At 38.7% G+C, this 44,542-nt stretch carries 38 protein-coding genes and 4 pseudogenes; 27 read left to right on the forward strand and 15 right to left on the reverse strand.

From position 1 onward, the window contains the following. Positions 1 to 427 precede the first annotated feature (427 nt). The 8 genes from L2764_RS10840 (at position 428) to L2764_RS10875 (ending at position 7,540) form a co-directional block, all read left to right on the forward strand. On the forward strand, positions 428 to 841 hold the full coding sequence (locus L2764_RS10840) for a hypothetical protein (RefSeq protein WP_248940235.1): 414 nt from the start codon (positions 428 to 430) through the stop codon (positions 839 to 841). A gap of 129 nt (positions 842 to 970) precedes the next feature. Continuing rightward, on the forward strand, positions 971 to 1,216 hold the full coding sequence (locus tag L2764_RS10845; protein WP_248940236.1) for a hypothetical protein: 246 nt from the start codon (positions 971 to 973) through the stop codon (positions 1,214 to 1,216). Positions 1,217 to 1,503: 287 nt separating this feature from the next. Next, on the forward strand, positions 1,504 to 2,091 hold the full coding sequence (locus L2764_RS10850) for a hypothetical protein (RefSeq protein WP_248940237.1): 588 nt from the start codon (positions 1,504 to 1,506) through the stop codon (positions 2,089 to 2,091). An 85-nt stretch (positions 2,092 to 2,176) separates the two neighbouring features. Next, positions 2,177 to 3,244, forward strand: coding sequence for a lipase family protein (locus L2764_RS10855; protein WP_248940238.1), 1,068 nt, complete (start codon positions 2,177 to 2,179; stop codon positions 3,242 to 3,244). A gap of 72 nt (positions 3,245 to 3,316) precedes the next feature. After that, a complete protein-coding gene (locus L2764_RS10860; protein WP_248940239.1) occupies positions 3,317 to 3,952 on the forward strand; it encodes a lysozyme family protein in 636 nt (211 codons plus the stop codon). 322 nt (positions 3,953 to 4,274) lie between these two features. After that, positions 4,275 to 5,672 (forward strand): ATP-binding protein, encoded by a 1,398-nt coding sequence (locus L2764_RS10865; protein WP_248940240.1) that lies wholly within the window; start codon positions 4,275 to 4,277, stop codon positions 5,670 to 5,672. A 39-nt stretch (positions 5,673 to 5,711) separates the two neighbouring features. After that, positions 5,712 to 6,596, forward strand: coding sequence for a cyanobactin maturation protease PatG family protein (locus L2764_RS10870; RefSeq protein WP_248940241.1), 885 nt, complete (start codon positions 5,712 to 5,714; stop codon positions 6,594 to 6,596). Positions 6,597 to 6,679: 83 nt separating this feature from the next. Then, the gene (locus tag L2764_RS10875) at positions 6,680 to 7,540 is read left to right on the forward strand and encodes a cyanobactin maturation protease PatG family protein (protein ID WP_248940242.1); all 861 of its coding nucleotides are present in this window, start codon (positions 6,680 to 6,682) and stop codon (positions 7,538 to 7,540) included. 197 nt (positions 7,541 to 7,737) lie between these two features. On the opposite strand, the gene L2764_RS10880 is transcribed toward L2764_RS10875, so the two are convergent. The 3 genes from L2764_RS10880 to L2764_RS10890 all read right to left on the reverse strand — a co-directional run bounded on the left by L2764_RS10880 (position 7,738) and on the right by L2764_RS10890 (position 9,307). Beyond that, entirely contained in the window at positions 7,738 to 7,950 is a 213-nt protein-coding gene (locus L2764_RS10880) for a hypothetical protein (protein ID WP_248940243.1), read from the reverse strand. A 91-nt stretch (positions 7,951 to 8,041) separates the two neighbouring features. Next, positions 8,042 to 8,500 carry a hypothetical protein gene (locus L2764_RS10885; RefSeq protein ID WP_248940244.1) on the reverse strand — a complete coding sequence of 153 codons (459 nt, stop codon included), beginning with the start codon at positions 8,498 to 8,500 and terminating at the stop codon, positions 8,042 to 8,044. A 57-nt stretch (positions 8,501 to 8,557) separates the two neighbouring features. Beyond that, on the reverse strand, positions 8,558 to 9,307 hold the full coding sequence (locus tag L2764_RS10890; RefSeq protein WP_248940245.1) for a hypothetical protein: 750 nt from the start codon (positions 9,305 to 9,307) through the stop codon (positions 8,558 to 8,560). A gap of 466 nt (positions 9,308 to 9,773) precedes the next feature. On the opposite strand from L2764_RS10890, the gene L2764_RS10895 reads away from it, so the two are divergent. From L2764_RS10895 to L2764_RS10935, 9 genes and pseudogenes are all read left to right on the forward strand, one after another. Beyond that, positions 9,774 to 10,286 (forward strand): GNAT family N-acetyltransferase, encoded by a 513-nt coding sequence (locus L2764_RS10895; RefSeq protein ID WP_248940246.1) that lies wholly within the window; start codon positions 9,774 to 9,776, stop codon positions 10,284 to 10,286. Positions 10,287 to 10,453: 167 nt separating this feature from the next. Beyond that, a complete protein-coding gene (locus L2764_RS10900; protein WP_248940247.1) occupies positions 10,454 to 11,206 on the forward strand; it encodes a GH25 family lysozyme in 753 nt (250 codons plus the stop codon). Between the two features lie 26 nt (positions 11,207 to 11,232). After that, positions 11,233 to 12,867 carry a hypothetical protein gene (locus L2764_RS10905; protein WP_248940248.1) on the forward strand — a complete coding sequence of 545 codons (1,635 nt, stop codon included), beginning with the start codon at positions 11,233 to 11,235 and terminating at the stop codon, positions 12,865 to 12,867. A gap of 836 nt (positions 12,868 to 13,703) precedes the next feature. Next, complete coding sequence (locus L2764_RS10910) at positions 13,704 to 14,099, forward strand: SbmA/BacA-like family transporter (protein WP_248940249.1); 396 nt, start codon at positions 13,704 to 13,706, stop codon at positions 14,097 to 14,099. 87 nt (positions 14,100 to 14,186) lie between these two features. Further along, positions 14,187 to 14,780: pseudogene (locus L2764_RS10915) on the forward strand (ATP-binding cassette domain-containing protein). Between the two features lie 585 nt (positions 14,781 to 15,365). Then, positions 15,366 to 16,820 (forward strand): peptide MFS transporter, encoded by a 1,455-nt coding sequence (locus L2764_RS10920; protein ID WP_248940250.1) that lies wholly within the window; start codon positions 15,366 to 15,368, stop codon positions 16,818 to 16,820. 374 nt (positions 16,821 to 17,194) lie between these two features. Beyond that, complete coding sequence (locus tag L2764_RS10925; RefSeq protein WP_248940251.1) at positions 17,195 to 17,719, forward strand: class I SAM-dependent methyltransferase; 525 nt, start codon at positions 17,195 to 17,197, stop codon at positions 17,717 to 17,719. Positions 17,720 to 18,662: 943 nt separating this feature from the next. Continuing rightward, entirely contained in the window at positions 18,663 to 19,028 is a 366-nt protein-coding gene (locus L2764_RS10930; protein WP_248940252.1) for a type III secretion system chaperone family protein, read from the forward strand. A 16-nt stretch (positions 19,029 to 19,044) separates the two neighbouring features. Next, positions 19,045 to 22,035, forward strand: a complete 2,991-nt coding sequence (locus L2764_RS10935) for a hypothetical protein (protein ID WP_248940253.1) — start codon at positions 19,045 to 19,047, stop codon at positions 22,033 to 22,035. A 149-nt stretch (positions 22,036 to 22,184) separates the two neighbouring features. Here L2764_RS10935 and L2764_RS10940 read toward each other — a convergent pair whose 3' ends face one another. Both L2764_RS10940 and L2764_RS28215 read right to left on the reverse strand, forming a co-directional pair. Next, entirely contained in the window at positions 22,185 to 22,403 is a 219-nt protein-coding gene (locus tag L2764_RS10940) for a DUF6500 family protein (RefSeq protein ID WP_248940254.1), read from the reverse strand. A gap of 577 nt (positions 22,404 to 22,980) precedes the next feature. Continuing rightward, positions 22,981 to 23,154 carry a hypothetical protein gene (locus L2764_RS28215; protein ID WP_376708402.1) on the reverse strand — a complete coding sequence of 58 codons (174 nt, stop codon included), beginning with the start codon at positions 23,152 to 23,154 and terminating at the stop codon, positions 22,981 to 22,983. Positions 23,155 to 23,383: 229 nt separating this feature from the next. On the opposite strand from L2764_RS28215, the gene tnpA reads away from it, so the two are divergent. The 6 genes and pseudogenes from tnpA to L2764_RS10985 all read left to right on the forward strand — a co-directional run bounded on the left by tnpA (position 23,384) and on the right by L2764_RS10985 (position 28,707). Next, positions 23,384 to 23,845: an IS200/IS605 family transposase gene (gene tnpA, locus L2764_RS10950; RefSeq protein ID WP_248940255.1), complete on the forward strand. Its 462-nt coding sequence runs from the start codon at positions 23,384 to 23,386 to the stop codon at positions 23,843 to 23,845. Between the two features lie 7 nt (positions 23,846 to 23,852). Continuing rightward, positions 23,853 to 24,904: pseudogene (locus L2764_RS28220) on the forward strand (DDE-type integrase/transposase/recombinase). Between the two features lie 248 nt (positions 24,905 to 25,152). Then, on the forward strand, positions 25,153 to 25,641 hold the full coding sequence (locus L2764_RS10970; protein ID WP_248940258.1) for a P-loop NTPase family protein: 489 nt from the start codon (positions 25,153 to 25,155) through the stop codon (positions 25,639 to 25,641). Positions 25,642 to 26,182: 541 nt separating this feature from the next. After that, positions 26,183 to 26,578: a DoxX family protein gene (locus L2764_RS10975; RefSeq protein ID WP_248940259.1), complete on the forward strand. Its 396-nt coding sequence runs from the start codon at positions 26,183 to 26,185 to the stop codon at positions 26,576 to 26,578. 113 nt (positions 26,579 to 26,691) lie between these two features. Further along, on the forward strand, positions 26,692 to 27,684 hold the full coding sequence (locus tag L2764_RS10980) for a glutathione S-transferase family protein (RefSeq protein WP_248940260.1): 993 nt from the start codon (positions 26,692 to 26,694) through the stop codon (positions 27,682 to 27,684). A gap of 30 nt (positions 27,685 to 27,714) precedes the next feature. Further along, positions 27,715 to 28,707: a glutathione S-transferase family protein gene (locus tag L2764_RS10985; RefSeq protein WP_248940261.1), complete on the forward strand. Its 993-nt coding sequence runs from the start codon at positions 27,715 to 27,717 to the stop codon at positions 28,705 to 28,707. 396 nt (positions 28,708 to 29,103) lie between these two features. Here L2764_RS10985 and L2764_RS10990 read toward each other — a convergent pair whose 3' ends face one another. After that, a complete protein-coding gene (locus L2764_RS10990) occupies positions 29,104 to 29,841 on the reverse strand; it encodes a YciK family oxidoreductase (protein WP_248940262.1) in 738 nt (245 codons plus the stop codon). Positions 29,842 to 30,112: 271 nt separating this feature from the next. Between L2764_RS10990 and L2764_RS10995 the strand changes: the two genes are divergently transcribed. Further along, positions 30,113 to 32,593 (forward strand): VolA/Pla-1 family phospholipase, encoded by a 2,481-nt coding sequence (locus L2764_RS10995; protein WP_248940263.1) that lies wholly within the window; start codon positions 30,113 to 30,115, stop codon positions 32,591 to 32,593. 166 nt (positions 32,594 to 32,759) lie between these two features. Further along, positions 32,760 to 33,791: a protease SohB gene (gene sohB / locus L2764_RS11000; RefSeq protein WP_248940264.1), complete on the forward strand. Its 1,032-nt coding sequence runs from the start codon at positions 32,760 to 32,762 to the stop codon at positions 33,789 to 33,791. A gap of 85 nt (positions 33,792 to 33,876) precedes the next feature. On the opposite strand, the gene L2764_RS11005 is transcribed toward sohB, so the two are convergent. The 4 genes and pseudogenes from L2764_RS11005 to L2764_RS11015 form a co-directional block, all read right to left on the reverse strand. Continuing rightward, entirely contained in the window at positions 33,877 to 35,298 is a 1,422-nt protein-coding gene (locus L2764_RS11005) for an SVAGG family GlyGly-CTERM protein (RefSeq protein ID WP_248940265.1), read from the reverse strand. Between the two features lie 175 nt (positions 35,299 to 35,473). Beyond that, positions 35,474 to 35,686 (reverse strand): annotated as a pseudogene (locus L2764_RS11010) (IS3 family transposase); the annotation flags it as partial. Then, positions 35,649 to 35,819 (reverse strand): transposase, encoded by a 171-nt coding sequence (locus tag L2764_RS28225; protein ID WP_376708403.1) that lies wholly within the window; start codon positions 35,817 to 35,819, stop codon positions 35,649 to 35,651. The gene L2764_RS28225 and the pseudogene L2764_RS11010, both read right to left, overlap by 38 nt. A gap of 66 nt (positions 35,820 to 35,885) precedes the next feature. Next, the gene (locus L2764_RS11015; protein WP_248940266.1) at positions 35,886 to 36,809 is read right to left on the reverse strand and encodes a ketopantoate reductase family protein; all 924 of its coding nucleotides are present in this window, start codon (positions 36,807 to 36,809) and stop codon (positions 35,886 to 35,888) included. Positions 36,810 to 37,291: 482 nt separating this feature from the next. Between L2764_RS11015 and L2764_RS11020 the strand changes: the two genes are divergently transcribed. Beyond that, on the forward strand, positions 37,292 to 38,458 hold the full coding sequence (locus L2764_RS11020; protein ID WP_248940267.1) for a nucleotide sugar dehydrogenase: 1,167 nt from the start codon (positions 37,292 to 37,294) through the stop codon (positions 38,456 to 38,458). 84 nt (positions 38,459 to 38,542) lie between these two features. Here L2764_RS11020 and L2764_RS11025 read toward each other — a convergent pair whose 3' ends face one another. From L2764_RS11025 to L2764_RS11040, 4 genes are all read right to left on the reverse strand, one after another. After that, on the reverse strand, positions 38,543 to 39,700 hold the full coding sequence (locus tag L2764_RS11025) for a patatin-like phospholipase family protein (protein ID WP_248940268.1): 1,158 nt from the start codon (positions 39,698 to 39,700) through the stop codon (positions 38,543 to 38,545). Positions 39,701 to 39,769: 69 nt separating this feature from the next. Next, positions 39,770 to 41,515: a methyltransferase gene (locus L2764_RS11030; protein WP_248940269.1), complete on the reverse strand. Its 1,746-nt coding sequence runs from the start codon at positions 41,513 to 41,515 to the stop codon at positions 39,770 to 39,772. Positions 41,516 to 41,538: 23 nt separating this feature from the next. Further along, a complete protein-coding gene (locus tag L2764_RS11035; RefSeq protein WP_248940270.1) occupies positions 41,539 to 42,168 on the reverse strand; it encodes a class I SAM-dependent methyltransferase in 630 nt (209 codons plus the stop codon). Next, positions 42,152 to 43,327: a BtaA family protein gene (locus tag L2764_RS11040; protein ID WP_248940271.1), complete on the reverse strand. Its 1,176-nt coding sequence runs from the start codon at positions 43,325 to 43,327 to the stop codon at positions 42,152 to 42,154. Before L2764_RS11040 ends, L2764_RS11035 begins: the two co-directional genes overlap by 17 nt. A gap of 325 nt (positions 43,328 to 43,652) precedes the next feature. On the opposite strand from L2764_RS11040, the gene L2764_RS11045 reads away from it, so the two are divergent. Further along, positions 43,653 to 44,480, forward strand: coding sequence for an efflux RND transporter periplasmic adaptor subunit (locus L2764_RS11045; protein ID WP_248940272.1), 828 nt, complete (start codon positions 43,653 to 43,655; stop codon positions 44,478 to 44,480). Here the strand turns inward: L2764_RS11045 and L2764_RS11050 are convergent. Continuing rightward, positions 44,437 to 44,542 (reverse strand): annotated as a pseudogene (locus tag L2764_RS11050) (IS1595 family transposase); the annotation flags it as partial. The gene L2764_RS11045 and the pseudogene L2764_RS11050 sit on opposite strands and share 44 nt — an antisense overlap.

The raw sequence follows: 44,542 nt of genomic DNA on the forward strand, positions 1-44,542 counted from the left end.
TAGTGAAGCCGTGATAACTGCTCAATATTGCATGAGCTCGAACTCTACAGCGATGTTTAGGATGATTCTTGAACGCTTCTTCTAGCGTGGTGAACTCATGAGGTAACAGGGATCTAACTTGTTTCATTTATTTCTGAGATCTAGCCAATGATGCGATAAGTACTGAAATTATCACGTTGCTCTAATAGTGAACGAATTTATGGTAATTTAATACTCAGGTACTTATAGGCTGACGTTAAAAATAACTAATCCCGCTTAAAAACGAATATCACTTTTTTTCTTGAGTGATATAGCAGCTTCAGGGAGATATATTCCGAATTAAATATTTAATTGATGTTGATAAGTCAGTTGGTATTTTAATCAGCATTTAACAATGATGAGCATTAATTTTTTAACTTTCGTTATGGCTAACATAGAGAGGTGATAAATGGATGAGAGTCAAAGTGAGATTATGAAGCAAGTGGAAGAGGATGAAAGTAACGTTATTAAGTCAAATCCTATTGCTATGTGGGTAATGGTGTTATTGGTGTATATTCTATTATTGGTTGGCATAGGCTATATCGCTTTTTTTGATCAAGACTTTAATAACCCTCAAGATACCATAGGAGGTTATATTGGTATTTTGGATGAGTATAAAAACTCACCGTCCAATGAAAAAATGTTGAGTGATGAGGACCTTTCTAATCTCTTGATAGAAAGTATGAAGAAAGATTCAGAAGGCGCTGGTGATTTACAGGAATTAGCATCCCAATCATTTAATATCATACTTGGTGCCATTCTCGCTTTTTTATCTGGCTCAGTTACTATTGTGTTTCAGCGTGTCAGCAAACAAAAAAACTAAGCTTGCTAGGAGGGTACAATGAATTTGGCCACCCAATTAGAGGTGATATTTTATTCAGTATGCACTTAAATAATGCGAGTTATTCACTGAATAGTGACTAATGAGTAAAGTAAAAAATGGGTGGGAAATATGAATATTACCGCGAAATCAGTGCTGGTAATCTATTTAGGTGTTTTTATTATAGCCATCTTAGTAGCGGTAGGTGTGAATATCGCTGCAGCAATGATTTCTTTTTCCAGTGAATCCATTCGGATAAATCTCACCGACTTTGGGCATTCAATGACAGATATACTTGAAGTGTCATTTGGTGCGCTGATTGGAACCCTGAGCGCGAGTTTACAGCGGGTTATGATATTAATTCATGGCTTGCAATAGAAGGGCATTTTTATCGTGCGGGAGACTACAGTGGTGCGAGTGGGGAAGCAATATATGTGAATGATTTCTCTCTCAGTCCTATTATTATCAGTATCTCCAATGGCGGTATATAAACATGTATCCGTAATTAATAAACGCAGTTTTTAGTCATAAACATAATGTGCTTTGTTATTTTAAACCTACTATATGGTTGTTATTAACCTGAGTTTAGATGAATAAAGAAGAATGCGTTTGATTGGCCTTTTTTGTTTTCTCTTTAAAAAGAGAGAGTAAGTGTTTTTATTATTGTGGATTGGCAATTAAATCAAATGTGGATGGTATTTGGGGCCTTAGCCATGATGTTATTGCTCATTAATGCCCCTAGAAATATATTGACCCTATTGGTGTTGATGATTCTATCGACATTGGTAGTGGATGAAGAGTCGCTATTAGAAGTGGCCGCCAGTATTCAAGGGGAGCCGTTGACGAATATTCGAGACAGTCGCCAGTTTGAAGCGCCGACACTGACGTCAGTCAATGAAGTGGAAGCTAAATTAACGGATAAATTAAATAACTTATTGAAAAGTCGCATGGACTCCGATGAGGTGGTGCAGGCTTTAGAGGCTTATCGGATTGAGTTACAAGTTAAAGTGGATTTAGCGGGGCTGGATGAGGTGGATAAGGCGGTGATGCAAGCGTTTTCAAGTCATGGAACGCTAACGGAAGAGACCTTCTTTATTATCATGAAAAATCAAGGTTATACCGATGACAGAGCGATAACGTCTTATAAAAAGCTGGCGACAGCAGATTATATCGCCAGCTCCCCAACTGATTTTAAACAAGCGCAATTAACCAAGCAAGGCATGGCATTAATGAAGGCCTTAAAGGCGTATTAATGGATGAGCGTTAATGTGTAAACGTGATTGATTTTTTAAAGATAGATGACTGAAATTCTGAGTTTAAAGTGATAAGGACAATCCATTGAAAACTGAAATAATACAATCGTCATTAGATAAACAACAAGTTGAAGCATTATTAAATAGAGATGTGCCGACTTATCGGCAAGCTTACAGTGATAGAGCCGCTTGGTTAATGGCGTGTTTATCAGAGTTGGCTTATGTACGCTTTAATCCACTGATTAGTGATGATCTTGCTAAGAGGCAGTTATTAAGCCAAGTCGGTGAGTTGATGGGCAAACAGTCTCAGTCATCCTTGCTTAAGATGATTGAGAGTCTAGCTTATGATCATCTGGAGGAAAAAAAATTACTGATCTGTGAGTTAGCACATTTACGCATGCAATTAGTCGAGACATTTGATGAAGGTGGTACTCAGGCTATTTTGGTGAGTTGTTCACAATTTTTGATTTTATCATTTCGAGGTACCGAGTCTGATAGCTTAGAAGACATTAAAACGGATATCAAAGCCATCAGCACGCGTTGTGAGTCTGGGGGGATGGTGCATTCGGGGTTTAATGAAGCCTATGGAAAAGTCGCACCCATGTTACAAGAGGTATTAAATAGACTGGACTTCAAGCATAAACCACTGTTAATTACCGGCCATAGTTTAGGCGGCGCGCTGGCGACGATTGCTGCCAAAAGGTTGCGACATCAAGGCGGTATTGCTGCCTGTTATACTTTTGGTTCTCCTCGGGTGGGCGATGAAACTTGGGTGATGTCCATTAAAACACCGATTTATCGGTTAGTGAATGCCGCTGATTGTGTGACCATGATGCCCCCAGGCGCGGATGCTATTACTGCGATGAGTTGGGTTTTACGTTTTATCCCAAAGTTTGGTGAGACGATTTGCTTGAAACTGCAAGCCAAGTTTGGGGGGTACTATCATGGCGGTGATATGCGTTATATGACCCATTGCATTAATGGAGAATACCGTAATGTGCAATTATTAGTCTCTGTGAGTATTTTTCGACGTATCAAAGGACTCATTATTAAAAACCTCAGCTGGAAAAAAGCCTTAGCGGATCATTCTATTGCTATCTATCGAAAAAAATTAATGATGATAGCCAATAAGCGAGCACCTAAAAATGAGTAGAAACATATTTATCAATATTAATCTCAAGAGTGAGGGGTGTGCTTTATTCTTGATATTTTAAAGGGTAATAATATGAAAAATAATCATAATGAATTTATTAAACTGGTTCCGTCAATCAAACAACCCGTGTTATCAAATAAAGAAGTATTAAAACAACAACTCATTCGGCATGAAGGATTAATGTGTGGTATTTATTTACGGGGAGAGAGTCAGATTTTTATTGGTGTTGGCCGAAATGTATCCATTACGGGGATTAATGAAGCTGAAGCTCATTATTTAATTGGCAATGATGTTAAAAGACTCAAACCTTTATTAGAGATGGAATGCAGCACGAAAAATGAGCAGGCATTATCTTTGGCTGATCTCATTACCAATCATCAAAAAGTGGCTTACTTATTCGATAACGGTATTACTCGACATGAGGCGTTATACTTGCTTGAAAATGACATTAAACGCATTGAATTGTCTTTGATACAAGCTTGGCCTGTCTTTTCACGTTTATTATATCAACATCAAGCAGTGCTGATCAATATGGCTTTTGATGTAGGGATTAATGCATTACTTCGCTTTAACGGTATGTTGTCGGCGTTAGATCAAGAAGCCTATCAATTTGCTGCCATAGAGTTAGCCAAATCAAGTTGGGCTAAAACAGTGGGAAGCAGAGCAAAGGAACTCGTCTCTCAATTAAGACAAATCCGTCAATTTTAGATGGCAATAATATGAGAATGGGTTTGGCTTGTTGTCTTTGGCTCAATCTGACCGTTATATCATGTTGGTCTGGGTAATAATGACCATTGTTATTGTCATTAAGCTGATTTATTTTATCCACCTAATAAAGGGTTGTTAAATACAAAACGATATCATTGATAAAAGGATCACGTTTCATTATAAATTTGGCTGTTTTTAGCCAATATAATTTTTATGGTGGTCTAATATCACCTTATTAATATTTTGGTATTCGACTTGCTATAGGTAGACGTCTTTCGATAATGAACGTTGGCGTTTTATGGTTAACAATAATGTATTTATAATGGATCCAGAAAGTGATGCTTTATCTTTGATGCGGTCAAATATTCATGATTTAGAAAAAGAAATGGCCTGGTGTGAACAAATTATTGATACACGTTTGAAATTGCATTTTAAACAAGACACTAATATATCAAGTATCTTTGATATATTACCTCCGGATCTGCAACAATCTCATTCACATTATGCTCAGTTTATTGTTAAGCATCAATTGGATTTTCAAATGAGGTTAATATTAGTCTTGGCCCTGCTCCCCGCATTAAAGCCTAACGTATTAGATGTATTGAATTGTCACAATGAGCTGACTCAGCGGCCTTTTACTGAATTTGCTGGCGTAGAGATGGAATCGTGTTTTTATGTGACCGGAGAAACGGTCAGCTTTTTACTTGGAGGGGATGATTTATCGATACGTTTTCAGGTACAAAGCCAGTTACAATCCACTGATCCACAGGGACTTAATGAAATCTTATATTTGCATTCTCCTCATTATGATCCTCTATCAATGAAAACGCCTTTGAGGCTACAGACTGAATATTTACTTTTTTTTACGACCTCAGAGCATTACCGTCCGGATTTATCCGACGCGTTTCCAGCCACTCGGGTGCAAAGTCAACTTAATTGGCAAGACTTGGTGCTGCCTAAAAGTGTCATGGAGCCATTAGAAGAAATTAAATCTTGGATCCAATATGGGGAGACATTAATGTTTGATTGGGGGTTTATGAATAAATTAAGGCCCGGTTATCGAGCATTATTTTATGGTCCTCCAGGAACAGGTAAAACAATGACCGCGAGTGTGCTAGGAAAGGCGATATCACATCAAGTTTATCATGTTGATTTGTCGAAAATCATCTCCAAGTATATTGGCGAGACTGAAAAAAACTTAGAGCGAGTTTTCTCTACTGCTGAAAATAAGCAGTGGATTTTATTTTTTGATGAAGCCGATGCGTTGTTTGGTAAACGTACCCAAGCGTCTGGGATTAATGAGCAATTTGCCAATCAAAATGTGGCCTATTTATTACAGCGGATAGAAAGTTTTTCTGGGATCAGCATATTAGCCACAAATTTGAAAGACAATCTGGATGACGCTTTCTTCAGGCGCTTCGAATCTGTGATTTATTTTCCTCTGCCCAGTGTGAATGAGCGTTTGACGTTGTGGCGTCAAGGTTTCTCTAAAAAATCAACGTTACATCAATCGATTAATTTAGACATGATTGCGGCTGAACATGTGCTTTCAGGTGCGGAGATCATGAATGTGATCCGCTTCGCTTCGCTACAGGCTTTACGTCTCGGCACGGATGAAATTTCTCAGGCGAGTTTGTTGGAAGGGATCCGACGTCAAAAAATCCCCAACTTAAATCAAAAAGACGCAGTTACGGATTCAAGTGCTGACATCTTTGGCTAATGGTTTACCTCATTAAAATGACAATAAGGAACAGGAAATATGCACCAACAAAGCACAGAGCAAGAAGTCATATCGGCATCTATGCCATTAGAGTCGAGTCATATGAGTGTGGCAACGCCACCAAAATACATTTATGCCGCCGGGCAGCTTAGACCGCACTTTACTAATTTAGGCTTAGAAAAAGAAAGTGAAGCGGCGACCCAGTTGCTTAACCTTAAGCCTAAGGATTATTATGATCTATTCACTTATAAAGATAGGCATAATAATCAGCCTTATCGGTATCTTGCTGAGCAAGTTAGTTGGATTTTAAGCATCGATAACCAAGACGCTTATGTATTGCTGCCCAATAGCAATGATGAGTTAAATGAGTTTATTAATACCCTTGAGGTGAGTGATAAACATAATGTGGCCGATGAAGTCTTATCGGTTGTTGTGGGGGTTTTAGGACCTGTTGCCCCCGATGAATTGAGTAACAGTCAACCTTTGCCTATGGTGAGGTGTCAACATTTATACCACTTTACCACTGCTGAGTTAATGGAAGAACTCAGTGTTCATAATACCACGACAACGTCAATACGAGATGTATTAACCGCCCTTGCACCCAAACCTAATGTCGGTGCCTCAGATCATGAGCGTGCTAAGAATTTTCTGGCTTATCGATACGCCACGATCTATGCCAAAACGGCGGGATTAGCGTTTAGTAAAGATGAGAGTGGGACTGAAGATAAAGACAGCGATCAATTTTTAGAAAACTTAGAAACAAAACGTTCAAATAACTCACCAGGAAGAACCATTATCGATGTTATTTTTACCTATCAACGCAATGTCAGTGGACGACAAAGTACTTATTATACCAGTGTTGATGTGACGGATCTGTACCCTTTTCTTCATTCGAATTTAATGGATTATGTGCCTTCAAGCTAAGTGTTACCTCAGTTTTTACCCACAAGGTGGTGAGCAAGTATGCTCATCAATAATGTTAAGGCATATGAGGAGTGACTCATAAGATGAATGAAATACCAACGGTTAGTGGCGCGGATCAGTTAACGTATTTATATCTCAATGGATATGTAAAAGCTGATTTTCCTTCAAAAGGACTAAGGAAGGAATTTGAGCGTTGTTTATTGTCATTAGATGAGAAAGGTAACAAACAGCAATTTTTACCCGTGACTTCTGCACAAGCTCCTGAAACGTCAAATGATCATATTGAAAAACAGCTCTATGAGTTGGTGTCGAAGCCGAGCTATCGTTATATAGCTCGTCAGATGACTTGGAAATTTACCAATCGCTATGGTCATGAGATATATTGTTTAACGCCTACGGAGTCGCAATTAAGTGCATTGATTTTAGCGATTAAACCTCGAAAAAATAAACTCTCGCGGCCGATGGTGTTAGTGGGCTATAGTCAGGCCTCACTAGCCAGTCGTTTGCCTAATGTCGATGTGAAACGGCTGACGAAGGTGAGCCCTTGTTCAATCATCAAGTCTATTAAGGGGACAATGCCCAATATTGATGTCGATAAGTTAAAATTGATCGTTTCTGAAATACTCTCGTTAAGTACAAACCGTGGTGATAATGATCAAGATCGCGCGCTTAATTATATTTTATATCAAAACTTAGCCATTTATTCTCGTACCTATGGCATCCTTTATGACGAAGAGGGAGGGTGTCAATCGGCGCCCAATGCGAGGTTGGCGAATATTCAAGTGTTGCCAATGATGAGCGGTGATCGGCATGTGGTGAAAGTGGTATTTGAATACCAAAATACCCATGGTGGCGGATCGCAAAGCTGGTATTCTGCTGTGGATGTTACTGATGAGTATCCCTTTTTATTGGGATCCTTTGAGCGATTTTTACCTCGTTATTAAATTAACCTTAGATCCGTTACGAAGGTTATCCCACCCCCCAATATCATTGGGAGGTGGGATAACCTTTTTAACTTTAAGTATTCAGAGCGTTCCAGTGTGCTGATGTCGGTATAGTGACTGAATGACCTTTCAAACTTCCTTCCTTATTTTCTTCCCCAATAACGTCTTTTTACTTGCCAGTTATTCACCACATTCATTTAGTTTTTAAGATCAGCTTTGATTTTAGACAGTGTCTGTTGCATGTTGTCAGCATGAGATTGATGCTTTTTTTTAATTTGCTGACACTGGGCTTGTGTGTCTTTTTTTTGGGTATCAAGTGCGATACAAGATTGCGTGCTGGTTAAAATTTGAGTGCTGCTTGGTGGGTTTTTAGGTTGCCAGTACCAATCAAACCTGTCTTTAGTGTCCATGATGAGGGATTCCTTTATGAGCGTGTTGCTTATTCAAGTTAGCCATATTGAGGAGACGTTATCGAGACGATGACGTCTCGATAAGACCGTATTAAACGGCTTCGTTTACCAGAGCATGGAGTGCCATATTATCAAGGTTATGGATGGGTAGATGAGGATGTTTTTGCACTAAATCAGTATATTTTTTTTGCAAAAAATGGACCAGCTGGATGACATCTTGTTGCTGCTTGCTCCGCTTAAGTCTTTCTTTGCCATAATCAAAGCGTCCTCTTGCCGCTTCGGGATCGAGACAAGCAAGGTAAAGCTGACTTAATCCGGATAATAGCGGCAAGTATTGCTGGCTAAAACTGACCGCTTGCTGTTTCTGCAGCTCAGGTTGATGGGTATTTAATTGATACTCATTCATATCAGTGAAAAAAACCTTCATTTTTCTCTCGAAGCTTGTTAGCTCATCTTGATGACTTTCTGCTAAGTGGCTATTGATAATGACTTCAGTGAGCATGGTATTCATTTTAAGAAACCACGGTTCTTCTAAGATAGGATCGGACACGATGAATACTCCTGTGGGTAATGTAAAGGGACGGGGATAACGGGGCACATGTTGGCGTTATTCCTCTTTGTCATCGAATAATTGTTTTAAAAAAGAGGAATCTTTTTGGCTATATGGTTTTTCATTGTTTAGTGGCTTGCGATTTTGCTCTTTGTTCATATTCGTTCCCTCATAAATGATATTGGACACGCTATCAATGGATGCTTGAGTGGTGTTATTTTCAGTGATGAACGACTGTTGGGACTCATCACTAGACATAGGTTGAAGGCGTTTAGATGCTGTACTAGAGGGCGTAATTGAGCTATTAGCTGTAATTGTCATCTCTTCCTGAGAATGGCAATGGTCTAATTCTGATGTATCAGCTTGGCGATTCTTTTCTATGGCAGCATCGGAGCTTGTCGTATCTGAAATCGCCTCTACGGGGGGGATTTTTCTTTCTGATTGAGAGGTTATCATCCATTGCTGGCTGATGTCTTCATCGGTGTAGGTGGGGCTGAGCTGGTTTAAAGCTTGATAAAAATGTTCAATAAGTAGATGAAACTGATTTAAGTGTTGTCTTTCTGCTTCATTTGATGAATTGAGTTGATTATGGCGCTTAATATTAATGGCCATGATCTGAGTCGAGTCATGAATAAGGGAGTTTACCAGTATTTGAGAGACCGATTGACTGGTGACTTGAAGTTGTAATAGCGCTATTTTTTTTGCCCAGTTTAGTAGGTCATTCTTATCTGTTTTTTCTGTTTTCTCATTTTGAAATAATTGTTTAATTGTATCTAGCAAAGATAAATATTTTGGTATTTCAATCATAGTATATCCTATAATAATCGAATAGAAGCTAATTTTATTTTTGTCAATTAATTTATTGAGTGATATTTAAAGGTTATTTTATAGATAAGGTAGTCATAAGGATCAATAAATAGACCACATTATCAAATTGGACACTTGCGTCCCTATTTATTTTAGCTATGGACAGTTTTGGGGTTTGATAACGGAGGAAATGACTATTTTTTATTCATGGGGTTTGTTTTATTTAATACTCAGAAAAATATAACCATGTGACCCCATTTTATTATTAGTATGGTTTTGTTTGTTTGCATATATGGGATGTATTCATCCAATATTAAAATGTTCGTGGTCGATTTTATCCATTGATAAAAGTTGGCTATATTAATGCTTTCGTTGTGTCTACATGTTAATCGTTTGATGAATGTTATATTAAATAAAATAATTTTCAGATAATAAAAATAAAGTAGCAATAAGAGAGAACTATAATATGCAAGAAATCCCCTTAAGGCAGCCCGCAATATCTGAACTTTATCTCATGCCGGTTTCTCTGGAAATGGCGGAGGCTATCTTTCCTTTGATGAGTGCTAAGATTTGTGAGGGTTTGGCCATAAAACCGATAGAATCGATTAATGATGTGAGACATTTTATTAAAGGGACTGACTCATTGCAAAAAGGACGTTTTTTTATTGTTCATCACTCTTTAGGTATCATCGGTGGGATAAGTTTTGGTTTGATTAATGATAGAGAAAGACTAATAACTGCATTATTAAGTTACTGGGTTGGAGACGAGTATCAAGGTAATGGTTATGCCACTACAGCACTTTCTTCATTAATGTATACTTTGAAAAATCAGGGGGTGACACAATATTTAGCACAGGTTTTCCCCTATAATATAGCCTCTCAAAAGGTGCTTAAAAAGTTAGGTTTTGAGTGCCTTGACCCTAATATGTATCAAGATGGTTTCTCGGGGTTAGTCGACTTTACTCTGATATTGATTTGATATTGACATTCACGTTATGTGAGTTTAATCCTGCTTATATTTAGGCTTTGCATTTAATGGATAGTTTTATCCAATAATAATAATCGGGTGGTTGATATGGTTATTATTATCTATTTGGTATTGATTTTGCTCTGTTGAAGATACATTTAATACAGAGAATACCAATAATGTTTAAAATCAATCAATCGAAAAAAACCAAAATACGCGTTATGTTGATATTAGGGCTTATATTGGTTTGGTATATAGCCGATTTATATGTCAAACCTTTATTATCCGATAATTATTCCATTCAGGGGATCGATGTGTCTCACTATCAAGGACGGATTGATTGGCCACAAGTTAATCGTCAGCTATTTCCTTTTGCTATCGCGAAGGCTACGGGGGGAGAAACCTATGTGGACCCTGAGTTTCATATTAATTGGCATGGCATGAGAGAAAATGGCTTAATTCGGGGGGCTTATCATTTTTTTTATGCCGCTGATGATCCACAAAAACAAGCGCTGAAATATCTTTCGGTAGTAGGGGAATGGAACCCGGCTGATTTACCGCCCATATTGGATATTGAAATAACCGATAATATGAATGGCGTGGCTATTCGCGAGAGGAGCTTGGTATGGTTGAATATCGTGGAGAAAGAGACTCAGCGAAGGCCGATAATTTATACCAATTCGTTTTTTTCGAAAACCTATTTAAATGATCCCCGTTTAGCAAGGTTTCCGCTTTGGATAGCGCAATACAGTGCAGAATTATCGGTTTTGCCAGAGCCTTGGAAGGATAAAGGGACGTGCCGTAATACTTGGTGCCTTTGGCAGCATTCTCAAAATGGTAAGGTGACGGGGGTCAATGCCCCTGTAGACTTAAATCATTTTAATGGTAATTTACCGTCGTTGAAAAAATTTATTCGTGATTCACATCAATAGGAAATGGGTAAAAAGGAGGGGTGAATATGTTAATCATTGCGGGAGAACGACTCACCTGCACCGCAATGAATAACGCGGTTTCAAAAAATAGGAATTTGATGGAGCAAGTTCATCATGTCTTCAATGCAATGTTTGCCGATGCAAAACAGACTTTAGCTTTGCTTGAAGAAAGAAAAGCGGAGGATAATACTGAGTTAAAGGAAGTGTTAGTTCAAGTGATAACCCATTTTGGACTATTTCGGGTAAGTTATCAAAAACAGTTAAGTAAGTGGATTGATAGTGAGCACTATCGTGGGGATGATAAACCTCATTATTATCATGCTTCAGGAGAAGAATCTTGGCAGTTTCAGCAACGAGAATATCGATTTTGGTATGAGGCGGCTATTGCTTTGGATGCTTGGATACAAAGTCGAGATTGCAGGCTCTATGAGAAAAAATTGGCACAGGCGGTGTATCAAAATCCGTATATTGATATTTTAATGAACAGTTTGATTCATAAATTATACTATCAAATTAATCAACTAATTGAGAGTAATCGGGACATTTTTTACGATGTGACCATGGAGCTGCTAAGTGGGCAAACACTCTTAAGAATGATCTCGAATAATGGCCAACTGCAGTTGGCGACATCTTTTGGCAGTTATCGAAACAGACTTAATCAAGATGGGACAGTACACTGCAATAACAACGTCTTATTTGCTCAAAAAGTCACCTATGATGCACCGATGAGTATTTTGACAACACCTCAGGATTATCCATTGAGAGACAAAGTGGTGTTACTACATGATATGGCGGATTATTTTGGCAAACAACAAGCGTGGGAACCCCAAACCGCAGCGCAAGGCTTAGTTGAAAATGAGATAAAAGCGGATTGCAGTGTCAGTATAGGCGGAGGACAAGGGAAAGTGAGCCAAGCATGTGTTCCCGATGTGGCCTCTTCGCTTAGCCGTAAACTGAGAGGTGTTGGATTGAATCATACCTGTCGAGATGAAACGGCATTGTCGAGCTTATTGGCAAGAAAACAGCAATTGTTTTTATGGGCTGGGCACTCTTCGTCTGTGATTAGGATGCTCAAAGTGGCTTGTTGGGCTCAGGCCAGCCAATCTGAGTTAACGGCATTATCACAAGCATTGATGGCCTTTTGGCGGTTAGATTATGATGGTCGTTGCCAATACCCTTTTCATACCTTGCACGAGGTGATGGATATGGCAAAAAATGTGGGGGTAAACTATCAAATTAATACCCATAAAAAAGGGCCGGAGTGTATTCATATCGATAGTATTGATCGAGACTATCTTGAGCGGTTTATTGAAGAAATGGGCACACAATTAGAGAGTCTTTTTAAGCTGAGTGATACTCAGGTATCAACGAAGCATAACCCGACTTCAGTGGAACATAATCTAAATGAGATGCATGAAAATGCGACTCGGGAGAGAAAACGGGCTAAAGCCGATGAATTATTGACCGAACTTAAACAAGCGATGGCCAAACTCAGTGAAGAAAAGTTTAATCAAGCGATGGATCAACCCATTCAATCAAGAATGAATGCTTTTTCTTCAACGGAACGGACGGTACCTGATAAGGCGTTTGCATCCTTTTATGAGGCATTATGTTCATTGCAGACTCTATTGATGGAGATGAAAAGCAGTTTGGGGGATTAGAGGACTAAGTCGATTGTTTAAATCGACATCTCAGATCATGTTGAAATTAATTTATGTTAGACAAGTTGAGCTGATACTCTTAAGCCATATCGCTATGGGATGATATGTTGTATCGAAAGATTTAGTGTATCGTAGCCTCTGCTAGCCAGAGGTGCGGCTGTTTTGGTCATAGATGCTTAATGCTCACTAGGGAGCATTAAGCATTTGTAGCAACAAACGTAATGAGAAAGGTAATTATTTTGGATCCATTCATTATTTTAACACAAAAAGAGGGGCTGTAATGTGTTAAATCTCGTTTCAAGTAAAAACCCAGATAGAAGTAATCCTCTGCTTTATCTATTAAAAACCAGTGCGAATACAAATATGACCTTTGCGGCCCATAGTAGGGCATTAGGATTACTTTTATTGCTAAAAAAGCCAAATTAACTTCTTCTGTTTTAGATGTTTGATGAGCATGATAATTAAATTTGTAGAATTGACCTTATCTTGTTGCTATTTTTTGTGTTTAATCGCGATAGTCGGCTTTATCTGAGTATATTCTTGGCACATATTTACGTTAGGAATACACTCAAAGGTAGTGACTTAAAACGCGTTTAGTGATCCTATGAGTGAGAAAAAGCAAAGCACGAATTCAGTGGCGAGTAAGCCTGTTACAACTTGGCCGTTGGTCAAATTATACTGGCAGTCAGATCATAAAAAAATAGCCTATTTCTATTTGATTACCTTACTTGTTTTGACCTTGTTTTTGGTCGCAATGAATGTTGCGGTGACTTTATGCTCTTTTATGACTTTATTATGGATATTATCGGGACCGCTGGCGGTTAATTTGGGGGAGTTTGGGAACGATTCATATTTCAGGTTACCTCGTGTGGATTGCATTAATGTACAGTTTTGCGGGCACGTATATAACGCATAAAATAGGTAAAAAATTAATAGGGTTAAATTTTAAGCAACAGAGGGAAGAAGCCGATTTTCGTTTTAATGCGGTGCGGATCCGAGCTAATGCTGAAAATATAGCGCTTTATCAGGCACAAGATAAAGAAAAAACGGGTATTCTTCGTTCTTTTAGTCAAGTTATCGATATTACTTTGCAGGTTATTAATCGAGAGAAAATGTTACTGTATTTTACGGCTGGGTTTAACCAAATTTCATCAGCTTTTAGTCAAGTTGAAAACTCATTATCTTTTTTTGTGAATGCCTACACTGATATTGCTCAGTGGTACTGCGTGTAACAACGTTCATGAATAAAATGCAAGAGGTTGACCATAATTGCCGCTGTAAAACAGCTTGAGCGTGAAGAGCATAATCGTACCTCTGTGATGGCTAAAAACTTAAGGCTTCAAACACAAACTGGCTACACTTTACTTGATGGGATTAATGTCAGCTTTGAGGCGGGTAAAAATCATCTGATTAAAGGGCCTTCTGGTGTGGGAAAAAGTACCTTTATTAAAGCATTGGCAGGGATTTTTCCTTTTGCTTCAGGCGTGGTTAAGTTGCCTGCGGGTAAAAAATAGATGTATTTACCGCAGAGATCTTACTTTCCTTTAGGGACATTGCGAGAGGTTTTATTGTATCCTGGTGAGCAAAATAATAGTGATGATGAGTTGTGTGATTTATTGGACAAAGTGGGCTTGCCGCGGCTTAAAATCGAGCTCAATGAGAGAAGAAATTGGAGTGAGATCTTATCACTGGGGGAACAACAAAAAATGGCCTTTATGCGTGTTATTCTGAGTGCTCCTGATTGGGTCTTTTTAGATGAGAGTACGGGATCTCTTGATCAAGATAACGAGCAAAAACTTTATTATTTGCTTAAAACAGCATTACCCCATTGCTCAATTGTTAGCGTGGCACACCGTGAGAGCGTGGCTGATTATCACGATGAAACTGTGTTATTTAAGCCTATAGAATCTTAGTCATTTAAAGATAAACAGTTAAAGATTAGTGGCAGACTAGGTGGATAACAATTTGTGTATTGTGTACTGCGTCTAGTTTGGATCTAGCTGAAAATGGGCGACGTATATTGGAATGACAATAGCGAGTTCTATAATGAATATCACTGAACTTACTCGGTTTATCATTTAGTGACGTGAGACAGAATGCTATCATCAACAATACCTTGTCAGCAGTCAATAACCACGACTTTAATGTATTATAGAAGAGACTCGATTGGTTGACAGGCTCTTTTGTGCTTGCTTAACTGAAAGTAATTATACGCTCGAATTAATCAGGGAATATGCAATCAGCATCTTTTTTGCATGTATAGCCAAGCGTAAAGATATGATTTTTTGGGTGCTATTTTTAATTTCTATTGCAGACAATCAGTATTCTTCGTGTGATTATCTGCTTGTTCTAAGTTAAGTTGAAGTTGCTTAAACGGGGGCTTTCAACTTGTCATTTCAGTAACAGACTAATTGATTTTGTTATGTTAATGAGTCAATGCAGCTTCCTTTATTCTAGATGTGAAAACCTTATTTCATGATTTTATTTAGAGGTTGAAAATGTCAGTAGCAATGGTGAATAAAAAGAAGTTTAGAGTCATGTTTTTCATAGAAATGTGGGAACGTTTTGCTTTCTATGGGTTTCAAACATTATTTATGCTATTTATCGCTCAGGAGAAGCTGCCTTCTCAAGAAGCCTATATGATCTTTGGTATCTTTTCGGCATTGTTGTATACATCTCCTGTGATTGGTGGCGTACTTGCTGATCGCGTTATTGGCTTAAAACGTGGGTTACTGCTTGGCACAATTGTTTTAATTTTAGGTTATTTTATTCTTTCTATTTCAACAACAATGAATATGATTATTGCCGCTTTATCACTCATTGCGATAGGGAATGGATTTTTTAAACCGACACCTTCTGCGATAGTGGCAAAAATATATGATCAGGATGCAACGCAATCAAAAGTTGCATTTACTTACTTTTATATGTCCATTAATATTGGGGGGATCCCCGCATTAACCATTACGCCTTTGATCGCAATATACAGCTCTTATCATTTGGCATTTTTTTTATCTGTTATTGGTATGCTATTAGGGTTAGGAAATTATTTATTCAAACGTCATTTATTTGATGATGTCAATAGTGCCGGTGATCTATTAGCATTAACAACGGTGAAAATAATAGCAATATCAGTGACATTATTATTATTATTCTCTTTGTTTAATCTTATTCTTCACTTTTTAAATATATCATTTTACATGTTGCTTATTTTTAGTTTAATGGTATTTTTTTATTTGATTATCATTAATCAATCCTCACCCACTAAAGAAGTCAAATTTAAGTTTTATGTCGGGATAATATTATTGTTGGAATCAGTGGCATTTTGGGTGGTATACAATCAAATGTTTTCAACTATCCTTATGTTTTCAGCTAAAAATGTGGATTTATATTTATTGGGTTTTCGGTTGAGCCCGGCAAATTTAGTGATTGCGGAAGGATTAGCCATTGTTATTTTTAGCCCTGCTATTGCCAAATTTTATACCATGTTGAAGCGTAACAAAATGAAGTTAACAGTGCCATTTCAGTATGCGATTGGACAGGTATTTGCTGGCATGAGTATGCTGATACTAGTGCTTGCGGGGACTTTTTTTTCACACAATGCGCAGATAAACCTCTTTTGGGTGGTGGGTGCATTAGCTTGTTTTGCAGTGGGTGAAATATTAATATCAGCATTAGCGTTATCAATGGTTGCACTTTATTTTCCTAAAAAAATTAATGCATTTTGTTTGGGGGTGTTTTTTTTGACCGTCGCGGCAGGAGGCGCAATTGCAGGGAAGCTAGCGGCCTTATTTGTTGCTTTTCCTAAGAGCACCGCTGTGACAAAAAGCTTGAGCATATATGTCAATTACTTTTTATGGTTGGGTGTGATTTCTGCCGCTTTTGGTTTGTTATATTTATTGGTTGCCATTGCTATTCAGCGAGCAGCAAAGCGGATGCAAGTAAATATAGATTGAGTTTTGTAAAAGCGGATTTATCATTATCAATGAGTGATCTTTAAAGAGTATTAAATTGATAAGTTGTTTTTGAGCAGCCTCGATAAACGATCCCTTATGGTTAACACTTTTATTGAAGGTTATGGATTGGATTTATGTGTTAATAAGAGGCCCACTTGAGTTCAAAAATAGGCCCATTATTCACCATTGATATAGCTACCTACATTATATAGGTTCATCAATATCGATAGCATTTTTCTGCTCGTTTCTTTATTTGTCTGTCTGGCTGTTATGAATTGGGGTTATTATGGCAATCTAAGGATTAACTCATCATAAGCTAGACTTATTAACGTAACTTATTAGGGGAAAGGTGTCGCGTTTAAGGAGCGAGGCTAATGGAAAAGTCTGTCAGGCATAATAAGTGGTATGCTCAAGAATATGCCAACGTGTCTGATATGCAGTGGCGACAGGCCATGGAGGCGATTGGGCGTTGTGACTATACTGGGGCGGACTCCATTCTCGATGTGGGGTGTGGTGATGGTAAAATTCCCCGTTATCTGGCGGAGCATCTTGAACATGGGAACATTATCGGGATTGATTTGACCAAAGACATGATCCGTTATGCTAGAAAGGAGCATGCTTATCAAGCCAATTTATTTTTCGAGCAGATGAGTGCCGATGAAATACAGTTTAAGCAGCGTTTTGATATTATTTTTTCATTTAGTTGCTTACATTGGGTAGGGGAACAGCAGAAAGTATGGAATGGCTTCTATCGGAACTTAACCCCGAAGGGCAAAGTAGTGTGTGGTTTTCAGGTTGGCCATGAACACTTCTGGAATACGGTGATCGAGCATCAGCAAGACCCTTATTGGAAACCCTTTTTTCGAACTTCAACGATCCTTTCAATCATTTTACCTTAAGCGAGATAGGACATTTCATCGAAAAGGCGGGGTTCTACCTGCCTCGAATCGATGAGATCCACCATGTTGAATACTTTGAGACCAAAGACAATCTTACCGATTTCTTTCATTCTTGGGTGCCACAGTTTCGGCATCTACAACTGCCTTTTCGAGACGAATTCATCAAGCAGGTGATGGATGATTACATTAATAAAGTTCACCCGCAAATGTGCCAGCGGACCGGCGTGCGCATCAAGCGTTATATTATAGAGGCTGAAAAGTAACGCGGAGCAAACGGTTAGTCTTCTCAATATATTGACCTATATGCATATCCTGCATATAGGCAGTAAAGGAGGTTGTTAAAACAAAAAATGTTTCTTCAAGGGAGTTTGCGGCAAAGAACGCTGCGTCATCAAGCATTTTAAAATAGATGCTGCCATGAACACCGCCTGCAGAATGATGGTGTTTTCGGATAATTCAATTTCAATAATAGCTTACTTTTAGAAACCGTCATTAAGGGGGAATAGAAGTTATTGATGGGGGGGCAGCGTACATACTGACAAGCTTTTCAAAATGCGACTTTTCGGTCATTTAGTGACTATCCATGTTTTAGTGTTAAATTTAATACTCTTCTTTGGTTTTGATGAATAACCTTTACCAAGGTATAAATAAACTGCCGAGAAATAAATTATAACCTATTGTATTGTATTTGATTTGATCATTGTCTATAAGTCTTAAAAGTTCATCATCAAGTCGCTCGTTCACTACGTTTTATTAAAACCATTTTTACTGTCTGGAAAGCTTGCTGGTCGGTCCAGATTTTGATGGGAATACCGATAAGAGAATAGATGAACATTAACTTTTTCTATATCGTTTAAGTTTATTGATATAAATCATTTTTATAGAATATTGTTGATGAATTTTGATGATGTTTGTGAACAATAGTTAATAATCGAGGCAATGTATGGAATTAAAAATAGCGTTATTCGAATTATCTGAACGATGGCAGGTTTCATTATCTCTTGAACTCGGTGGTATAAAAATCATAGATAAAAACGATATTGAATGGCTATTTGAATGTCCGGATGGTAGTGACATTTTTACATTTTATTCATCATTATCAATGTTACCTGAACGAGAACATGATCATTATTATTGGTTGTCATTAAATACAAACCGGACTTTATTAGGTAGTGCTTGGGTTGGATTGTATAAAGATGATTTATGTTTAGGGGTTTCATTTCCAACAAATTTATTAGATAGCTTTCAGCTTGAAAATTTATTGGAAAATATGTGTGTTTTAAGAACTAAATTAAGTCAAATGGGTTAATGGGAGGTTGAGTGATATGAATATAAGTGAAATTTCAAGCGCTGTTATGCATTCAATCAGTACATTGAGTTGTAACGTTGTTACCTGGGCTTCTGATTTTTTTCGTCAAGTTTTTCCTTCGTTTTCATCTGAAGCAACAACGACGCAAGCACGATCCCCACTTACGAATGTAAACAGTTCTGAGTCTCTATTAGAACCTAATGCAGTTATGCGCTCTCCACAATTGATGGCAGTGCAGCTAGGTAGTCAATTAGAAGAGACGGCTATATTGGCAACACAAGTGCCGAATAGTCAATTAAAACGGCAGCATAGTGTCATTCGTCCTGTTTTTAAGCCAGAAAACTTTACTGATAATAGTTTTACAATTGTAGATAAAATGGCAAAGGAGTTAATGACAAAGGAGGTTATTTCAAAACCTCAGGATTTTATTGATTGGTGTCAGGCGCGTGGGTATACGAATGAAGCTTGTTTAAACCACTTTGGTGATCCCTCAAGTCAAAATGAAACTAAAGTAAGCTTTGCAGGTTTTCCTTTTAAAGTTGGTGTGAGCCAACAAGATGGGATACAGGCATTGATGAAAAGTTATCGAGACTCATTAAATTTGAAAGAGCGTCTATTACTCGTGAGTCATTACCCTCCAGCTTCAAAGTCAGCGAGTAACCTTGAATTTATGATGTTGCAGCGTTTAACCGCTAAAGAAGGTGGGCAAGACTCATTAGCATTAAAAAAGGAAGTCGTGGCAGCCTGTCTTGCAGGCTTGGCACATGTTTGTATCGATGCTAGCTTCACTTTAGATATGACTGATGCAAGCATAGAGTCAATGACGGTTCGTCAATTAATTTCGCATTTTAAGAAGAAAATGGATTTAGCACTCACTGTTAAAGCATTCGAGAAGGACTTTTTATCAGCAACAACGTCATACAGTGGATTAAAACCAGAACTTATTCCACATACAGTGGTATTAACGACGAATAATGAAATTGAGATTGGTTTTAGTAGTTATACTGCTGCTTACAATATTCATTTAGCACGTTATGGTCAGGAAGCTGAATTTAAGGTAGGTCAAAATAGTGCTTTTCGCTTAGGCTCAAATGGTATGCCTAAACTCACTATGAGTTTAGAAGCGTTTACAGTTTTAGATAAGAAAATGCGGGCCGCAAGTGACCTACTAACGGATTTTAAGGATATTGCCAAAAAGGCAAATTTTACTGGTGTCAGTAATGAAGCATTTAGCCTCCCCTCATTTGCTTTTCCTTTAAATGCCAATGCACACATGCAAGAGCGTATTCGCTCAGAAGGGCTAGAAATTCATTCATTTGATGAAGCGCAGCTAAAAGTCACTGGTCGAGAAAATATCGACTACCTTAACTATATTTATCAGAAATTAGGTTTAGAAGATCGACATGGTCGGCCAAAGGAAGTTATTGAAGATCATACTCAAACAGGGATCACTCAACTTTCTAAAAGTGATATTGCAAAGGTGAATCAGTATTTCAAAAGTGTTGAATGTGCTGCGTCAATGATTAATCTTGGGTTTGAATCCATTTTGTTTAATCATGTAGAGATCCCACTTGAGACGATTATTGATGGGATTGTGAGTAAAACAGAAAAAACAAGGCTACAAGCGATTCAAGAAATGAAGCAAATGTTAAATTTGCCCGTTGGGGCAGAGCTTCACTTGGAGTCAACTATTCGATTAGAACCTAGTATGCTTAATCGCTTAGCTTTACATACTCATATTCCAAAAGATGAAATTCAAGAGATCATGAGAGATAAAATGAAACTCTCGGCTGAACAAGCAATATCGTTTGTTGCAGAGCATAGAGGGATAACGGATGCGCAATCAAGAGACGCGATTAAAGCGATAATGGGACTGTCTTCTGAACAAAGGTTACCTGCGAGTACTGCTATTTCATTAAAGAAAATCATGGAAGCGACTGATATGTTGATGTTTCAAGGAGCTATATCGGATGATAAACAGGCTACGCATTCTTTTTGGGGAGTGTTTGAGGAGTTTAGTCGTATTTCTCGTTATGGTTCGATAAAAAGACAAACATTGACCAGTATTAACAGGGAAGAGTGTAAAGTCACAGCTTTTGGTGGGCAACATGGTTATATCCCAGTACAAGCGGCTAATAGAAGTGAGCTGCATAAGAGGCAATATCAAGCTCAACTTAACTTATTATTTGGTTCGATAAATAGAGAATTGCAAAATAAAGGAATACAAGGGATTCATCTTGAGCAGTTAAAGCAGGTAATAACAACACGTATTGCTGCGGCAGAAGGAAGCGATGAATATGAATTGAGGCGGCATGTCGAAACGTCGATTGCTCAACTCGAATTATGGCCTCATTTGATTAAGCAATGTAAAGATGAAGCCGCTTTTTCACAGTTTAAATTTTACATCAATGATACTGATTTTAGGAATTGTAATGAGGGGTTATCTGGTAAAGTCATTACCATTACTCAAGGTTTGATGGGAAGTAGTGCGCAGGATCAAGGAGAGCGGGTTGCCGATTACAAAACAAAGTTATTGATTTCACTCTCTGCTGATATTTATCCGGGTGAAGAACCAGCAGTTAACAAACAAATATTAGCTCACTTTATTAAAAATGGACGGATCCCTTTTCCCACCAATGTAGAGCTGGATATTAGCAGATTTGCTTCCCGACAAGCTGCTCAGGAATCATATTTAGAGTTACAGCTAGCGGGCTATAGTGTGGTGAAACGTGCTATTTCTCAAAATGTGGGAATGAAAACCGGTATGTTTGATTCTCAAGTGAGCCAACATATCGTTGAGCGTGAAACAGAGTACTTCCAACAATGTTTATCGACCGCAATAAAAGCAAATGATTGGACCGAATTTGAAAGTATCCTGAAAGATAACTTACACGTACCGAAGAAAATCATTGAATTAGCGTTTAATGCGGGAGAGTTACCAGAAGCGCAACTGAAACAATATGTTTTAGCATCATTACAAAGAAATAATATATTGACAAATTACTAACCAACCTGAAGAAGGGTAACCTATTTCAAATAATGTCAGGTGTTTATTATTGAGGCTGCAAAGTAATTACTAATAAAGGGTGAAGCTGTCAATCAAAATGGAATAAAGCAAGCTGTTAGGCATCTTTCTTTATTCGTTTTTGGGGTAAACTAAACACCTGACTGCGCCATATTCTTAATTTTTACGGCCTTTTCAAAATGGTCCAGTTGATGAATTTCAATCCACCACCTAGCGACCTCCATTAAGGCTTCAGGAGAGTCGTTTTTGTTTTTAAAAAAAGCATAGAAGGATAAGCCCACATCGGCACCCTTATTGTCCGTTTTTTGGTCGCAGACTGCAACGATGTTATCTCTCAGCTCTTGCCTCAAAGAAAGGCTCCTTATTCGTTAGGTTTTAGCTATTTCAAATATACCTTCAACTTCTACCGCGACATCGTAAGGCAAGGGGCTACTAGCCGACGCGTTCGCCAAATACCGCTATGAACAAGTTTGATAGCCATTCATGACTTGATATTGACGATGAAAATCGGGAGTTTCATTCACATATCCAGATGATTTTACTGTTTTGTCACTCTATCCAAATCACCGCCTAGCGCATGTTTTAATTGTGCAATTAAGTTAATTCGACACACCTTAGTCGCTTTTTACTCTTCTTACAATATCAAACTGGTTTCCAAGTTTGCCAATGAAGCGCCTTTCACCATTCCAGTGGCATAATAGCCCAGTTAGAGACAATAAATTACCGCTTAATACATAAGGAATATCGTTAGTACTGGGGGGACTCTGGGGCTCGGCAGTTCAATTTATAATCACTGTAATCGAGCATCAATAAGGTTAGACATAACACCTCCTGTGATTAAGAGATCCGTAAGTATTCACCTGAGTGGTATAGTGCATTCAACAGGTTGACGCCCTTGACGCTGCGGCCACTGCAATGATCGTAATGTCAGCACATTAGCTCATTTTCATCCGTCCACGCTTTTTCTTGGATCGTGTAGTCAAAAATCAACACGCCATCATCACGCTCAACGCTTCTCACTGTCGGTTTAACTTGCTGCCATAAATCTTTGGAAGTGTAATCTTGCTCTGATAAAAGCCGAGTGATCTCACCTTCGACCATGGCTGACAGACCTGTAGCCGCCGCAGCACCAAAGGTGCTCAGTAAATAGTCGGTGTATAAATCAAGATTAGCTTTTTTCGTTAGACAAGAATACCAGATATGGTCTGCGTAACATCAGTTGCTAAGTACAATGCTGATAGTAAAATTAAATTTAATCTAATCTAATCTCTTTGGGTTTGATTCCCCGCAGCTTACTGCGTAAAAACCTTCAAGTGTTAGAATTGAGTGGATGAGCACATTTATTCATAAAAGTCACAATGTATCAGTTCTTATGTACCATATAGTTTGTCCGACAAAATACAGAAAAGCTGTTTTTACTGAGGAGGTAGATACAGAGTTGAAGAATATTTGTATTGATATATCAAATCGGTATGAAATTATTTTCATTGAGATAGGAGCGGACAAAGATCATGTCCATTTTCTTATACAGTCGGTGCCAATGTATAGCCCCAAAAAGATAGTACAGATAATTAAAAGTATTTCAGCTCGTGAAATATTAAAGAGATGTCCTGAAGTGAAAAAGCAATTATGGGGAGGGAAGTTTTGGTCAGATGGTTATTTTGTTAGCACAGTAGGAAAGAATGGTTATGGAGAAACGATCAAAAAATATGTAAAGAATCAAGGTAATGATGACTATAAACAGTTTCATAAACAATCGGTAGAGAAGAGTGAACAGTTGATGCTGTGGTGATCAATTAATACCCCGCAGCTTGCTGCGGGGATTTTTATTTAAAGAAGCACTTGCTTTAGCTGAAATAAACGGAGTTTCCAAAGCCGCAAAAGAACGGGGTATTCATGAATCACAAATCTATAGTTGGCGCGCAAAAACAGCCAAGAAAGTCAGTACTAGCCAGAGGGAAGCCCAGCTTGCCGCCGAAGTCGCTAAGCTTAAGCGTCAGCTTTCGGAGCAAGCAGAGGATTTAGCTATCTTAAAAAAGGCGGCCACCTACTTCGCGAAGAATCAAAAATAAAACGGTTTCAAGTTCATGCTTTAGCTCCAGCATTGCCGATAGATGTATGAAAATCAATAATATTTTTAAAAATAGCAAAAGGAGCTATGGCGCCATACGTATCCCAAAAGAACTTGATGATGAGCAATCGCATGGATCAATAAAAACGATTAGCGACAGTATGTGCAAACAAAATCTAGTGGCCAAGGATGCAAGAAAGTTCAAGACGACTGACAGTGATCATGCTTTACCTATCGCTGATAACCTATTGGATAGAGACTTTTCTGTTGGCGCTCCCAATCAAAAATGGGTGTAGGATATGACTTATCTGTGGACGAATGAGGGCTGTGTCTGTATTTAGCGATGGTCATAGACTTACACTCGCGTGGTGGGGTGGTCGATGAACAAGCGGGTGAAAGCGTCACTTGTGACTGATGCTCTAACCATGGTGCTGCTTAGAATGAGAAGTGATCCAAAAACGAGGATCTACACCGCAAAAAGTACTGCCGAAGGCAAATCAGTAAAAGAAATCTTACGATGTTTGAAAGGTTACATTGCCAGAGAACAGTTCCCTATTATCGTATATGATCTCTCGGTATTGACATAGGAACGTCAATGCCGTATTGGAAGTTTTTCATTCATTAAAGGTTGAAGCCATACAGTACGAGTCAATAATGAATCGTGATGAAATGCGAGCGGTAGTATTTAAATACATCGAAGTTGATTACAATCGAACAAGAAGACATAGTGCCAATGGATATGTTAGCCCGTTTAATTTTGAACTAAAGAAACTCGCTTAGCCGAGTGTCCAGTTTTGCTGTCAAGTATCAGATACCAACTGAGTCGTGACTCAATACCTTAAAACTGATTAATTCCTCCAATTTTGCTCAATTTAAACAATCATTACCAATGACGATACAGAAAATGGTCTAGATCGTAATTTGGTCGATTACGCGCGTTGATATCTTGTAGGATTCTAGGTATGTTATTGAATAGTAATGGCTGGCTATAGCTCTTAGCCCTTTTTTGTGTACGTAGGAACTTAGTTTTGAGAAAAATCTTAATATTTGGCAATTCAGGATCGGGTAAGTCAACGCTTGCCAAGGCATTGTGTCGATCAGACGGATTGTCACATTTAGACCTTGATACACTGGCGTGGGAAAGCAGCGTTCCCCCAAAGCGAAAGTCACTTGATGGATCAGGTAAAGCAATCCAGCATTTCATTCAATCGCATATTGGATGGGTGATTGAAGGCTGCTATACCGATTTATTAGAGATGGTATTGCCACATTCGACTGAGATCATATTTATGAATTTACCCATTGAAACTTGTATGAATAATGCAAAACAACGCCCGTGGGAACCCCATAAATATGAATCAAAAGCGGTACAAGATGCTAACTTAGATATGTTGATTGAGTGGATATCTCAATATAGCAAAAGAACAGATACTTTTTCTGAGCAATCTCATCGTGTGTTATATGAAGGGTTTCAGGGTAAAAAAGCGATGCGTGTCAGTAATGAAATAAATGTATAATAAATAAGGCCAAAGCTGGTGGACGCTTCTCGTCGTAGCTTAATGAATTAGGCACGCTTAAAGAGTATCGAGATACCTGCATGATAGATTTTTCTATTTGACCTCTTAGAGGCCCGCTCATTTTTTAATCTTTAAATAATGCCGAATATTGGCTGTTTGAATGGTTCGTTTAGGTTAATGTCTCTGTTGTTAATGGTTGCTCGGCTAAGACCAATGAACAGATTACATCGCAATATTTTATATTCACACACCAGAAACGATTATAGCGCCAAAAAGTAAGCTTTTAGCTAATCTATTCAGTATCATTCTCTTCATACCTCCTTATTATCTATTACATAAGTAATCAAGTAAATTTCAGTATGACTACTCAAATAGTTCTTTAAAGGAGAACAAAGACTTCTAATTTTCTATGTTTATTCTTGTTTGTGTTGCTAATAAGATAACCACATTAATAAAGCAAGACGCTTTATACAATAACGAAACAGTCATCAATAATACCAAGCCTGACTGAATTACACTTAATTAAACTTGGAGATTGACAATGAAGACCTTACAAACTTTTTCAGCACCAATAGGTCGTTTCTTTTTAGCCATCATATTCTTTATGTCGGGGCTAACGAAAATATCGCAATATACAGGCACACAAGGTTACATGGAAGCAATGGGAGTGCCTGGCTCTTTATTACCTTTGGTCATTTTAGCCGAGGCGGTGGGTGGCCTAGCGATTATATTCGGTTGGAAAACACAATATGCCGCCATTGCTTTAGCCGGATTCAGCATATTTTCAGCATTACTGTTTCATGTAGACTTTAGCAATCAAGCAGAAATGACTCACTTTATGAAAAACATTGCCATTGCGGGCGGATTTTTGACACTATTTGTTCACGGTCCGGGTACATTTTCCTTAGATAATCGAACGAGCAAAAAAACGGCTTAAGCCGTTTTAAACAAACAGTATTTTATTCGATAAGTCACGACTAAGCGAACAGCTGATGACGGCATCATCTCTCACTTAGCTCATTTTATATTAAAGAATTTTAGGAGATCACCATGGGATTATTAGTTGAAGGTAAATGGCAGAACGAATGGTACGACACCAAGTCGAGTGGCGGTCGCTTTGAGCGAAAAGCTCCCCGTTTTCGCAATTGGGTGACTAAAGATGGTAGCGCAGGTCTATCAGGGATCGGCGGTTTTAAAGCTGAACCTAACCGTTACCATTTATATGTCTCTTTAGCGTGTCCTTGGGCTCATCGCACTATTATCTATCGCAAACTCAAAGGATTAGAAGGCATGATATCAATGTCGGTAGTGAATGCTTTTATGGGTGATGAAGGCTGGACATTTGCACCCGGTGACGGCGTGGTAGCCGATCCGATTTTAAACGCTGTTAACGTTCATGAAATTTATACCTCAGCGCAAGCCGATTACACAGGGCGAGTCACAGTACCTATTTTATGGGATAAGAAAACCAATACCATTGTTAGTAATGAATCACCTGAAATTATTCGTATGTTTAATTCAGCATTTGATGCCGTTGGCGCATTAGCTGGTGACTTTTCACCAGCAGAATTATTAGCAGAAATAGATGAGCTAAATGCATTCATTTATCCAACGATTAATAATGGTGTGTATCGCGCGGGTTTTGCTACGACACAAGACGCTTATGATGAAGCGGTGGTTGAAGTATTTAATGCACTGGATACGTTAGAAGTGCGCTTAGAAAATCGTCGTTATTTAACCGGTAGCACGATAACCGAAGCTGATTGGCGACTATTTACCACGTTAGTGCGTTTTGATGCGGTTTATGTGGGTCATTTTAAATGTAATTTACGCCGTATCGTCGACTATCCAAATGTTTGGGGCTATTTACGCGATTTGTATCAAGTAGCGGGTATCGCAGACACCGTCGCTATGGATTATATTAAATCACATTACTACGGCAGCCACGAAACAATTAATCCAACACGCATTGTACCCGTTGGCCCTGAAATTGACTTTTATGCACCACATGGTCGTGAACCGTTATCAGCCGTTAATCAGTAGACTAGCAGCATAACAGTGAGGGAATAAGCTATGGGTAAATTAGTTGAAGGTCAATGGTTGAATGATGAGCAGTTGTTGGCATTGGAACAACGGCAATATGAAGACGCTAATGGACGATTCCAACGAGGCACCTCGGTCTTTAGAAATTGGATCACTGTGGATGGCAGTGCGGGTATTTCAGGTGTTGCAGGCTTTAACGCGGAGCCTAATCGGTACCACCTTTTTGCGGCATTAAATTGTCCTTGGGCACATAGAACGTTGATTTACCGTGAGGTTAAGAAGCTCGCACCGATTATTGGACTGTCATTGGTTACGCCGCTGAGAACAGATGATGGCTGGGTATTTAAAGCCGATGATGCACGTTTTACTGACGAACTCTATCAGCTTAACGCGATGCATGAATTGTATAGCAAAGCTGAGCCCCGATACACCGGCCGTGTAACCGTGCCTGTGTTGTGGGATAAACAGCAGCAAAAGATTGTTAGCAACGAATCGTCTGAAATAATCAGAATGTTTAACAGTGCGTTTAATCAAGTGACAGGTGATGATCAGGATTTTTATCCTGATGCGCTAGTCAAACAAATTGATGAGCTTAACGAACTAATTTACAACAATATCAATAATGGGGTATATAAAACGGGCTTTGCCCGAACCCAAGCAGCCTACGATGGATCGGTTATCAAAGTGTTCACGGTGCTAGACCAATTAGAGCAACGATTGTCGGATAATAAATACTTGTTAGGCGACAATATTACCGAAGCCGACTGGCGATTGTTGCCGACACTGGTGCGTTTTGATGTGGGTTATTACAGCGCCTTTAAATGTAATTTGCGAGCGATACGCGATTACCCACATCTTTTAGCTTATTTGCAGGATTTATATACTCAACCGGGTGTAGCAAGTACAGTGGATCTTGATATTTATCGAGCCGGTTATCACTCCAAAAGTCCGCTTAGAAACCCTCACGGTATTGTTCCTGTGGGCTTTGCAAGCACATTTAGCTCATTAAGCGATCACAGGTGAGTTAATACAGACAAGTAGGAGGCAGGCAATGACACCCTTGGTACAAGCTCATCCGTTTTAGCTTACTCATTCATGCCCAATATTGGGAAGACGCTTTTTGCTAAATCGATAGATATTGTGCCAACTTTCATGATGGACGCTCCTAATTTAACTGTATGGTTCACCATTAATTTGGCGCATTGACGCCTTATTTGGGAGCGTCCGTCACATCACTTCGAATTATTTGCCTAATTTATGCTTGTAAACTAGGCAATATAAGTTGTTATGATTAAAGATGTTATAACGATACCCGTGTCACTTCAAGATGCAGGATCCAGCTGGAATTAAACATTGTTACGGGCTCTGAAAACAGGCACTTTCAAGAAGTTTGGGTATAAAAAGAGTCAAAACTCATTATTATTGTGCGTTAATTTGCTGACCCGTTACGCCATTGGCATCATCACCCATCAGATAAAGGTAAGCGGGCATAATGTCTTCGGGGGTTTTGAGCGTTTGTGGATCTTCAGCAGGATAAGCGGTGGCGCGCATTTCTGTACGAGTAGAGCCAGGGTTAATAGTATTGACTCTTATGGCGGTATCTTCATACTCATGGGCTAAGAGCTGCATTAAGCCTTCTGTGGCAAACTTCGATAAAGAATACTCTCCCCAAAAAGCCCGACTCTTGCGACCGACACTGCTGGAAGTAAATAGAATGGAGGCATTGGGCGCCTTTTTCATGACAGGCAATAAGGCTTTGGTCATCATGATTTTGGCATAGACATTGACTTGCATGACGTCTTCAATAGAGCTCATTGAAATCTGCTCGAAGGGACCTAAAATACCCAGTAGACTGGCGTTATGCAATAATCCATCAAGGTGACCAAATTGCTCTTCGATAGTGTCAGCCATGTCTTTATAATTTTGCTCAGAGGCACCCTTTAAATCCAGCGGCACGATAGCGGGTTTTGGGTAGCCTGCTTGTTCTATTTCGTCATAAACGGCTTCAAGTTTTTTTACCGTTCTCCCCAATAAAATAACAGTGGCGCCATGCTTTGCAAAAGTGATGGCCGCTGAGCGACCAATACCATCGCCAGCGCCGGTAACCAGAATTGTTTTGTTATTGAGTAAATCTTTTTTAGCTTGGTATTCCAACATAAATCAATTTTTCCTAGTGAGTCTAAAGCGGATACTGTCTGTCATCGCCGACTAAATAAACAACTGTTTTAAACGTTTAAATGAGGCTGTCATATCCTAAGACTAAATGACAGTAACAAAAATGTAGCCAATTCAATGATTTTACGTTAAATTCTATTCTCTTTTGCTGAGTATAAGATTGACTTGGCACTGTTTAGCCCTATTTTACAGAATTTTGTGGCTAATTTCCTTTGGAAAATAAAATTATTACAACAAGATTTGGGAATTCAAGATGAAAAAACTCATGTTAAGTGTGGCGATAGCTTCAACATTTGGGCTAACAGCCTGCGGTGAAGATAGTAGTGATGAGGTAACAGAAAAAACAGAAATATTAACGCCTTGGTCTCAAATAGTTTTTGATCCCTCTACTGGTGCGATGGCATTACCGCATGATTTATTACTCAATGGGACCACTGATGGAACGTTAAACATTCCGGGTGAAGAATCGGGTGATTATACCGATCCCGCTATTGCTTTGGGGGCATTAGATGGTTGGTCAACCACGGCGCCGATTGCCATTAGTGTTGAGTTAGAAAATGATGCTGCTGGAGAGCCATTAACGATTTCTGCAGCGTCAGTGACGCTGCCTGGTGCAGTAAGAATGTTTGAAGCCGTCTCTGGTGGAGCTTTATCGAAAGTTGATGAGTGTAAAGAGCACGCGTCGATTACGGCTTGTCAAGTGGGTGATGAGTTAGTTTTTGGCGTTGACTTTGTGACCAGCGTCTCGGGTAATCAAATTGTTATTGTGCCTTTGAAACCTTTGAAGGAGCAGCAGTCTTATATCTATGCGCTAACCAGTTTAATTGAAGATTCTGCGGGTCAATCGATTGCGGCCTCTAAAACTTATGGTTTATTGAAGTTAGATATCGACGTTAATCCATTATCATCGCCTACACAGCTGGTTTTACAGCATATTGTGAATAGTTACGAGAAAGGCATGGCGGAGACGCATGGTGTTGATGCGAGTAGCATTACTTATTCTGCCTTGTTTACGACGCAATCTGTGACACCGGTACTTGAAACAACGAAATTGTTGATGGCGGATCTGACAGAAGGTAACCCTTATCAGCCAGCCCTGGTGTCAGGTCTTGAAGCTAAAGGCTATACCGTCGCACAAGCATTAGGGATGACGCCATCGGCAGATACGTCTTATTTATTAGCGGATGCTACTGATGTGTATAGCATGTCGCTTAAGTTACCCATTTATAGTCAATGTTCATCGGTGAAGTGTTTGGATGCTGATTTAAATCCGTTCATTAATGGCTATTGGACTGCGCAAGGAGATAGCCCTGTGGCTGTGCTATCTGCTATTAATGTTGGCACCTTGAGCCAAAGCAATTTTATTGCTCAGGCCAGTGCCTATGGTATTGATGGAACTGCTGCTTTAAGTGATCCTGCGTTACTTGCGGGTAAAACTTGGTTGTTAGATGATAAAACCTCGGTGGATCCTCTTAAGCATTTAACCCAATATAATCCTATTCCTGCCATTACAGGTTATGAAACGGTTAATGTGCAAATAACGATGCCGAATGTGGATAAAATGGTTGCATTAGGTCAAGGTGACTTTGCGATGCCGGCAGCAGGTTGGCCGACAACCATTATGATGCACGGTTTAGGTGGCGGTAAAGAAATGATGCTAGCAACCGCAGGCTCTTACGCTTACGCGGGGGGAGCGACGGTGGCGATTGATATGCCACTGCATGGGGAACGCTCGTTTGATGCCAATGACGATGGTATTTATGATGTTACTGCAACGGATGTGAGCTATGGCGCGATTATTGGTACGCCTAATGCTTTTATCAATGGCAATACTTTAGCCTTTATCAATGTGGGCAGTAGCTTAACGGCGCGTGATAACTTCCGTCAGGCGATTGTGGATAATCTGGCGTTACGTTTGAGTTTAACCGGTTTATCCATGGGATTGGCTGAAGCTGAACAACCGCAAATTTTTGATGTGAGTAATATCAGTGTTCTAGGGTTAAGTCTGGGGGGGATTGTGGGCACGAACGTAGCCAGTTACGCTAGTTCTGGTCTTGTCGATCCTAGTACCAATGAGGCGTTATCTAATGTTTATGCATTGAATGCCGCATCGGTTAGTGCACCAGCGGGTGGATTGGCGGGCAGTTTTGTTGGCTCTGCGACGTTCTCGCCAGCGCTCTATGCCACAGTGACGGCGGATGAGGCATTTATTGCATTAGTTACAGAGGCCAATGTATATGGCTTTGCAACGGACAGTGAAGAGTATAAGGCGGTATTAAATGCCGTTTATGAAGCGTTTATTCCAAGTTTCGCTTTTGCGGTGCAAACGGCGGTAGACAGTATTGACCCTATTAACGTTGCCGGCTATTTAGCCGCGTCAAAATTACCAGTGCAATTGATTGAAGTCGTGGGTGATGGCGCGGGCAACTTACCGGATCAAGTGTTACCGAATGCCGTTGCCAGTTTCCCATTATCGGGAACAGAGCCATTGATCAGTGCGTTAGGGCTAGCATGTGTCGATAGCACAACAGTAGGCTCGGGTGTGGTGCGCTTTATGAAAGGTCATCATAGTTCAATCGTTGATCCGAGTGAAAAAGCGGGGATCACCGATGGTGATGCGCTTGCGGCAACAGTTGAAATGCAAGCTGAAGTGATCATTTTTTCGAGCTCTGCTGCGAAAGGAGAGGCAACAATAGTGGTCAGTGATCCATCGCTGGTTCAAGCCTGTCAGTAAGTCATAATAAGATGTTATAAAAACCCGGCATCTGTCGGGTTTTTTTATTTTTGTTTAGGCTGTTACAATAGGCCAATATTTTGATGGTATATTTAAGTCATGTGACAATCCTGTCTTTTGCTCACTTAAATATATCCCTTTTTAGCATGTTGATTCGGAGCATATAGTGGAATTTTTATACGAGTATGGACTGTTTTTTGCGAAAACATTAACCTTAGTGATCGCTATATTGGCGGTTGTTATTGTTATTTTAGGCACGGCAGTCAAGCAGAAAAGCGGTAAAGGTGAGTTGAGCTTAACGAATATGTCTGAGCAGCTTCAATCGCTGAAGCATCATTTAAATGAAGACTTGATGTCTAAGAAGCAGTTTAAAGCGTATGAAAAACAGTTAAAGGAAACACAAAAAGAAAAAGATAAGGCAGAAAAATCGGATAAAGATGCGTCTCCTGAATCTAAAACGTTTGTGATTGACTTTAAAGGCAGTATTGATGCCCATGAAGTGTCGTCTTTACGAGAAGAGATCAGTGCTGTGTTAGCCATTGCTACTTCACATGATGAAGTACTGGTTAACGTTGAAAGTGGAGGCGGAATGGTGCACGGATATGGTTTAGCGTCCAGTCAGTTAGATAGAATACGACAAGCAGGGATCCCACTGTCGATTTGTATCGATAAAGTCGCTGCCAGTGGTGGTTATATGATGGCTTGTGTGGCCAATAAAATTTACTCAGCGCCTTTTGCCATCGTGGGTTCTATTGGTGTGGTGGCACAGGTGCCGAATTTTAATAAATTGCTTAAAAAACATGATATCGATTATGAACAGCATACGGCTGGTAATTTTAAGCGCACGTTAACGGTGTTTGGTGAGAACACCGATGAAGGTCGTGAGAAATTTCAGCAAGAATTAGAAGAAACACATGTGCTTTTTAAAGCTTTTATTGCGAAGTATCGACCTGAGTTGGATCTTGATAAAGTGGCTACGGGTGAGCATTGGTATGGCCAGCAAGCGATTGAATTGGGTTTAGTTGATGAGATTTCAACCAGCGATGATGTGATCATGACATTAGCCAATAATCGTAGTGTCTATAAAGTTCAGTATAAAATGAAGAAGAAATTATCAGATAAAATTGCTCATGGTGCGTCGCTTTCTGTTAATTCCATCATGAATCAATTTGCTGAGAAAAACCAACCGTTAAAATAATATGTTTTAATGTAAGCTGTTACCAAAAAACCACTCAACTCACTGAGTGGTTTTTTATTGAGTGAAATCAACTTAGTTTTTTGATTCAACCTTTTCGCCTCAGTCCGACGCCGATTAAGATGAGTAAACTCATTAATGTCATTGCGCCTGAGCCTTCACCTGAATTATCATTTGTTGCGGGTAGATCATTGTTATCTGAGTCGTCATCGACCGCAGGAGCCGAAGGATTAGGATTAGGATTGATTTCCTTGGTGGGGCTGTGAGGCTCTGTCGGATGGATTGGGCCGGAATTGTTGATGTCGCCAATGATCTGAATGCGTTGTGTATTACTGTCACTGACTAATATTCCATAACGCGTTCCTAGGGTGAAATCGGCGTAATGATCGCTCGATTGGGTATTAATGATGATCTGTTTATGCGTTTCACCCGCCAAGAAAGTCACCCTTTGATAAAGTGATTCAGGGTAATGGAAAGCGGCAATAGCGCTACCTGATTGAGTAAAAAGTTCAACTGAAATGTTTTGTTCGAGTACTTTAGGATCACCGATTTCATCAATCAGCTGTAGATTTAGCGTGGTACTGAGTTGTGATTGTTCAAGAGTGAGTTGAATATTCGCCAGAGCAGGCATGGATGGTGAAAAGGCCCCTAAATAGAACCGTGGGTCAAAGCCTTCTTTAGCAGGAAGGGACTCTTCTTTAACGAGCGCACTCAGCCAAGTCATGTCTTCAATGGACATGTCGACGGAGAATTGAGAAGGGCTGCACATTAATAACAGCATTGATTGGCAGGTTTCAGTGGGGGGATGATTAAGGGCGAGACTGTGTCCTAATAGATGAGCGAGCACACTGGGCATATGCATCAAGGCATCGGCATTGATACTGAGGCCTAAATGATGAAAGGCTGCACCATAAGGCTCATTGCTGGTGTCTTTTTCTTGGGTGATGAAAATAAGTTTATCGGCAAAATATTGCTGCAGAAGTTCTTTGGCTCTGGGGTCGTAGCGGCTTAAATGAGTGGGATCGGTTATTGATGAGAGAGGGGCGTCGATAATGGCGTTCATTAGGTTATGCAGGGCGTGATGATAACTGTCTCCTTGGTTGAGTAATTGAGATATTGCGTTATCTTCCCAGTCTAATATGGCGACCACATTATAGTGAATATTCACTAAATTATAGGCTGAATTTGCGGTGTTAAGTTGTTGGGTTAATAGGGCATGTAGCTTTTCCCTAGAGAGTCGATTCGGGTTGCTTTGGGAAAAGATCTCAGGTTCGACGACCACTAATAAGTCCACTTCTGCGTTACTGTTGGCGAGTGACGAGAAACTTAGCAGACTGAGTAAGAGTAAACGGTGACATAGGCTCTGAAAAGCGGGGGTTTTGTATAAAGTACCATAGACAAAAGAGTGGATAGGATGAATATGTTTTATGATGATATTGTGATATTGCGTGAAAAATGAGTCTGTGTTTTTTTGGTAAATAGTCTTTAAAATCAGACTGAGTTGTTGCATAAGCATCCCTATTAACCATTCTCGACTAACCGATTAATATCGGTGAGAAATCTATATCCAAGTCTAAGTATTGTTAAGGATGGCTATTTTTTCCATTTATTATCTTATGTATTAGTTATAAAGGCTGGTTTGGGGGCAGGAGAAAGTGATACTCGCACTAAAACGGGACACTCAATTAAGCGACTTTTTGTGGTTCATAATTTAACGGGCTTTGATACCCAATTGCACTATGCCTTCTTGTTCGATTGTAATCAACTTCAATGTATTCGAAGACAGCATGACGCATCTCGTTATGGGTCATTATTGGTTCATATTGGATAGCTTCAACTTTGAGTGAATGGAAGAAACTCTCAGCAACAGCGTTGTCCCAACAGTTTCCTTTTCGGCTCCCAGCTATAGATTTGTGATTCATGAATACCCAGCTCTTTTGCGGCTTTGGAAACCCCATTTCTTTCAGCTAAAGCAAGTGCTTCTTTCTTGAACTCATCTGTGTGTATTTTGCGTATTTTCTTTATCATCATATTATACCTCGGTTAGTGATTTTACTCACTTAGCCGAGTGTCAGAAAGTACTGCTAGGGATCACTATCATTCAAGAGGGAGCATTGATACTAATTGAGTGATGGCATGTTGAGTGGCAGGGACATTGATATTGGCTTTCGTGGCAAGTTCGATAAAGGAATAAAAAATATGTTGCATTTCGAGTGGTAAGCCTAAGTCGAAGTCTTGTTTCATACTAAAATAAACATCTTGATATTTTGGCGCATTAAAGCTGGCGATAATATCAACCATCATACTGGGTTTGATTGATACACCATAATAGAGGGCCACTTGGCGCACTTCTTCTGATAGCTGACCGATCATTGTTTGACTGGGTATATCTTGAGACAGTCCGTAAAGCGTCTGGTTGTAAATAATTGAAGCAGCATTACAGGCAATGTTGATCATCAGTTTAGGAAAGCGAACGTGATAGATACTGTTAACAGAATGGACATCTCTAAACACATGTTTAAATATTGTGGGTAACTGTAATGCATTACGAACATTCGATTTTAAGGCGGGATACGCAGTCGCATAAACAATATTGAGAAAGTCACTGTGTAAAATGACTTGGCCTAATTGATGTCCTTTGGTGAGCTTCACATTACTAATAGCCCCGACAATGGCATTACTGTTATTGAGTCGCTTTGCTAGCTCAGTTTCTGCGCCGATGCCGTTTTGTAAAATGATGAAAATTTTACCTTGTAAGTGTGAAACCCTATCAAAAACAAAGGTATTACTGGTGGATTTAGTGGTAATGAAAATAATATCGCCATCAAGTTGGCTAAAATCGCTGATGATTTCATCTATGGGGGCAGTAAACTGAGTCAATCCTGACACACAGAATTGCTCATGAGCCAGCAGGGGGCTGTCAGGCTTAACCAGTAGTTGTATTTGATACTGTTTACAGTTTAATAGCTTAGCGGCGATGTAACCGCCGATAGCACCAATGCCAATAATGGATATTTTCATTTGTTTTCAAAAAATTGTTTGATGAGCTTCTATCATCGCAAATATTGTTTTTATTCACAAATAAATCATTGTTCACGCAGAACGGTTCTATCTTCAACAAGTTGGAAGGACTGCCGTCTTAAGTACTCATCTAAGTCGTGAAGGTAGCGTTCTTCAGATTAACATGTTTGCTGTTCAGCATACTCAGCGCTAAAGGTTATGCTTTCGTCACTGCGTTTATCTCCATACTACTGAGTATAATGGGGACTGTTGTTATTTAGTTGCTGTTATTTAGTTGTTGTTATTTAGTTGTTGTTGTTTAGTTGTTGTTATTTGTTGGTAAATGCTGCATCTTTAGAAAGCTTAAGTATGAAAGCGATTGTCCTAAAGTGAATATGATTTCGATGTATTTTGGGATGTACCTCGAGATATAGAAGAGTATCGTGGTGATGTTTGTGTCTCTTTTTTATTTCACATTGTCTATGTGAGTGAAAGAAGGTTTTATGAAAATAGCGATAGCAGGGATAGGATACGTTGGTTTATCAAATGCCATTATTTTAGCGCAACATAATCAAGTGATTGCCTATGACATAGATGCAAATAAAGTGAATTTAGTGAATGATAGGCTTTCTCCGTTTAAGGATATAGAAGCCGAGCAGTATTTAGCGACTCAGTCTCTTAATTTAAGGGCGACTCAAGATAAGGTGCTAGCGTTTAAGGATGCTGAATATATTATCGTCGCCACGCCGACCAATTATGATCCTAGCACCAATTATTTTGATACCCATTTGGTTGAGTCGGTTATTGAGGAAATTATAGCGTTGAACCAAAATGCTATCATTATCATTAAATCAACAGTGCCAGTGGGTTTTACTAAACGATTAACAGAGGCATTAGGACATAACAATATACTCTTCTCGCCTGAGTTTTTACGTGAAGGTAAAGCGGTATTTGATAATTTATATCCTTCTCGTATCATTGTGGGTGAGCGTTCTGAGCGAGCACGCATATTTGCTGATTTATTGCAGGAAGGAGCAATAAAAAAAGATATTCCGGTGTTATTTACCGATGCGACTGAAGCCGAGGCAGTCAAATTATTTTCTAATACTTACTTAGCGATGCGAGTCGCTTATTTTAATGAATTAGATACTTATGCAGAATCTCATCATTTATCTTCCAAGCAAATAATTGAGGGAGTGGGGCTTGATCCTCGTATTGGGGATCATTACCATAATCCTTCTTTTGGTTTTGGGGGCTATTGTCTCCCTAAAGACAGTAAACAGTTGCTAGCCAACTATCAAGATGTCCCTAATAATTTGATCCGAGCGATTGTGGATGCCAATGTGACTCGAAAAGATTATATTGCACAGGCGGTTATCAATAAAGCTCCTGAAACGGTAGGGATTTATCGTTTGATCATGAAATCGGGATCTGATAATTTTCGAGCTTCTTCTATTTTAGGGATCATGAAGCGCATCAAAGCGAAAGGTATCAAGGTTGTCATATATGAACCCATTATGGAGGAAACTGAGTTTTTTCATTCACCAGTGATTGTGTCTTTAGTTGATTTTAAGGCGTTATCGGATGTCATCGTGTCTAATCGTATGGCTGAAGAACTGCTTGATGTACAAGATAAAGTCTATACCCGCGATTTATTTGGAATGGATTAACACTTGCTAGTGTTTCCTGATTACTTACATTACTCAGCCATTATAAACTCAAAGCTATTGCTCATTAAAATTGAGAAAAACTTATCAGTGTAATCGCTCATTTTTCGAATAGGCTTTATTATCGATAATTTTTTGGATTAGTTCATTTAGTTGGTTTTTATTTTCTTCTATCATCTGTTGTCCGTAGCGCTCTAATGTTTCGATATTTTGGGATGAAGTGTTAAATGCCGATACCGTATTCATATCGAGTATGGTATCAAAACGGTAATAATTGATGATGTTTGTGCCGGGTAAATTAACCATCGACTGCATGATAATATCGCTCGACTTTATATCAGCAAAACCAATTACTTTTAATAAATTGATATTCCATTGTAATATGCCCATTTGTGGTTTTATGCTGATAAAGTGATTATTGGCTACTGAGCCAGCTCCTAATGAAACAATGATATAGTGCTTATTTGGGTATAGTTCCTTAGCCGCTAACCAAGCGGGTATGGTCGGTGAGTCCATAAAGGTTGCGCCATCAATCAGTGTATATTGTACTGTATTATCTAAAGAGTAAATATCGGTAAAAGCATAAAGTGCAGGCATATTAGTTGCACCAGAGAGTATATCTTTCATGAAGAAATAATGTTGATGCTCCCAACTTTTAAAGAACATGGCTTGCATATGCTCAACATCGACAGCGGGGATCATTATGGGGACGAATGCCTCTTGCAGTGTAATTTGAGACAGATAGGTGTCCAATAGAGTATATTTTTTTCGGGTTGAATACTTGGGAGCGAGTAAGCCATCGAGAGATAAAATCGTATGTTTAATTGAAGACTCAAATAGGCCTTTACTGTGGTAACGATACATATTAAGAATCTGTGTTATGGGAAAACGAGCTTGATTATCTGTATTTTTTAGCGAGGTAAATCCGGCTGTGACTGCGCCACTCGATGTTCCAACAATTAAATCAAAAATGTCATGAATAGGTTGTTGTGCTTGAGACTCTATATATTGAAGTAGTTTAACAGGCAGTAATCCCATCATGCCACCGCCATCAATGCTTAAAATAAAAATTATTTTTTTATTTTTGTTGTTGTTGATATCGGCTATACGATGTGTAACAGGAAGAGTTTTAGTTATTGCTTCGTGGCGTGTGAATTGCGTGGAAGTTGAACTCAACTCTCCATAGAAAATAAATGAGATAAGAAGGATCAAACTGATTATGACCGAACAAGCAAATTTAAACACTGTTTGACTCCTTTCGTGAGTACAGATAAATCATCGATATTATTTCTGTTTGCAGTAGAAAAGTTGGCATTATTTATTGAATAAACAGGCTTGAATGAATAAAGCGGGTAGATAACAGGTTTGTAATAGGTATTTTATTAAGGCATTTCTTTCATTTTTATATCGAGAACTCATGGTTTTTTCTCCAAAGAGATAATGACTTGATTCTTGAACAATGTAGCATGTTATGAGTAATAATAAGGCTAACGTTGGGCTCATAAAGGAAAATAGAAGCGTACAGAAATACAGGGGCAATACATAAAAGCAACTTGCAGTGGCGATATGAGTTGAAGTGGTGTAATACAAAAAGAGGACATAAAATACAATGAATGTTCCCGAAAGAATATTTGAGTCGAAAAGTTGTAAGGATATTTGGTTTAAAAAACTAAATAGTGCAATGAGACCTAACGATATTGTTAAAGAATGAATGAGGAGGTTCGCTTTTTTTTGATGCGAGCTGATGAATTCCTTAGTGAGTTGTTCTATGCTCAGTTTCTGTGATGAAATATGCATATCTTTAATTTCGACAAATAGTACGCATAGATAAGCGAAAATATGTCCTAGCAGCAGTGGCCACCATTGGTCGCGGAAACTGGGATTCAGTAGCATACCAAGTAGAGCAATGATGGTGCCTGAAATCATAGGGTGAGGGATCGTGCCATAGGGGAATTTCTTATTTTCACCTGAAGTAGGCTGATTAAATTGTTTCCCAAAATAACAGGTTATTTTGCCAAGGCGATAATAGGCGAGTGTTGCAATACAGATACCTGTAAGAACCAATATTATTGAAAATAATTCAATACTCTCTAATCCATATAGGATGAATAATAAGCTAAATGAGAGTGTTTTAAAAAAGATCGCATCGCGGAGAAATTTTCCATAAATGACTCGACGGAATATATAAGAGTATAAATAAGTGCCGTAGTGAATAAAACTAACACTATAAATAAGGGGAGTTAAAGTCAGCTCTTGATTGAGAGAGGTTGAGATAAGAATTAATGTTAATAACCAGAGAGCGAAGAAACCGATATAGCTTTCAAAGAATTGCCACAGTAAGGTACAGGTGTTAATAATTCCTGACAACCCTTTGTTTTTTTTATTTTCTATGTTAATCGAATGAATGAAAGCGCTTCTTGCATAGGTGTTATAAAGGGTATTAATTTTCTTAAAAGGTGACATTAAGCAGTTAATGGATTTTGGTGCGAGAGAGAAATGTACTTTTAAAACAATGCGTTTATTATCTTTATTATCTTTATTATCTTTATTATCTTTATTATCTTTATTATCTTGTTCAGTACTGTTAATATCAATTCGATGTAGTGTTCGATTATAATCAAAAAAGAGCGCTTGGAAGGTTTCTAAAATGAAATGTTGATGCGCCATTGGAAATTGATTGATAACAGTTTGGTGTTGTTCAATGACAATGATACCTCGTAGTAAAGTGCATAAAGGGAATAGATAAAAAGGGCCATCAATGTGATTGGTAATAAAAACCTTATCGGATCCTTGTGCTTGTTTACTGGAGACATAAATTTCATTCATTGCATAGACAGGTTCAATGTTGAAACCTGGATAGTGTTGTTCAATAGCTTGGTAGATATCCTGAGTATTGGCAATGTGTTCAAATGCCTTGTAAATGGTATCATTTAACTGATTCATATATTCATGACTGCTACTTTGAGTATTGTTAATATTTTTACTATGTACGTAATGTTGTATTTTTTGAAAAGATAATACAAGCTGAGAATGATTGAGATCAACTTTGATATATTCCATTTTTTAAATCCAATATTAATTTCTTAGTCCAACTTCTGGCCAATGAAAAAAAAATAATGCCATAAACCACCATAACAAGAAATGCTCTTACTTTTACTTTTAGAAAATGTTTGGTGGAAGTAAGGGGAAAGGTGTCCCTCCATTTTGACATGAACGCCTTCCCAGATATCTCTTGTCATAGTATAGTTTGTATAATCAAAATCGACCACTGCGACTTGTCCTTTTGAATATAGCAAGGCATTGGCATCGTCAATTGCTTGTTTCCAATTATGATGAAACATAGATAAGCAATAAGAAAAGATGATTAAATCATAGCGCTCATTGATATTAAATGCGGACTTTTCAAATAGACATTCTTTAAATGTAATCGTGGAACAATTTGCTAATTTTTTTTTTGCTTTCGATAACATATGAGCAGAAGTATCTAATCCGGTTAGATGAGCATGTGGGTAGCGTTGGTGAATACGCAATAAGTTATAGCCGGTACCACACCCCACCTCTAGAATACGACATGAGTGTTGTTCTAGGTTTACATTGCGGATGAGTTGATTACGCCCAAAAAGAATGGGCCAACGGGAATAGTCATAGATCAGGGAATGGAATCGATAATAATTCTCTATGGTCTTTTTTAAAGCATTAGGCGACGTTGGCATGTGGAACTCTCTTTGTTATTCGTACCCCTAAATGTGTTGACCCATAAGTGCCAACTCTATCTTGTAAATGTAAGCTGTCGACTTTTATTTTTTGAGTTTCAAAATCAAAGTGTCGCTGGATAAATTCAGGTATAAACCAAGATTGATTACCTGCAGTTCGAATGAGGATGATTGAACCCTCATCTGTGTGCGCTAATATTGTTTGCCACTCTGAGCGTAAAGAGTCACTATCTTGATACATCCAATCCATATGATCGAGTAAAATCATGTGGCTATACACTGTGTTGGTTTGGTTTAAATATTCAGTAATGGTTGTGGTAAAAGTATGGACTCGATTGACTCGTTGCTTTATTTTTTTAAAATTTTCTTTGGCGAGATATTCTGGCTTTGCTATTTCTGAATAACAACCTAAGGCATAGACTCGCCAAAAATAATTGTCTTTAGTCGATATATTCATGGCGATATGGTCAACTTGTTGAATGGTAAATTCACCAAGATTATAGCTAAATTGGTCTTTAATAATTTGAACCTGAGCTTTAGGTACGCCCAATAGATGATAAGCCCAAGGTACTTTAAATAATAAGCGTGTGATGGGGTTCCAGATAACGGGACGGATTTTTGTTTTGTAGAGGCTACGCTGTTCTTCTAAAGTTTCAGCATGAAAAAAAGCTTCGAGGGCTTGACGTGAACCAGGGATGAATTTACTTATTAGATAAATAATGAATGCTGCGACGCCACTAGTTCCATAATAATAAAAGGAAGGGCGGAGACCTTTACCGTTAAGGAGTTTTTTATGTTTAAGCCAGAATTGATATTCTTGAGTGGGTAATTTACCTGTGGCATAGAGTTCTTGCAAAATATGTTCAAATTCAGGGTGAGAACCATGAAAGAAAAGCTTTTTTATATCTGAGAATTCCAGTTGTTCAAAGCTACTTTTTTTTAAATTTAAAAGCATATTTTGACATGGGTTTAAATCAATGCAGTCGATGTGCTTGGGATCGTCAAGTAGATAGTTCAATGCATTACAGCCCGCACTAGTAATGGTCAATATATTGGCATTTTTGTCAATATTTAATAGCGCTCGATCAATTCTAGCATCTTCCCATACTGCATTATAAACAATATGTTGACTAGTAAGTTTTTTAAAGAAATAGCTCATAAAATTATGGTAGCCTGTTGATTATTTTATATAAGAAAAAAGGTAGTGCCATGATAAAAATTTAAATTGGTACTACTCTACTTTTACCTTTGATGGATCAGCCTATCTTTTTTCAATTTCCCTTTGGCTGTAAATGTCTATTTACCTCTTTCCTTTAATAACCCTACTAATATAGGCTATGTGTCACAATTACCTAAAGGTATTGATTTGAGAGAGCTCTTTTCGGTTATTGCTGAGATCTGGGAATAATCAGGGATATCTTGATAAATGGTATTGTCCTTCTACACTCTATAAATGGAATTGTTAGTACTATTAAGGATATTTTTTGACTCGGATTGATGGTACTGTTTCAAGTTATAAACGTAATATTATTATTACTATTATCATTTTGACTGTGGTGGTAGTGAGTCTTTATTTCATTAAATCCATTCTAGTAGATAAAAAGCAGCAAGCCAGCCTGAAAACCTCTCTACCCGTTTCTGTGATAATTGATAAAGTGAAGATTCAGCTTTGGGGGACAGAGCTTTTTGCTGTGGGGACAGTGCAATCTTTTGAAGGGATCACGGTTAAAGCGCAAATGACGGGGCGGATCACTCAAATGGTGGGGCAATCGGGTACCCAAATAAAGCAAGGCGATTTGTTATTTCAAATTAACCCTGAAGTCTTGAAAGCCGAGCTTGCTGAAGCTGAGGCTAAATTGGAAAGTAGTCAATTTGAATATCAACGCTTGCAGCAGCTTTATAAAAAAGGAGCTGTGTCAGAAGAAAAGCTTATTCAAGCAAAAAGCCAATATCATAATGATGAATCCGCTTTAGCCACCACGGGACAGAAGTTAGCTTTGGCGAGCAATATTGCCGAGTTCGATGGCGTGTTGGGATTAACGCAAGTGGAAGTGGGCGATGAAGTGACTATTGGCGATGTGTTAGCCACGTTGCAATCTCAAACACGATTACGGGTCGAATTCTCTGTTCCACAAAAATACCGTACTCGGATCAGAGTGGGTGATGATGTCAATGTGATGAGAGAATTAATATATCAAGCTGAGTTAGGAGAAAGAGTGCCTAATTTTAATACTGTTCCTCACTATTATGTGGCAAAAGTATACCTGATTACCCATAAAGCTCAGCCATGCTTAAATACTTCTGTGGCATAGGAGCAGTTCGTAGTGCGACATACATAAATCGTGGCAACATGTCTTCAAGCGAGAACCTTCGA

It is taken from the genome of Shewanella surugensis, assembly GCF_023284005.1.
GTDB classification, from domain to species: Bacteria; Pseudomonadota; Gammaproteobacteria; order Enterobacterales; family Shewanellaceae; genus Shewanella; species Shewanella surugensis.

Coding starts and splice junctions, on each gene's coding strand:
- L2764_RS10840 (WP_248940235.1), top strand. CDS start 428: ATGGATGAGAGTCAAAGTGAGATTATGAAGCAAGTGGAAGAGGATGAA.
- L2764_RS10845 (WP_248940236.1), top strand. CDS start 971: ATGAATATTACCGCGAAATCAGTGCTGGTAATCTATTTAGGTGTTTTT.
- L2764_RS10860 (WP_248940239.1), top strand. CDS start 3,317: ATGAAAAATAATCATAATGAATTTATTAAACTGGTTCCGTCAATCAAA.
- L2764_RS10865 (WP_248940240.1), top strand. CDS start 4,275: ATGGATCCAGAAAGTGATGCTTTATCTTTGATGCGGTCAAATATTCAT.
- L2764_RS10870 (WP_248940241.1), top strand. CDS start 5,712: ATGCACCAACAAAGCACAGAGCAAGAAGTCATATCGGCATCTATGCCA.
- L2764_RS10875 (WP_248940242.1), top strand. CDS start 6,680: ATGAATGAAATACCAACGGTTAGTGGCGCGGATCAGTTAACGTATTTA.
- L2764_RS10880 (WP_248940243.1), bottom strand. CDS start 7,950: ATGGACACTAAAGACAGGTTTGATTGGTACTGGCAACCTAAAAACCCA.
- L2764_RS10890 (WP_248940245.1), bottom strand. CDS start 9,307: ATGATTGAAATACCAAAATATTTATCTTTGCTAGATACAATTAAACAA.
- L2764_RS10895 (WP_248940246.1), top strand. CDS start 9,774: ATGCAAGAAATCCCCTTAAGGCAGCCCGCAATATCTGAACTTTATCTC.
- L2764_RS10900 (WP_248940247.1), top strand. CDS start 10,454: ATGTTTAAAATCAATCAATCGAAAAAAACCAAAATACGCGTTATGTTG.
- L2764_RS10905 (WP_248940248.1), top strand. CDS start 11,233: ATGTTAATCATTGCGGGAGAACGACTCACCTGCACCGCAATGAATAAC.
- L2764_RS10920 (WP_248940250.1), top strand. CDS start 15,366: ATGTCAGTAGCAATGGTGAATAAAAAGAAGTTTAGAGTCATGTTTTTC.
- L2764_RS10925 (WP_248940251.1), top strand. CDS start 17,195: ATGGAAAAGTCTGTCAGGCATAATAAGTGGTATGCTCAAGAATATGCC.
- L2764_RS10930 (WP_248940252.1), top strand. CDS start 18,663: ATGGAATTAAAAATAGCGTTATTCGAATTATCTGAACGATGGCAGGTT.
- L2764_RS10935 (WP_248940253.1), top strand. CDS start 19,045: ATGAATATAAGTGAAATTTCAAGCGCTGTTATGCATTCAATCAGTACA.
- L2764_RS28215 (WP_376708402.1), bottom strand. CDS start 23,154: ATGGTCGAAGGTGAGATCACTCGGCTTTTATCAGAGCAAGATTACACT.
- tnpA (WP_248940255.1), top strand. CDS start 23,384: ATGAGCACATTTATTCATAAAAGTCACAATGTATCAGTTCTTATGTAC.
- L2764_RS10975 (WP_248940259.1), top strand. CDS start 26,183: ATGAAGACCTTACAAACTTTTTCAGCACCAATAGGTCGTTTCTTTTTA.
- L2764_RS10980 (WP_248940260.1), top strand. CDS start 26,692: ATGGGATTATTAGTTGAAGGTAAATGGCAGAACGAATGGTACGACACC.
- L2764_RS10985 (WP_248940261.1), top strand. CDS start 27,715: ATGGGTAAATTAGTTGAAGGTCAATGGTTGAATGATGAGCAGTTGTTG.
- L2764_RS10990 (WP_248940262.1), bottom strand. CDS start 29,841: ATGTTGGAATACCAAGCTAAAAAAGATTTACTCAATAACAAAACAATT.
- L2764_RS10995 (WP_248940263.1), top strand. CDS start 30,113: ATGAAAAAACTCATGTTAAGTGTGGCGATAGCTTCAACATTTGGGCTA.
- L2764_RS11005 (WP_248940265.1), bottom strand. CDS start 35,298: ATGCAACAACTCAGTCTGATTTTAAAGACTATTTACCAAAAAAACACA.
- L2764_RS28225 (WP_376708403.1), bottom strand. CDS start 35,819: ATGATGATAAAGAAAATACGCAAAATACACACAGATGAGTTCAAGAAA.
- L2764_RS11015 (WP_248940266.1), bottom strand. CDS start 36,809: ATGAAAATATCCATTATTGGCATTGGTGCTATCGGCGGTTACATCGCC.
- L2764_RS11020 (WP_248940267.1), top strand. CDS start 37,292: ATGAAAATAGCGATAGCAGGGATAGGATACGTTGGTTTATCAAATGCC.
- L2764_RS11030 (WP_248940269.1), bottom strand. CDS start 41,515: ATGGAATATATCAAAGTTGATCTCAATCATTCTCAGCTTGTATTATCT.
- L2764_RS11035 (WP_248940270.1), bottom strand. CDS start 42,168: ATGCCAACGTCGCCTAATGCTTTAAAAAAGACCATAGAGAATTATTAT.
- L2764_RS11040 (WP_248940271.1), bottom strand. CDS start 43,327: ATGAGCTATTTCTTTAAAAAACTTACTAGTCAACATATTGTTTATAAT.